Annotated in this window: 51 protein-coding genes, 1 pseudogene and 2 other annotated features (1 of these 54 running past the window's edge); of the genes and pseudogenes, 8 read left to right on the forward strand and 44 right to left on the reverse strand. The window is 46.7% G+C overall.

The window, feature by feature from the left end; all coding sequences use genetic code 11:
• The 16 genes from PCH01S_RS24240 to PCH01S_RS24310 all read right to left on the reverse strand — a co-directional run.
• Nucleotides 1-879: LolA family protein (locus PCH01S_RS24240; RefSeq protein WP_042234010.1), on the reverse strand; the 879-nt coding region annotated here is incomplete at its 3' end.
• Between the two features lie 379 nt (nucleotides 880-1,258).
• Nucleotides 1,259-1,387, reverse strand: a complete 129-nt coding sequence (locus PCH01S_RS31510) for a hypothetical protein (protein ID WP_255246865.1) — start codon at nucleotides 1,385-1,387, stop codon at nucleotides 1,259-1,261.
• Nucleotides 1,388-1,449: 62 nt separating this feature from the next.
• The gene (locus PCH01S_RS24245) at nucleotides 1,450-2,865 is read right to left on the reverse strand and encodes an undecaprenyl-phosphate glucose phosphotransferase (protein ID WP_042234011.1); all 1,416 of its coding nucleotides are present in this window, start codon (nucleotides 2,863-2,865) and stop codon (nucleotides 1,450-1,452) included.
• A gap of 73 nt (nucleotides 2,866-2,938) precedes the next feature.
• Complete coding sequence (locus PCH01S_RS24250) at nucleotides 2,939-3,838, reverse strand: glycosyltransferase family 2 protein (RefSeq protein ID WP_042234013.1); 900 nt, start codon at nucleotides 3,836-3,838, stop codon at nucleotides 2,939-2,941.
• A gap of 18 nt (nucleotides 3,839-3,856) precedes the next feature.
• Complete coding sequence (locus tag PCH01S_RS24255; protein ID WP_042234015.1) at nucleotides 3,857-4,258, reverse strand: GtrA family protein; 402 nt, start codon at nucleotides 4,256-4,258, stop codon at nucleotides 3,857-3,859.
• On the reverse strand, nucleotides 4,242-5,198 hold the full coding sequence (locus PCH01S_RS24260) for a glycosyltransferase family 2 protein (protein ID WP_042234017.1): 957 nt from the start codon (nucleotides 5,196-5,198) through the stop codon (nucleotides 4,242-4,244). Before PCH01S_RS24260 ends, PCH01S_RS24255 begins: the two co-directional genes overlap by 17 nt.
• Before the next feature lie 19 nt (nucleotides 5,199-5,217).
• Complete coding sequence (locus tag PCH01S_RS24265) at nucleotides 5,218-6,960, reverse strand: DUF3329 domain-containing protein (protein ID WP_042234018.1); 1,743 nt, start codon at nucleotides 6,958-6,960, stop codon at nucleotides 5,218-5,220.
• Between the two features lie 11 nt (nucleotides 6,961-6,971).
• Nucleotides 6,972-7,907, reverse strand: coding sequence for a glycosyltransferase family 2 protein (locus tag PCH01S_RS24270; protein WP_042234021.1), 936 nt, complete (start codon nucleotides 7,905-7,907; stop codon nucleotides 6,972-6,974).
• Nucleotides 7,897-8,751, reverse strand: a complete 855-nt coding sequence (gene rfbD / locus PCH01S_RS24275) for a dTDP-4-dehydrorhamnose reductase (protein ID WP_042234023.1) — start codon at nucleotides 8,749-8,751, stop codon at nucleotides 7,897-7,899. Before rfbD ends, PCH01S_RS24270 begins: the two co-directional genes overlap by 11 nt.
• 19 nt (nucleotides 8,752-8,770) lie before the next feature.
• Nucleotides 8,771-9,775, reverse strand: coding sequence for a dTDP-glucose 4,6-dehydratase (rfbB, locus tag PCH01S_RS24280; RefSeq protein WP_042234025.1), 1,005 nt, complete (start codon nucleotides 9,773-9,775; stop codon nucleotides 8,771-8,773).
• Complete coding sequence (gene rfbC / locus PCH01S_RS24285) at nucleotides 9,772-10,341, reverse strand: dTDP-4-dehydrorhamnose 3,5-epimerase (RefSeq protein ID WP_042234028.1); 570 nt, start codon at nucleotides 10,339-10,341, stop codon at nucleotides 9,772-9,774. Before rfbC ends, rfbB begins: the two co-directional genes overlap by 4 nt.
• Nucleotides 10,342-10,358: 17 nt before the next feature.
• On the reverse strand, nucleotides 10,359-11,102 hold the full coding sequence (locus PCH01S_RS24290) for a sugar phosphate nucleotidyltransferase (protein ID WP_042234029.1): 744 nt from the start codon (nucleotides 11,100-11,102) through the stop codon (nucleotides 10,359-10,361).
• A gap of 97 nt (nucleotides 11,103-11,199) precedes the next feature.
• The gene (locus PCH01S_RS24295; protein WP_042234031.1) at nucleotides 11,200-12,273 is read right to left on the reverse strand and encodes a glycosyltransferase; all 1,074 of its coding nucleotides are present in this window, start codon (nucleotides 12,271-12,273) and stop codon (nucleotides 11,200-11,202) included.
• Nucleotides 12,274-12,288: 15 nt separating this feature from the next.
• Complete coding sequence (locus PCH01S_RS24300; protein WP_042234033.1) at nucleotides 12,289-15,060, reverse strand: methyltransferase domain-containing protein; 2,772 nt, start codon at nucleotides 15,058-15,060, stop codon at nucleotides 12,289-12,291.
• Between the two features lies 1 nt (nucleotide 15,061).
• Nucleotides 15,062-16,270, reverse strand: coding sequence for an ABC transporter ATP-binding protein (locus tag PCH01S_RS24305; RefSeq protein ID WP_042234035.1), 1,209 nt, complete (start codon nucleotides 16,268-16,270; stop codon nucleotides 15,062-15,064).
• Complete coding sequence (locus tag PCH01S_RS24310; protein ID WP_241688794.1) at nucleotides 16,260-17,114, reverse strand: ABC transporter permease; 855 nt, start codon at nucleotides 17,112-17,114, stop codon at nucleotides 16,260-16,262. Before PCH01S_RS24310 ends, PCH01S_RS24305 begins: the two co-directional genes overlap by 11 nt.
• Nucleotides 17,115-17,242: 128 nt before the next feature.
• On the opposite strand from PCH01S_RS24310, the gene PCH01S_RS24315 reads away from it, so the two are divergent.
• The gene (locus PCH01S_RS24315) at nucleotides 17,243-19,696 is read left to right on the forward strand and encodes an O-antigen ligase family protein (RefSeq protein WP_042234037.1); all 2,454 of its coding nucleotides are present in this window, start codon (nucleotides 17,243-17,245) and stop codon (nucleotides 19,694-19,696) included.
• A gap of 321 nt (nucleotides 19,697-20,017) precedes the next feature.
• On the forward strand, nucleotides 20,018-21,649 hold the full coding sequence (locus PCH01S_RS24320; RefSeq protein ID WP_042234212.1) for an S-layer homology domain-containing protein: 1,632 nt from the start codon (nucleotides 20,018-20,020) through the stop codon (nucleotides 21,647-21,649).
• 76 nt (nucleotides 21,650-21,725) lie between these two features.
• On the opposite strand, the pseudogene PCH01S_RS30665 reads toward PCH01S_RS24320, so the two are convergent.
• From PCH01S_RS30665 to PCH01S_RS24345, 7 genes and pseudogenes are all read right to left on the reverse strand, one after another.
• Nucleotides 21,726-21,872 (reverse strand): annotated as a pseudogene (locus PCH01S_RS30665) (DUF4352 domain-containing protein); the annotation flags it as partial.
• Nucleotides 21,873-21,920: 48 nt separating this feature from the next.
• Nucleotides 21,921-22,052 (reverse strand): hypothetical protein, encoded by a 132-nt coding sequence (locus tag PCH01S_RS31515; protein ID WP_255246866.1) that lies wholly within the window; start codon nucleotides 22,050-22,052, stop codon nucleotides 21,921-21,923.
• 381 nt (nucleotides 22,053-22,433) lie between these two features.
• Nucleotides 22,434-23,627: a metal-dependent hydrolase family protein gene (locus PCH01S_RS24325; RefSeq protein ID WP_042234039.1), complete on the reverse strand. Its 1,194-nt coding sequence runs from the start codon at nucleotides 23,625-23,627 to the stop codon at nucleotides 22,434-22,436.
• 2 nt (nucleotides 23,628-23,629) lie between these two features.
• Complete coding sequence (locus PCH01S_RS24330; protein ID WP_042234041.1) at nucleotides 23,630-25,111, reverse strand: sodium:solute symporter family protein; 1,482 nt, start codon at nucleotides 25,109-25,111, stop codon at nucleotides 23,630-23,632.
• The gene (locus PCH01S_RS24335) at nucleotides 25,108-25,320 is read right to left on the reverse strand and encodes a DUF3311 domain-containing protein (RefSeq protein WP_042234042.1); all 213 of its coding nucleotides are present in this window, start codon (nucleotides 25,318-25,320) and stop codon (nucleotides 25,108-25,110) included. Before PCH01S_RS24335 ends, PCH01S_RS24330 begins: the two co-directional genes overlap by 4 nt.
• Nucleotides 25,321-25,357: 37 nt before the next feature.
• Nucleotides 25,358-26,599 carry a metal-dependent hydrolase family protein gene (locus PCH01S_RS24340; RefSeq protein ID WP_042234043.1) on the reverse strand — a complete coding sequence of 414 codons (1,242 nt, stop codon included), beginning with the start codon at nucleotides 26,597-26,599 and terminating at the stop codon, nucleotides 25,358-25,360.
• 65 nt (nucleotides 26,600-26,664) lie between these two features.
• Entirely contained in the window at nucleotides 26,665-27,798 is a 1,134-nt protein-coding gene (locus tag PCH01S_RS24345; RefSeq protein WP_042234045.1) for an aminotransferase class V-fold PLP-dependent enzyme, read from the reverse strand.
• A 41-nt stretch (nucleotides 27,799-27,839) separates the two neighbouring features.
• Between PCH01S_RS24345 and PCH01S_RS24350 the strand changes: the two genes are divergently transcribed.
• The 4 genes from PCH01S_RS24350 (at nucleotide 27,840) to PCH01S_RS24365 (ending at nucleotide 31,959) form a co-directional block, all read left to right on the forward strand.
• The gene (locus tag PCH01S_RS24350) at nucleotides 27,840-28,538 is read left to right on the forward strand and encodes a Crp/Fnr family transcriptional regulator (RefSeq protein ID WP_042234047.1); all 699 of its coding nucleotides are present in this window, start codon (nucleotides 27,840-27,842) and stop codon (nucleotides 28,536-28,538) included.
• Between the two features lie 127 nt (nucleotides 28,539-28,665).
• A complete protein-coding gene (locus PCH01S_RS24355; RefSeq protein ID WP_377648783.1) occupies nucleotides 28,666-28,998 on the forward strand; it encodes a MarR family winged helix-turn-helix transcriptional regulator in 333 nt (110 codons plus the stop codon).
• Nucleotides 28,999-29,630: 632 nt separating this feature from the next.
• The gene (locus PCH01S_RS24360; protein ID WP_042234051.1) at nucleotides 29,631-30,971 is read left to right on the forward strand and encodes an S-layer homology domain-containing protein; all 1,341 of its coding nucleotides are present in this window, start codon (nucleotides 29,631-29,633) and stop codon (nucleotides 30,969-30,971) included.
• 526 nt (nucleotides 30,972-31,497) lie between these two features.
• Nucleotides 31,498-31,959: a hypothetical protein gene (locus PCH01S_RS24365; protein WP_042234053.1), complete on the forward strand. Its 462-nt coding sequence runs from the start codon at nucleotides 31,498-31,500 to the stop codon at nucleotides 31,957-31,959.
• A gap of 440 nt (nucleotides 31,960-32,399) precedes the next feature.
• Here PCH01S_RS24365 and PCH01S_RS24370 read toward each other — a convergent pair whose 3' ends face one another.
• The 12 genes from PCH01S_RS24370 to PCH01S_RS24430 all read right to left on the reverse strand — a co-directional run bounded on the left by PCH01S_RS24370 (nucleotide 32,400) and on the right by PCH01S_RS24430 (nucleotide 42,950).
• Nucleotides 32,400-33,272, reverse strand: coding sequence for a hypothetical protein (locus PCH01S_RS24370; protein WP_042234057.1), 873 nt, complete (start codon nucleotides 33,270-33,272; stop codon nucleotides 32,400-32,402).
• A gap of 87 nt (nucleotides 33,273-33,359) precedes the next feature.
• Nucleotides 33,360-33,971 (reverse strand): suppressor of fused domain protein, encoded by a 612-nt coding sequence (locus PCH01S_RS24375; protein ID WP_042234059.1) that lies wholly within the window; start codon nucleotides 33,969-33,971, stop codon nucleotides 33,360-33,362.
• Nucleotides 33,972-34,085: 114 nt separating this feature from the next.
• On the reverse strand, nucleotides 34,086-34,667 hold the full coding sequence (locus tag PCH01S_RS24380; protein WP_042234061.1) for a hypothetical protein: 582 nt from the start codon (nucleotides 34,665-34,667) through the stop codon (nucleotides 34,086-34,088).
• A 337-nt stretch (nucleotides 34,668-35,004) separates the two neighbouring features.
• Entirely contained in the window at nucleotides 35,005-36,075 is a 1,071-nt protein-coding gene (locus tag PCH01S_RS24385) for an acyltransferase family protein (RefSeq protein WP_084706675.1), read from the reverse strand.
• A 389-nt stretch (nucleotides 36,076-36,464) separates the two neighbouring features.
• On the reverse strand, nucleotides 36,465-38,093 hold the full coding sequence (gene groL / locus PCH01S_RS24395) for a chaperonin GroEL (RefSeq protein WP_042234067.1): 1,629 nt from the start codon (nucleotides 38,091-38,093) through the stop codon (nucleotides 36,465-36,467).
• Nucleotides 38,094-38,231: 138 nt separating this feature from the next.
• A complete protein-coding gene (gene groES, locus PCH01S_RS24400) occupies nucleotides 38,232-38,513 on the reverse strand; it encodes a co-chaperone GroES (RefSeq protein ID WP_009675186.1) in 282 nt (93 codons plus the stop codon).
• Nucleotides 38,514-38,921: 408 nt separating this feature from the next.
• Nucleotides 38,922-39,677 (reverse strand): twin-arginine translocase subunit TatC, encoded by a 756-nt coding sequence (gene tatC / locus PCH01S_RS24405; RefSeq protein ID WP_042234070.1) that lies wholly within the window; start codon nucleotides 39,675-39,677, stop codon nucleotides 38,922-38,924.
• Between the two features lie 43 nt (nucleotides 39,678-39,720).
• Nucleotides 39,721-40,023, reverse strand: a complete 303-nt coding sequence (locus tag PCH01S_RS24410; RefSeq protein WP_042234071.1) for a twin-arginine translocase TatA/TatE family subunit — start codon at nucleotides 40,021-40,023, stop codon at nucleotides 39,721-39,723.
• 30 nt (nucleotides 40,024-40,053) lie between these two features.
• Nucleotides 40,054-41,133 (reverse strand): molybdopterin-binding protein, encoded by a 1,080-nt coding sequence (locus PCH01S_RS24415; protein WP_042234074.1) that lies wholly within the window; start codon nucleotides 41,131-41,133, stop codon nucleotides 40,054-40,056.
• Nucleotides 41,123-41,623: a molybdopterin adenylyltransferase gene (gene mog, locus PCH01S_RS24420; RefSeq protein WP_009675197.1), complete on the reverse strand. Its 501-nt coding sequence runs from the start codon at nucleotides 41,621-41,623 to the stop codon at nucleotides 41,123-41,125. The genes PCH01S_RS24415 and mog overlap by 11 nt, the downstream gene beginning before the upstream one ends.
• A gap of 36 nt (nucleotides 41,624-41,659) precedes the next feature.
• Nucleotides 41,660-42,154 carry a cyclic pyranopterin monophosphate synthase MoaC gene (gene moaC, locus PCH01S_RS24425; protein WP_042234076.1) on the reverse strand — a complete coding sequence of 165 codons (495 nt, stop codon included), beginning with the start codon at nucleotides 42,152-42,154 and terminating at the stop codon, nucleotides 41,660-41,662.
• Nucleotides 42,138-42,950 carry a 5-formyltetrahydrofolate cyclo-ligase gene (locus PCH01S_RS24430; RefSeq protein WP_042234078.1) on the reverse strand — a complete coding sequence of 271 codons (813 nt, stop codon included), beginning with the start codon at nucleotides 42,948-42,950 and terminating at the stop codon, nucleotides 42,138-42,140. Before PCH01S_RS24430 ends, moaC begins: the two co-directional genes overlap by 17 nt.
• A gap of 271 nt (nucleotides 42,951-43,221) precedes the next feature.
• Here PCH01S_RS24430 and PCH01S_RS24435 point away from each other — a divergent pair, with 271 nt between their 5' ends.
• Nucleotides 43,222-45,177 (forward strand): ABC-F family ATP-binding cassette domain-containing protein, encoded by a 1,956-nt coding sequence (locus tag PCH01S_RS24435; RefSeq protein ID WP_042234080.1) that lies wholly within the window; start codon nucleotides 43,222-43,224, stop codon nucleotides 45,175-45,177.
• A gap of 196 nt (nucleotides 45,178-45,373) precedes the next feature.
• Here PCH01S_RS24435 and PCH01S_RS24440 read toward each other — a convergent pair whose 3' ends face one another.
• The 3 genes from PCH01S_RS24440 to PCH01S_RS24450 form a co-directional block, all read right to left on the reverse strand.
• Nucleotides 45,374-47,125: a methyl-accepting chemotaxis protein gene (locus tag PCH01S_RS24440; protein WP_042234083.1), complete on the reverse strand. Its 1,752-nt coding sequence runs from the start codon at nucleotides 47,123-47,125 to the stop codon at nucleotides 45,374-45,376.
• Nucleotides 47,126-47,172: 47 nt separating this feature from the next.
• Nucleotides 47,173-48,924, reverse strand: coding sequence for an alpha-glycosidase (locus tag PCH01S_RS24445; RefSeq protein ID WP_042234085.1), 1,752 nt, complete (start codon nucleotides 48,922-48,924; stop codon nucleotides 47,173-47,175).
• Nucleotides 48,925-49,229: 305 nt separating this feature from the next.
• Complete coding sequence (locus tag PCH01S_RS24450; protein WP_042234086.1) at nucleotides 49,230-50,780, reverse strand: 2-isopropylmalate synthase; 1,551 nt, start codon at nucleotides 50,778-50,780, stop codon at nucleotides 49,230-49,232.
• Between the two features lie 113 nt (nucleotides 50,781-50,893).
• Nucleotides 50,894-51,180: a binding site (T-box leader), on the reverse strand.
• A 239-nt stretch (nucleotides 51,181-51,419) separates the two neighbouring features.
• Nucleotides 51,420-51,767, reverse strand: a binding site (T-box leader).
• 346 nt (nucleotides 51,768-52,113) lie between these two features.
• On the opposite strand from PCH01S_RS24450, the gene PCH01S_RS24455 reads away from it, so the two are divergent.
• Complete coding sequence (locus PCH01S_RS24455) at nucleotides 52,114-53,070, forward strand: macrolide 2'-phosphotransferase (RefSeq protein WP_042234214.1); 957 nt, start codon at nucleotides 52,114-52,116, stop codon at nucleotides 53,068-53,070.
• Between the two features lie 184 nt (nucleotides 53,071-53,254).
• On the opposite strand, the gene tsaD is transcribed toward PCH01S_RS24455, so the two are convergent.
• From tsaD to PCH01S_RS24485, 6 genes are all read right to left on the reverse strand, one after another.
• A complete protein-coding gene (tsaD, locus tag PCH01S_RS24460; protein WP_042234088.1) occupies nucleotides 53,255-54,280 on the reverse strand; it encodes a tRNA (adenosine(37)-N6)-threonylcarbamoyltransferase complex transferase subunit TsaD in 1,026 nt (341 codons plus the stop codon).
• A gap of 50 nt (nucleotides 54,281-54,330) precedes the next feature.
• Nucleotides 54,331-54,774, reverse strand: coding sequence for a ribosomal protein S18-alanine N-acetyltransferase (gene rimI, locus PCH01S_RS24465; protein WP_174446851.1), 444 nt, complete (start codon nucleotides 54,772-54,774; stop codon nucleotides 54,331-54,333).
• Nucleotides 54,775-54,844: 70 nt separating this feature from the next.
• On the reverse strand, nucleotides 54,845-55,852 hold the full coding sequence (gene tsaB / locus PCH01S_RS24470; RefSeq protein ID WP_241688792.1) for a tRNA (adenosine(37)-N6)-threonylcarbamoyltransferase complex dimerization subunit type 1 TsaB: 1,008 nt from the start codon (nucleotides 55,850-55,852) through the stop codon (nucleotides 54,845-54,847).
• Nucleotides 55,849-56,322: a tRNA (adenosine(37)-N6)-threonylcarbamoyltransferase complex ATPase subunit type 1 TsaE gene (tsaE, locus tag PCH01S_RS24475; RefSeq protein WP_042234095.1), complete on the reverse strand. Its 474-nt coding sequence runs from the start codon at nucleotides 56,320-56,322 to the stop codon at nucleotides 55,849-55,851. The genes tsaB and tsaE overlap by 4 nt, the downstream gene beginning before the upstream one ends.
• A gap of 15 nt (nucleotides 56,323-56,337) precedes the next feature.
• Complete coding sequence (thiL, locus tag PCH01S_RS24480) at nucleotides 56,338-57,369, reverse strand: thiamine-phosphate kinase (protein WP_042234096.1); 1,032 nt, start codon at nucleotides 57,367-57,369, stop codon at nucleotides 56,338-56,340.
• Nucleotides 57,370-57,534: 165 nt separating this feature from the next.
• Nucleotides 57,535-57,671, reverse strand: partial view of a hypothetical protein gene (locus PCH01S_RS24485; RefSeq protein ID WP_042234099.1) — the 3' portion only. Its footprint extends 61 nt past the window's final position; the window shows 137 of its 198 coding nt (coding positions 62-198); the start codon falls outside the window, past its right edge; its stop codon occupies nucleotides 57,535-57,537.

Here is a 57,671-nt window from a genome sequence, read left to right on the forward strand (position 1 = left end):
GTCTGCGGCTGCGGCTTTGCCCGGCGAAGCGGCCGGGGCTTTGCCGCCGTCGGCGGCCGCTCCGGCGCTTGCGCCGCTCGCGGGAGTGCCCGCAGCCGCGTCCTTGCCGGCGGCGCCTGCCTGCGCGGATGCCGGGGTATCCTTGCCGGCGGCTGGGGCTTTGCCGTCCGGAGACGCCGCGCCCGCGGACGGTTCTGTTGCCGCGCCGGAGACAGGCGCGTCCTTATCCAGCGATTTAAGATCCCAGCTGGTCATGTTGCGCTGCATGTCGAAGCTATCTTTTTCCAATTTTTTACCAAATTCAAACTGAGTGAAATCCAGCTTAACGAGTACGTTCGAGCTGCTGTCGGAAACTTCGACCTTCTGCGGCGCGAGGCTTTTTTGATCCAGCCATATCTTCTGTCTCGCCATCTGCCCGCTGTTGGCATAATTCGCCGCCACGTCGAAGACGAACGAATTGCCCTCTTTCGTAAACTGGCGTTCCGTATCCAGCAGAATGCTTTGAGCCAAGGACTGGAACAGGTACACCTGACCCTGATTCTCCGGCCAGTCGCTCTGGAACCGGAAGCTTTTATGCAGATGAGGCGTCAAAACAAAAACCCCGTCATCGTTTCGCAGCACGACCTGCGTGATGTCTTTTTTCTCATTGGTCAAGGAAATGCGGTAATAATGCGGCTGCTGGTACCACACCTCCACCTGGTATTCCTGCGGTTCCTGCCCGGTTTGAAGAACCATGCGTCCCGTGCCCTGATAACTTTCGAGCTTGCCGATCACATGATCCAAATCTTTTACTACCGATCCTGCATCCTTTTTTCCACAACCGGCCAGAAGCAATGCTGCACTCATCACGATGGCGAGTATCCATGTGACCCGACGCATGTCATCATCCCCTCATCCTTAAGTAAAATGTACTGATACATGTCTATGAGAGGACTTGGCCGATTATGCGGACTAGTTTGACAAGCCGTGATCCTGTCCTCGGCCGGTTTGTTCTGCCGGGGTAACCGGATCGTGTTCGTGCCGCACGGCCAAAAGCTGCATGCGAAAAGGAGGCCTTCTTAATAGAAGACCTCCTTTTGCTACCCGGCCGCGACCGCTATTTGTGTGAGGCGGAACCTATTCTAACCCAATCAAAAGAAAGCTTTGGCCCGGACGACATGCTTATGAAGCAGGAGTCATAGAAGCAGCGGTAAACCGCCCAAATTGAAAGCCGCCGAAACCGGGAAGACCGGTTCGGCGGCTTTTATTTTTCCCCTCATTAGTTCATCAAGTAAAGAAACCCGCCGATAATGACCGCCCACATGACGGCTCCCATCAGCACTCCGATGATCAGGCCGCGCCCCATTGGCATTTGATCGTCCCGGTAAGCGTCTTCATGATCGATCATAAAAAAACCTCCCCGTTACCAAGATATGATCCTAGTATCGGGAAGATTCGGGCGGAATATACTTAATAAGCATTTTTGTTCGTAAAGCCGTTTACGATCGTTTTCCAGATAATCTTGATGTCGAAGAGAAACGACCAATTCTCGATATAGAAAATATCGTGCTGGATCCGGTCCGAGATCGAAGTGTCCCCGCGCAGTCCGTTACTCTGCGCCCAGCCTGTAATACCTGGGCGAATATGATGCTTCACCATATATTTCGGAATTTCTTCTTTAAACTGCTCCACGAAAAACGGCCGTTCCGGACGCGGTCCGACTACACTCATATGCCCGAAAAGCACATTGAAAAACTGAGGCAGCTCATCAAGGCTCGTTTTGCGGAGAAAGGCGCCCAGCTTCGTTTTGCGCGGATCGTCGGCCGTCGTCCAGCCGGTGTCGGACGTGTTTGCCGTCTCCTGGCGCATCGAGCGAAATTTGTACATATAAAATTTCCGCCGGTTTAACCCTACCCGCTCCTGCTTGAAAATCACCGGTCCGGGCGACGTTAGTTTGATTGCTACGGCAATCACAATCATCACCGGAAGGGTGATCAGGATGGCCGTGAGCGAAAACGCGAGGTCGAAAGCCCGTTTGATCACGCGGTTGCTGATCATATCGAGCGGAATATCGCGCACATTGATCAGCGGCATCCCCGCAAAGTTATCGAAAAACGGCCGCGCCGGCAAATAATCGAAGAAGTCGGGAATGATCAGCGTCCGCACGCCCGCCTTCTCGCAAGCCGCGATGATCCGCGGGAATTTGTGATGAACGTCCAGCGGCAGCGCGATAATGACTTCATCGATCAATTTGTCCTGCAGGATTTCGTCCAGATCGTCCAGACTGCCGATAACCGGTTTATAAGGAGCCGCCGGAAGCTCCTTGTGATCCGAATGCCCGCCGTGATCATCGAGAAACCCGATAATTTCGTAGCCGAGCTCCGGGTGCTGCAGCAGATTATCGTGAAAGCGCCGTCCCAGCGTACCCGCACCTAGAATGAGTACAAACTGTTTGTTGTACCCTTTCTCGCGAAGACGCTTGAGGCTTTCCTTCAAAACGTAGCGGTAAACGGTGATGAGCACAATATCCAGCACGATATACATCGCGAGAAATTCACGCGAAATATGAACTTCTTTGAAGAAGAAGAGCAAGCTGAGCTGGATGAACAAGCTGATCAAATGCGTCTGCACGATTTTGATCAGTGCATCGGCAAACCGTTTCTTGCGGTTCGGTCCGTAAAGCCCCACGAAAAAACCGACCGCTACGGCCACCGCCCCGTAGACCGCGCTCCACGCGGCATAAACGGAGATGGGGATCGGCTGATTGGCGTCCAGCCACCCGCTCTCGAATTTAACCCACCAGGCGATCAGGAAAGCGGTCTGAATCACGGCGAAATCAAAAATCGCATAGACCTGGGTTAGAAATTGTTGATTTCTGCGAAGCATGGAAGATTCACCTCAAAAAACTTTCATTCCTAGTAAATTTGTGCTCATCTTGCTCCCTCGTTTTTCCCAATCTTCATGACCCTGTATCCTGCTTCTTCTCAGGAGCTGCTAATGCTGGCAGTGCCTTGTTCTTCAAAAAAGCTAGCGTAAATTTCAAACCGATTCCGATATAGACCGCAACATTTGTCAGGAACGAGTATTTTCTCTTGTAATGCTTACGATGAAAAAGGAACATCGCACGATGAAATTCATAGATGATCTTGAAGGGTTTGCGACGGCTGCTAGCCCCTTTGTAATGCGTAATCTCCGTCCTTGGATAATAGTAAATCTGCCACCCCGCCTGCTTGATCCGGTAGCACCAGTCTACATCTTCACCGTACATGAAAAATTCTTCATCAAGCAGTCCTACTTCGTCGATCGTTTCCCTCCGAACCAGCATAAAAGCGCCAACCAGACAATCGACCGGGTACTCTTCGTCCGGATTCAGATGAGATAACTGATAACCGTTGAAGCGGGGAATGTCCGGAAAAAGTCTGGCGATTCCGAACGCATAATAGAAGGATGCTGAAGGTGTAGGAAAACCACGTTTGCATGCTTTATCGAGCGTGCCGTTCGGAAGGACGACTTTGCAGCCGGAGGCCCCGACTTCGGGACTAGCTTGCATGAAGTCAAGCATAATTTGCAGTGTGTCTCGCTTTAGGATTGTATCTGAATTAAGCAATAAAATATACCGACCGTCCGCCTCTTTTATCCCCTGATTATTGGCCCTGGAGAAGCCGACATTTGTCTTATTTTTAATTATTCGTACTTTTGGGAAAGTATTCATTACAGCTGTTGTCGTGCCATCTGTAGAACTGTTGTCAACCAAAAAAACTTCAAACGTATAACCTACAATGGAAGAATAGATAGATTGGAGACAATTTAGTGTAATTTGTCTAGTATTGAAGCTAACAATAATAATACTCAAATCCATGGGATTTACTCCAATAAACTATAATTTCATAATCTTCTTTTCTTCTTTTTTTAGAATATAACGGCTCAAAAGAAAAACAACTGGAATAGAAAAAGAAGTAAGCAAGGGTACAAAAATTTCTTTCACATTAAATATTTCAACACCAATTTTCGGTATTAAATAAGCCATTATGATTTGCACCAGATATACAAGCGGAAACTTAATAAACTTTTTAAAAGTGGGTCTGACTTTATAAGTGAAATAACAGTTCAAATAAAATGACCCTATCATGCTTATTATAAACGCAAATACATTGGCAAAATCATAATTCAAAAAAACACCGAAAACAAAAAACCATAAGTAGTGATGAAGCGTATTGAATACTCCGACGATTCCAAAACGTATAAACTCAGCACTAAAGAATCTATTTTTTAAATTCAAACGTTCTCACTCTACTCTCAATGTGCTCTCTAATAAAATAATGGGGCCTATGCTTAACCTCGTTAAATATTCGGCCTAAGTATTCACCGATTATCCCTAAGAAAATACAATGCATCCCGCCAAAAAAAAGTATTAATGAAATCGTTGAAGTATAGCCGCTGACCGAATTTCCAAAGAGCAGGGTCTGAATGATCGTTATGCCCATATAAATAAATGCAGCAAGAGCCGTTAAAATTCCTACAAAAGTAGCGATTCTAAGAGGGACTATTGTAAAAGATACAATTCCTTCGATAGCATAATGGAATAATTTGTTGAAACTCCAACTTGAATTACCCGCGGCTCTTTCTACATTTTTATATTCAATACATTTTGAATGAAATCCTGCCCACTCAAACAAACCTTTTGAGAACCTATGTCGTTCTCTTAAACCCAGTATACTATCAACTACCTTTCTATCCATTATACGGTAATCTACTACACCATCAACTAATTTAACATCACTTATTTTATTTATGATGCTATAAAATTTTTTTGAAAACCAACTTCTTAAAATAGGTTCTCCCTCTCTATTAATTCTTCTTGCATAAACAACATCATATTTTTCATTCTGCCATCCATCAACCAATTGCGGAATTAATGCGGGGGGATGTTGCAAATCAGCGTCTATAATAATTACAGCATCCCCTTTAGCATGTTCTAAGCCGGCAAACATCGCTGATTCTTTTCCGAAATTTCTGCTTAAACTTATAAAAGAAATACTGGGGTCCTCTTTGCAAAGTCTCCTAATTATTTCTGCTGTAGAATCTTTGCTCCCGTCATTGATAAATACGATTTCATATAACACATCTATCCGCTGCATTACTTCTAGAATTTGTTTGTAAAAAATATTAATTGTTTGCTCTTCATTATAGCAAGGAACAATAAATGAAATAAATTTCATGCTCTCACTTCCATCTTGTTCATTTCGTGGTCTCAACTAATTCATTAAAGTTCCTAATAATTAAATGTGGATTTTCGCCTTCAATCGATATCTTTAACACACTTTTATCTACAGAATAATTAAGTATACCTGAGACAGGTTGGATATTTTTTCCTAATTTATCCATATCAATTTCTTTGGCAACACCATTCTGATTTATTACTATTTTTTCAATAGTAACATTTGCAGTAGCTGAGGCTGGGAAGTCAAGTCGCAATTGTTTTATTTCAGTTTCCGGGTAATTAAAATACAATTGATTTTTGTCTAATGCTGTTGCATGGATCACATAAGTGGATTCCTTTTCTCTGAAAGATTGGCCACTGTCGTAATATATTTTATACCACCCAGCGAGAGAATCATCCGTTGTATATACTTTTAGATAATCACCTTCAAGAACAACAGAATCAAGATCGTAATACTGTGCATAAACACCATTCGCGATGTAATCAGGACTCTTATTAATTTCATACACAAAAATGTATTTATCGGTTGCTAACGGCATTTTAGGGAGTGACACAGAATATATTCCCTTTTGTTTACTTTCCGTTATTAAAGCTTCTCTAGCAGTATGGGTCTCATGAATCTTATTGTAGTCAAGATATACACGGGACATCGACATCACTAACAAAATTCCTAGTATAAATAGAGAAATTACTTTTAGACTACTATTAATTTCAGTGGAGATTACCCGATAAAGCATTACAATTGAAATCACAACAAAGGTCGCTGAAGCAAAAAAAGATCTTGGCGGAAATTCTGGGGATACAAGCATAGGAATTATAGATACACATGCAGCTGAAAAATATATTAACACTTGAATTATTGCTTTATTGTTTTTTACGCGGCTCCTTTTACTTGTCCATATGTATATTAAAATTAAGAAGAAAAACAACACAAAAATAAATTGCGAACTTTTCAAGATGTATTTGATACTTTCAAAGCCTATCTTGACTTGACGCCACAGATCATAATTGTCTGTATATCCCATGCTTTTAACTCTATTAAAATTTGCAGGCGCAAGGAATAAGAACAAGGCACCAATAACAAAGGATAATGCTCCCGTATATAAATATCTTGCTATCTTTATTTTTCCAAACCAGAAATATAAAAAGATAAAAAATAGAAAGCATCCAGTAAGCATTGCTGTGTTTTCGTGTGACCATCCTGCCAATAAACCTAAAACTAGCATTAAAATATGTGCTTTTTTGTTGCTGTTCAACAACTCTTTGCCCTCTATTGCAAAACGAAACGGAAGTAAGAAGGAAAGAGAGAAAACAGCAGTCCAAAGATAATTCACGGAACCAGAAAGCCAAAAAATAGTATCACCAATACTTGGGAGTCCGAACCAAAGAAGTATTACAACCAAAATAAAATGAAAACCTACGAATTTGTTTATTTCTTTAATTCCGCTGTGAATCAAAATCAATACACATAAAGATATGAAGACAAGAGAATTTATGATGTTAAACAAATCCTTGCCCAACATCATAAATAATTCTACAAATGCATGAACGATCGCTCTTCCATTTACTACTTGATAAAAATAATACTGTGAGTAAACTATATCCCATATATTTGTTATCTTTTTTCCGGTATGTGACACAGTTGCTCTAGAAAAATCGTCAGGAGTTAAAGGCATTAAGATATTTATAATCAAAAAATAAAAGAAAAATAAAAGAAGTATGGAATAAAGAATATATTTTGTAATGTTTTTATACGTCAAAAACTACACCCCTAGTTTTTTAATCTTAATAGCAACCCAACATTTCTAAGAATACCATGTTTAAGAAACTTATTTTTTATAAGTTTGAATCTTATTATTAAAAAAGTACTATCTTTAAGACTTAAAAATTGTTCAAGTATATACCTTTTACTTTCATCCATATAGTCTGCATAATTATTATGGAATGATCGAGCCTGGTATATATTTTTTATTAAGGTTACTTTATGGGTTAACCTCTCAAAAAGGTACCTTATATCGTATTTCTTAGCGCCTATACTATTTCCACTATGCTGTCTATAAAGAATAGTTGTACGGTTTAAGTAAACAACTTTTCCAAAAACTGAAGCCGTTAAGCCTATCCACCAGTCGTGCATAATTGCAGAAGAGCTTATTGGAAAACAAACTTTAGCTAACTCTCTATTGATGATAACCGTACAACCTGTGATAACATTCTGCATTAGCAAATGATTAAACATTATTCTTTTCGGATTTAATTTTTGGTATTCAAAAAATGATAGTCCGATCACCTCCAACTTCTGATCTACGACTGTCAAGTCAGTATGCACTAGCAGCGGCAGTTGCCCTGAATTCTCTTCCTCTTTTTTAATAGTGCTCAGAGATGTTTCAATTTTATCAATTAACCAAATATCATCTTGGTCCGCAAACATAAAATACTTGATATTCTTATTCTCTAAGGCAACCTCCAACAAACTGTTAAAACTCAGAACCGGCCCTAAGTTATTATTATCCTCTAGAAAAATTATATTTTTTTTGTCTTTTTTAAACTCATCTATAATTTTTCTAGTGTCATCTTTCGAACCATCATCCCTAATATATAACATAAAGTCATCAACCGTTTGATTATAAAGAGAATTCAAAAATTCTTTTATGTAATCCTGACCGTTGTATGTAGAGAGCAAAACAGCAATATAATCATTAGCTCTCATTTTTAAATTCCTTTAGAAATCTAGCTAAGGATTTCTCCCAGGGTCCGAGTTCCCCTAAATTGTTGATTCTAATAGCCATGGAATCTAATACTGAATATTGAGGTCTCTGGGCAGGTCTAAGAAATTCGTCAGTTTTACACGGTAGAACTTTAACATCAGTCATCCCAGTTTCTTTAAAAATGGCTTCGGCAAATTGATGCCACGTACAAATACCAGAATTAGAAGCATGGTATATACCATAGCACTCGGTTTCTATCAGTTCTTGCAGAAATCGTGCAAGATCCGAGGCAGAAGTCGGAGAACCAAACTGATCATCTACAACTTTTAAAACGGATTGTTCCCTGCCTAGGTTTAACATGGTTTTAACGAAATTTTTTCCGGTTCTCCCATAAACCCAAGAAGTACGCACAATAAAATACCGGCTGCATAAAGTTTGAGTCATTATTTCACCGGCTCTTTTCGATTTTCCGTACACGGTTTGAGGATTTGTATTGTCATACTCGGTATAAGGAACATCGCTTTTTCCGTCAAATACGTAATCTGTACTAATATAACAAAATTTAGCTTTAACTTTCTCAGCCTCAACTGCTAAATTTCTGGTACCCATAGCATTGATTTTAAAAGCAAGGTCTGCCTCACTTTCCGCCATGTCCACTGCTGTATACGCACCACAATGTATAATTGCATCCGGTACAATATCCTGAATAACACGCTGACACACTTTTTGATTAGTGAAGTCCAGCTGCTCACGTCCATATCCGTATATTTTTTTCGAGCCGGTTTCAAAAATTCTACATACTTCGCTCCCAACTTGCCCATTTGCTCCTGTAACTAAAACTTTCATAGCCCAATCCCCATCCCCTTTACTCCTTGTATTGACGGGTATAGTAATCTTGATAAGCGCCCGAACGGATATTTTCCCACCAACTTCTGTTTTGTAAGTACCAATTGATGGTTTCCTTAATACCCGATTCAAAATGATACTTCGGCTTCCAGCCCAATTCCAGCATAATTTTAGAAGGATCTATTCCATATCTGCGATCATGACCCGGACGATCCGGCACAAATGTAATCAAATTTTCCGGTTTTCCCAGTTCTTGCAGAATGGTTTTTATAATGGCGAGGTTAGTCCGTTCATTATTGCCGCCAATATTATACACTTCGCCATTACGCCCATGATGAATCACGAGATCAATCGCCGAACAATGATCTTCTACATATAGCCAATCCCGAATGTTCTGTCCGTCTCCATATACAGGGAGCGACTTATCATCCAATGCATTAGCTATGATCAAGGGAATTAATTTTTCCGGAAATTGGTAAGGCCCGTAGTTATTGGAGCAGCGGGTGATGTTAACCGGGAGACCGAACGTTTCATGATAGGCACGCACGAGCATATCTCCTCCAGCCTTACTGGCGGAGTATGGGCTGTTAGGTGAGAGAGGAGTTTCTTCAGTGAAAAGACCCGTTTCCTCTAAAGAACCATAAACTTCATCTGTAGAGACTTGAATGAACTTTTGGACCCCATACGCTTTAGCCGCATCTAGAAGCACCTGCGTACCCATTACATTTGTGCGCACGAAAATTTCGGGATCTAAGATGCTCCGGTCTACATGAGATTCGGCTGCGAAGTTAACTACAACATCGATCCCTTGCCGAAAAATATCTTGAATGGCTCTCTGATCTGTAATATTCGCTTTTACGAAGCGATAATTAGGATGGTTCTCAACCGATTTTAGATTCTCTAAATTACCGGCGTAGGTTAGAGCATCCAAATTAATGATTGTGTAGGAAGGATGCTGCCTTAGCATATATAGAACAAAATTACTGCCAATAAAACCAGCCCCACCTGTTACCAGAAGCTTCATGGATGCAGTTCCTCCTCGTATTCAAAGTTTAACTCCGCATCTTGCAAAAGTGGATGCCGCCTGTCTTTGTCCGATAAAACCGGTGTTGAAGTAGGCCAATCGATGCCAAGAGCCGGATCATTCCATAAAATTCCTCTGTCGTTCTCCGGCGAGTAATATTCATCCACTTTGTACAGAACTTCCGTGTTAGGAACTAGCGTACAAAATCCGTGAGCAAAACCTCTTGGGACAAGAAGCTGCCGCTTATTGTTCGCGCTAAGGATAAAACCTTGCCATTGGCCAAAAGTTGGAGATCCTTTACGTATATCCACAATCACATCGTAAATTCCACCGACCAGTACACGTACCAGCTTCGTCTGCGCTTTTGGATTAAGCTGATAATGAAGCCCGCGAAGAACGCCTGTTTCGGAAGATAATGAATGGTTGTCTTGGATAAAGTTGTAGGTTATTCCCAAATCCTCGAATCTTTTTTGGCTATAGCTTTCCATGAAAAAACCACGGTTGTCGCCATGCACCGTGGGCTCAAGTAGTAGAGCTTGAGAAAATTTTGTCGGAATGATGTTCATGATTTAGAACTCCCTTCTTACAATTTCAGTTTACCGAATTCCTCACCAAAGATAATGTCTTTTGCCAGCTCATTTGCTTTGGCCAACGATCCATGGGTCCCGGCATCCGTCCACCAGCCATTCAACACATCATAGGTAAGCTGGCCTCTCTCTATGTATGCATTATTTACATCCGTGATTTCTAACTCACCGCGTATGGACGGTTTCAATGTTTTGATAATGTCAAAAACCAGACTATCATACATATATATTCCCGTTACAGCGAAATTGCTTCTAGGGTTTAGCGGTTTTTCTTCAATCGAAACAATATGGTTGCCTCTTAATTCAGCCACACCATAACGCTGAGGATCATGAACCTCTTGAATCAAAATTTTAGCTCCGGCTCCCTGCTCTCTAAAATTCTGTACATAAGTGGAAATATTATCTTCAAAAACATTATCACCTAGTACCACAACGACCTGATCGCCAGATGCGAAGTGTTCTGCTAAACCTAGAGCTTGCGCTATACCGCCAGCTTCGTCCTGAACTTTATATGTAAATGTAACTCCCATCTCATGGCCGCTACCAAGCAGATTTACTACATCCCCCATATGATCTTTACCTGTTACCACAAGAATATCAGTTATATTAGCTTGTTTAAGCTTTCCTACAGAATAGAATATCATGGGGTATTTGCCCACAGGAAGTAAGTGTTTGTTTGTGACTTTGGTCAAGGGAAACAATCTGGATCCTGTACCGCCAGCTAGAATAATGCCTTTCATATGGAGCACCTCTTTATCCCAAAATACAAATGTTTTTACATTTATAGTCGAAAAAGATTTTAAGCATACGACTCTTGATTACCATCCGTTTGGTTATTTAATTAATAAATTTTTTTACAACCTTTTTTATTCCTTTTACAAAATTCTCCTTCTTCTCTATTTGTTCAGAAGTTGCATTTAACTCGGCATTACTATTGTTAAACGGGTCTTGAAACTTATACGGCATTTCCAAGTTGTCTCTATAGGCAATCCTTGTAGTTCTTTCGATCTTTTCGCCACTATTAAAATAATCATACGACCACGGAATCGCGCCCAATTCTTCTTGGCCCATGAGGTTCATCTCTTTGACATACTCATCTCTCAACTTATAGATAGCATTCTTTTTATCGGGTACGTATTTATTTATCATCCCCTCATTAGCTCCGGAATCAAAACCGGAGAAATGAAAAAATCTAAGAAACTTATCATTCACAATGTACTCATTATTAGAATTAATATGGATTTTTCTTTTGGATACATTCCATGGAGCCGCATTATAACCAGGATGTTTTAGTATATAGACATCAAAGAAGCACGGGGCTAAGTCCATCCATTTTTGATCTGTAAAAATTCCACGCGGAATGTCATCATAGCAGAACATATCCAGCCTCGAAGCCCACCATTCAATAAACCTTTTCGACTCTTCCGATCTGCTGACGGCTAAAAAGCCTAAATTGAACGCACCATGCTTTAATGCGCTAAGTTCGTTATCCATCACAGCATCCATTATATCCTCGGGAGTTGTTAAATGAGGAGTTAAAACAATCGGATTTGATTCCAGGGCTTCTTCAAGCTCAGTCAAAGAACTTAACACTTGAATATCCGGATCTAAATAAACAAATTTTGTTTCTTCCTGATAATTTTCCATAAGATACAAGAACAGTTGCCCTTTGACCGCTGTAGAAGCTTCAACTATAGAGTGTTTAAAAATAAATTTTTCGAAATTTTCAAAACCTAAATCTTTCCCCAAAACGATATCATCAAAATATTCAAATGCCTGTGCTTCAGGGGTTACTTCTCTTTCCAACAAACTAACAACCACTTTTATAGAAGGATCAGCTTCTTTTACAGACTTTGCCAACACCATAGCTTTGGGCAAGTAATTGGCACAAATAGAAGTGGTTACGATCATGGTAATCTTCTCCTTTTAATCCAGCTCATTATATTCTAATTCATATAAGTTCCTAGCTCTATTCACCAAATTTAACACACTATTATTATCTGATAGTAATGCCCATAGTTCTTTTTCGTTATTTAAAACAACCCCGATATCTTCAGAGCTATTCTGTACACTAAAAGCAATGTTGCCGCTATGTTTATTAGTGACAACCGGAACACCGGCTGCTATAGATTCATAAAGAGTATACGAGTAGCTTTCGGGCACAATGGACCATAAAAGCACGATATCTATATTCTCTTTTTTTAAAAGATTAGTGGCTGCCATGCGCCCGTCGTTTATAAAAGAGTATTCGTGTGAACGTACATTTGTACTATAGTGCTCAGACGATCCGATATGATGAAATTCGTACAAATCAGAGAATTGCTCGTTATTGATCATCTTTAGCCATGTAGACCACCCTTTGTTCTCCATCTTGTACCCAAGATAGGCGATTTTGATTTTCTCATTTACTTTTTCTTTTTCTGAAGTTCCATCTTTTACGAGACGCAGGTGGCCATGCACAAGAAATTTATCTTCCCACTTAGGATAGATTAACTTAAAAACTTCAAGCACATATTGAGATGGCAAGACTATTTTTTCACACACGTTAAAGATATCATTAAATATTTCTTTCCGTTTCTCCAAATCAGCATAATGATCACATTTGATGCAGACATTTTCAGTACCGTGTGTCATTAAATCAGGTATGCATCCTTTTTTGCCATTGGAATCAGAATACATCATATGATAACTAGAACAACAAGCGAAAAAATCATGAGCAACAAAAACTGAAGAAATCCCCAAATAGTTAACTGCCTCAAATATATTTTTGAAATCTGAATATATCCAAAATAGTAAATGATGTATATACGTTTTTTTGTATTTATGGGCGCTATCTTGAATAAATTCGACTATTTCTTGAGCTGTCAAATATCCTAAGAATGTATCTCCAACATTAATACCATAAAAACTCTCTTCTTCAGCATAAAAGTCATATCTATTAGAAGGAAAAATTTGAACAGTCCCTATACCACTTCTTGCGTTATAGCTGGCTTGCTCATAAATATATTTCTCGGTTCCGCCCATGGAATTTAAATAATTCGTATGAGAGAATACTAAAATATACCTTTCTTTATCCAATAAATTAATCATTTCTTTCTTATTGCTTTTTTTTTTATGCTTTACGATCATGTTCTTGACTCTATGCTTTGCACTGTTTTTTAATTCTCTTAAGGAGTTCATAGCTGCTCTAAAAAAACGGGTATATTTCCAGGAAGTAGAGTTCAGCAAAACTTGTAATTCATTTAATACTTTTTCTGTAGCTTCTTCTCTCTTTTGTATTTCGCTCTCATAATATACCTGTTGTGTTGATATGTTCTTTCTGTGCTCCTCTAAGGCCACGTTCTTTACTTCAAGTTGAGCTTCTAATTGGAGTATTTTGCTTTTAAATGTCTCTATATCTTTCGTATACTTTTCTTGTAGCAATTCTTTAATATGTTCTAACTCAAACAGTAATTTATTTTGCTTCCTTTGTTCTTCTTCCAGACTCATATTGAGCAGCCCTAGGCGCTCAGCTTCTCTCTTTATCTTAGAATATTGTCGGTTCAGTTCTTCGACAAGATCGCTATTTTTAACAGACACACTCATTTTAATTCTTAGAAAATAGGTTTTATCTTTTTTTATTTTGGTGGTAGGGTTTAGTATAATATAAGGATCTTTGTTTAAAGATATAAGAGGTTCCCTGCCTCCAAAATCTACAAGATTATAAAAGTGGCATCCTTCAAAGTTATTTTCATTTGACCATTTTTGTATGTACGAAGGAATACCATTTTCAGTATCACACACGGTTTCTAATAAATAAATTTCAGACAATTTTATTAAAGCTAGTTCTGAAATGGGATCAAATCTTAATTTGTTTATCTCTTTATTTGGAAGTGGTATGTCATATGTTATAGTGCTGCCGTCTATATGTAACGGTAAATGAACTGAATCATACTCTGTAAATTCTTCATTCTCGGACCAAAATAACTGAAGATAGTAACTAGATAACCTGTATCTTTGTTCTATCACTGCTTGATTAGGTTTTACTGCGTTCTCAGTTTTTTTACCGACCGTTATATATTGGTAAATTTCCCCATCCGTTCGTTGTTGTAAGAAATCCCTTACCAAAGGATAATTTTCATAACTTTGTTTGAACTCTGTCTGCTCCGGCACCATATACGTCGCATACCATCCAATCGGTTGCAAACCCGCTTGTTCGTATAACTCAAGAATACTTGACTTTGTAAAGAATCTTAAATGAGTATTATCCAGCAAACCTAAAGTCTTATATTCAAATCTTCCAGAAAGAAGTTCCATAATAACAGCGTTATTGGAGATATTGGGTATGGAGGTTATTAGAGTGCCTTCCTCTTTTAGAAACTCAACAGCAATTTTCAATACTCTCCAGGGGTCTTTTAAATGCTCCAAGACATCTACAAAAATGATATGATCAAATTTTATATTTTTAAATTTAGTTGTCCATGTTAAGCTTTCAACATCTCCTATTTCCATATCGACCGTAAATGCACTAGCCACTCTAGCCGCACTTTCTTCTATTTCTACTCCGTACACTTGGCAATTTAGTTCCTTGTACATATATTCTGTCATATATCCGGTAGCCGTTCCAAATTCGAGAACCGTAGTTTCAGGCCTGATATGCTGGAGAACTATGGTGTGTGCATTCTGAATAGATGTATTTATTTTAAAGTCATATTTCATCTTACGCTTCCTTTCTTGAATTCCAGTTATGGGGAATACAAGTTATTCCTTCGGCAAAATATTCAGAAGTACTGATAGTGAAAAAGTCCATTTTCTTTTTATAATCAAGTCTTACAATTCCCGAACTTTCAAAAAAACCGACATCAACAAAATAAGATCCTGGTAACAAATTCATTTGTTCATAATGGAGAGCCAACTGATAATCACCTGGTTCAGACGGTAAAGAAAATTTATCTAGTTTCGTATTTAATCCACAGATATAATTATCTTGGGAGTCATAGAGAGCGATTCCTCCTACTATCCCTTCAACTTTCTTCTTTAATGTGTAATTAACTACAATAGAAAGCTTTTCGCCATAATTAAATCTTTTCTTATCCGAAAATTGTGTATCATAAAATTCCATTCCATTAATTTTTAGCACATCATCTTGCTGATCCTCTTCAATTTCCTCTTCTTCTGTATGTTGGGATGGACTTGTTTTCATGAAATTTTCGTAGCTATTAGAAACTGAATGTACATCGCCGCGCATATGGATTTGCCCGTCCATCATCCAAATGGCTTGATCACAAAAATTTTTTATAGAATAAAGGTCATGGCTGACAAAGATAATAGTTTTTCCTTGTTTCTTAAACTCTTTCATTTTTTCAATACATTTTAGTTGAAATTGTATATCTCCAACAGCGAGCGCCTCATCGATAATTAAAATATCGGGATTCACATTTATAGCACACGCAAAGGCCAGACGTACAAACATACCGGATGAATAGGATTTAACCGGCTGATCAATGAACTTTTCAATTCCGGAAAAACTTATGATATCGGGTAATTTCTCTTTTATTTCCTCTGCATTCAATCCCAATATAGCTGAATTCATAATTATATTTTCTCTACCGGTAAAGTCAGGATTAAATCCGCTTCCAAGTTCCAGCAGGGCCGATACCCTTCCATTCACATCCACACTACCGCTGCTGGGTTGCAATGTACCGACAATAATTTGAAGCAAAGTACTTTTTCCCGACCCGTTCTTACCGATTAGCCCTATTGTTTCGCCTCTATTAACCGTTAAATCCACATTTTTCAGTGCCCAAAATTCCTTGTTAAACTTATTCTTGTTTGATGAAAAAAATTGTTTCAACCTGTCTTCAGGGCGATCGTATAGTTTATATAATTTACTGACATCAGTAATTTTAACTGCCAAATCATAAGACATCAGCGAATCCTCCTTTGGTCTTAACAAACCAGATATACCCCAAGACAACCGTTACTGTACTGAGGAGCAGACTGGTACCCATGAAGCCCCAATCGGGCATTTGTCCCCAAATCAAAATTTTTCGGATGTCTTCAACAACGTAGCTCATGGGGTTTAAAAATAGCAAAGCTCTAAACTTTTCGGGTACAGAAGAAACGGGATAAAAAATCGGACTTAAAAACATTAGACCCTGCATGAATAAAGTAATAATATGTCCTATGTCCCTAATAAACACCCCTAATGAAGCTAGGAACCAAGACAAACCGAGTGCAACCAATAATAAAGGCAATAAAACGAGTGGCAGAAAAATAATAGTCCAATGTATCGTTGAATATGTAAACAAAATACCTAACAAGAGGATTAACAACTGAATCACGTAATGAAACAATGCGCTTCCAATCAAGGTTAAAGGAAGAATTTCAAGTGGAAACAATACTTTTTTAACATAGTTTACGTTTCCTATAATTAAGCGTGGGGATTGAATTATAATCTCTGAAAACAAATTAAAAACACTAATGCCGGAAAATAAAATAAGTGCAAATTCAATGTTGTTGTCATTTGATGTTCCCCATCTTGCCTTAAAGACAATACTAAACACAAATGTATAGATGACTAGCATAAGTATCGGAGTTAAAAAAGACCAAAGCATTCCTAGTTTTGAGCCACGATATCGAACAGCTATTTCTCTTTTAATTAATTGATAAATTAATAACTTGTTTAATTTTAATAGCGAAGCTGGTTTTTTAATCTGTAATTTTAAGTTCCTCAATAAAGAACTCGATTTAAAAACACCTTGTTTGGACATAATATTTATTTCTTTCCTCTCGTTAATAAAAATCTCGTCCTCTAACTGTACCCCATCCAATCATAAATTGGAATATTTTCTCCGCTATGATAAAATGTTGTCGAGATTTATCGGAGAGGGAGACTGTGATGTACGCGTATAAAAAGCCAAAGCTAGACGAAAGAGAACAGGCTGAAAAGAGTTCTATCATTTTTTGGCTGTTAATCGGATTCGTAACCCTGTTTTTGTTTTGGGCCCCTTTTCAAAAGGCCTTGTTTAACGGAAATTCGCTGAACTTCGAAAGACCTATTTATTCCGCCGTGATATGGGCTTCCATTTTTCTGTTCCTGACGGGAATCTACTTCTTCTACTTCTGGAAGCTGCGGGAACGTAAAGATTTGTTGAGTTTGTTTATCTTTTTAATTCCGCTCAGTTATCTGATTTCCTTGCTGCCGGCCGCTTCCAAATATTCGGCGGTAAACCTCCTGCTTATTCAGATCGTGCTCGTAACGCTGTTCCTGATCGGAGCCTATCTGACCAAATCGGCATTAGGCAACAAAATTATTCATATCGGGCTCCTGACCAGCGGTTATGTCATTGTAATCTTCGGCCTCATGAACTGGCTTGGAAACGGCAAGCTGGCGGGCGTGATCGTGGGATGGTTCTCCACTATTGACGCTACTGGCATTTACAAAGACGCTGTCATGACGGATTCCAACGGGTTGCGTCTGACGTCCGTATTCCAGTACGCCAATACTTACGCGGGCTTCTTGATCGCTCTATGGGGGACAGGATTGTTCCTGGTATCGAAGAACCGCAGCTGGTCCAAGGTTCTGGTACACGCACTGTTCCTCGTACCGGTCCTGGTATCCTTTATGCTCACCCTGTCACGCGGCGCGATTATCTTTCTGCCTATTATTTTCTTTCTTATTCTAATCTTTCAGAAGCCAACTAGGCAAATCCTCCTGCTTGTTCATGCGATATTGTCAACTCTAGCCTCCTTCGCCGTTTTAAGCAAGATTACAGCGATCGGTATCGATGTGAACAAAGAGTTTTCGGCCTCTCTTTCAGGAAAAGGCTGGATGCTGCTTATCGGAGCTAGCGTGATTTACGGACTCCTTGCCTTACTGGTTCAGCGTTTTATTGCTCCGCCATTGGAAAGCAAGCTGGGGAACTTCTCCGCCAAGAAGTGGGCTCTCTTTGCTATTCCGGCTGGTTCCATTGTACTGGGGATTCTGGGTGTCCTGGTTGTTATGGCCACTCCGCTCAAAAACCTGCTTCCCGAAAATGTGCGGATCCGCCTAGAGACGATCAACTTCACCCAGCACAGCGTACTTGAGAGGATCACTTTTTACAAAGACGCCTCCAAGCTTTTTGCGGATTACCCGCTATTCGGCGCAGGCGGCGGCGCTTGGTCGAGCTTGTACGAGCAATACCAGAACAACCCATATACAGTCCGTCAAGCTCATAACTTTTTCATGCAGTATCTGGTCGAAGTCGGTGCTTTCGGCATCCTGATTCTGGCTGTACTGCTGGTTGCGATCTTTGCGATCTACATTCGTAACTATATCCGCAGCACAGAACAGGAACGCGACAAACATTTTGTTTATTTCATCTTTGTCATTGCTATCCTGGGGCATAGCGTGCTCGACTTTGATATGAGCTATGTGTACATTGGAGCGCTTGTGTTCCTTTGCCTGGGTGCCATGATTGCAGACGTCAAAACAAAAGAATTTACCAAACAAGTTGTATCGATAAGATACGTATATCCATCGGTTATCCTTGTTCTTTCAATTATTACTCTCTTTGTTTCCGCCCGCTATCTGAGCGCAAACAGTTCTTATAATAAAGCGCTGGAAGTGGCGAAAACTTCGCAAAACTATACGGAAATTGTAACACCTTTGAATAATGCGCTGAGTTTACGTGCCAATCATCCTGAGTATGTCTTATTAAAAGTGGATCTTTTGGCGCAACTTTATAAACAGACTCAAGATGAGAAATATTTAAACGAAGAGATAGCATTAATCAATACCGCACGAGTTAGAGAGCCCTACAATAAGTCCCTTTTAGATCGTGAACTAAACACCCTTCAAATAAAGGGACAACAAGACCAAGTTGAGAAACTTATTCAAAACGGCCTTAACTATTATCCATGGGACATCAGCTTCTATGAAAGAAGTATTCAAACGCATGTTACCGCCGGTTTTGAAGGGTATGCAGCCAAAGATAAGACAACGGCAGATAAGGAATGGAATCAGGCAATTCTGGTTTACCAGCAAGTTCTTGATCGTATGAAGGAGCTTGCCAAACTTCCTGAAGGACAACTGCAGGGCCGTGAATTTGATGTAACGGAACCTATGAGACTGTATCTCGGTCAAATGTACTTTGCTCAAGGCAAGTACGCCGATACGGAAGCCCTATTGAAACCTTTCTCCGCTGGCGAACTTAAAGACGAAAACGGACAGACGGGCATTCGCTATTATCTGGCCGCTCTGAAGAAACAGAATAAAACCGATCAACCGGCTCTGGACAAAGTAAAAGCGTTAACTCCGACTGTCGAGCAAGAAGTTGATCAAATTATCGCAAGTACACCGCCGCTATAAGATATAAGAAAAAAAGCCTGCTCTCCCGTTAACGTGGGGAACAGGCTTTTTATTTTTAAAACCAATTAGGTCGTATGGGTAGTTTTAGAATCAAATTGTCCTTATTTTCCGTCCCACGTTACGAAGAGTCCCAGCTTCTGAATAGGATTCTGGTTCTTTTAGCACAATTTTTTGTTTCATATTTCCAATAACCGGATAATTATTCTTGTTAAACACTTACATGTATGAACTATCATCGCGAAGGAGGTGAATCGACAAAAGATGAAACTTAAGATCAAGATTACAGACACAAAACAAAAGAGAGAATGGAGCGTTGCCCCGATGAATCGATGGTTCACCAAAACAGCTCAAATGCTGTGCTTGACGCTGATGCTTTCAGCTCTAATGCCGATTCTTGCTTCTGCACAAACAAGTTATTCCGGTGTCTCCTTCAACAATGGAACCGTCAAAGGTTCTGTATACTTAGATCACAAAAACGGTAATGAAACAGAGCTGCTCCTCTACGGCCCTAGCGGTCAATATGTGGGGGTAGTCAAAGCTACTTATGCGGATTATTTTGATGAAGCAAAACAGCAGTATAAATACGAATTCCAAACGGTTGTCGACTCCGCTTACCGTTATGTAAAGTTATACTCGGTAGTGGACTCCGTCTATGCAACCGTTGACAATGAAGCTTATAACAGCGGTAACGACAACGATTCCGATAACGGTTCCACTACTCCGGGCGGAAGCACAGGCGGCGGTGGCGGCAATGACGGAGGGGTCACCACTCCTGGTGACGGAAGCACAGCCGTGAATTCCATTAAAGCGGGCTCTGACGGTTCTTTGGACGCACAGGCGTTGAAGGATGCCCTTGCCAAAGGCGACACGCTGGAAATTGTTCTTAACGGGGACATGGTAAATATCCCGGCATGGGTGCTAAAAGAGAACAGCGACAATAAGCAGATTACGGTCAGAAACGGCAGCGCCGTTTACTATGTACCGCTTGCGACGATCAACTACGACTCCCTTGCCTCCTCTCTAAGCGTTGGAGCAAGTGACCTTTACATCCGTGTTACCGTGAAATTCGTTTCCGAAAGCATGCGCAGCACGATGCAAACAGAAGCGGCCGCAATGGGCGGTAAAATCATCGGTACGCCGGCTGATTTTAACCTGGAAGCAGCTACTACCGCCGGTAAGACATCCATGATCAACACCGGCAATATGTACGTGCCTCGCAGCCTGAACTTCGACACCGTACTGAATCAGGCAAAAACGACGGCTTTCCTGTATAACGAAACGACTAAAACCATGACCTTCGTCCCTGCTTTCTACACGTTTAGCGACGGCAAAACGGACGTAATGGTGAAGCGCCAAGGCAACAGCATTTACGGTGTTCTGGAGCTTAACAAGACCTTCTCGGACATCAAGGGACACTGGGCGGAATCTAACATTATGATGCTCGCCAACAAACTCGTTGTGGACGGTGTAACGAACACAACCTTCCAACCGGATCGCAGTGTAACCCGCGCTGAATTCGCAGCGATGCTCGTCCGTTCTCTGGGCATTCAAAATACGGGCGGATCCTCCACGTTTAAAGATGTAGCTTCCAACCAGTGGTATGCGGATGTAGTGGCGACAGCAGCCAAGCTGAAGCTGGTAGACGGCTATGAAGACGGCACGTTCCGTCCGAACAACCAGATTACCCGTGAAGAGCTTTCGGCCATGGTCGTTCGCGCTCTTAGCTACGCCGGGGTAAATACCAGCACGGAAATCACTAAGGGACAAGCTATGCTTTCCAAATTTAAGGACTCCCATACGATTATCTGGGCCAAGGATGAAATTGCTGCGGCACTGAGCCTCGGTATCATCGACGGCATGACTTCTACTACGATCGAGCCTCTTCAGCAGGCTACACGCGCACAAAGCGCAACGATGCTGAAACGTTTCCTGACGGCGGCTAAATTTATTTAAACAACCCAAAAAGAGGCTGTCCCCTAGTCACCTTCGTGACTTTTGGGACAGCCTCTTTTTGGGCATCGTCTTCCGATTACTCAACTTTCAACTTGATCTTCTTGCCGGTAAACCCGCCGCTTGCTTCCAGAACAAAACCTTTAGCGTCTGCAGGTACGTTAAACACGACGTAACCGGTAGCGGATAGACCCGGATTCAACTTATTCAAGAAGAAAAAGTCTTTTTTATAGGCCTATAGTCACAAAAAAAGACCGCCGCTATATCCGGCAGTCTAATTCGTAGTTTCTTCCCGCTGTGGCACTTTCCAGTTGGTCTTGTCGATCTTCTTGTGCAAAAAGAAATGGCCTACGGCCAGCAGCAGATTGCTGATCAAGGGAACAATAGCTTTGATGATCTCCGTCATCCTTAAGCGCCTCCTCTGCTTTCTTACTCCTTTTATTATACCAGAAAAAGCCATCCGGGATTCAATAAAACGGCAGCGTCCTTATATCTCTTGTATTCCTTACGCGAAATCTCCCGTTATCGTTCCACTTTTTGCGGCTTAGCGTGCGCTCCTCGGTTATATGCTTCCGATGGCATCCCCCGCTCGGCCAAGCACAGTGGAAAAGCGTACCGAGTAGGAAGACTCTATACCACTTGCCTGCCGCATGACTTCTTCCCGCAAGTTACCAAGCCACCGAGCCATCGGGAAAGGGTATCCTGTTAAAGAAGCCATGCTTCATCAAGTGTCCGACCGATCATTGCCGTGATCAAATGATGGTCAACGAGTGATCAGCCTCTATCACTAAACTTCCAAAGCATGCATGTACATGCTTGCTCCGCTTTTGAATACATGGGTTACTCGACGAAAAGCCGAGAAATCTGCTTCGGGATCCCCTTCGAGGAGAATGACATCTGCCCATTTCCCAATCTCTAAGCTGCCGGTCTCCCCTTCGATGCCGAGCGCTTCGGCAGCCATGTAGGTAGCGGCGTGGATGACTTCTTGCAGGGACATGCCTTCTTCTTTCATGAGCTCAAGCTCCGTTGCAAAATCTCCATGCAGGTTAAACGGGGTACCCGCATCCGTACCGGCAGCAATTTTTATATTCTCCATATGTGCCTTGCGAAAGCTCTCACGATGGGGAATCATGGCTTCCTCGTTTTTTCTTACCGCAAACTCCGGTATGCCGGCAGCGGTTCCATTCTTTACAATCTGATAGGGAGCTGCCAGTGTCGGGACGAGATACGTGTTGTGTTCTTTCATTAATTGGATCGCTTCATCGTCCAGCTCGACTCCGTGCTCAATCGTTGTCACGCCTGCACGAATCGCGTTTTTGATACCCTCGTTGCCTTGGGCATGGGCGGCTGTTCGTTTTCCGGCCTCTTTGGCAACTTGGCAAGCGACAGCTAATTCTTCTTCCGTTAGTTGGGAAGCTCCTGCCTTTACCCCCGGTGTTAATCCACCGCCCGTAGCCATGAGCTTAAGAAAGTCGGCCCCTTCTTTTATCTTGCTCCTCGCTGCTTTCCGAACTTCCTCGACGCCATCTGCCTCTGTACCGAACATATGGCAGTGGCCGCCTGTCATGGTAATCGGTTGACCGCAGGCAAAGATCCTTGGACCTTTTACAATCCCTTCGGCAATCGCTTTTCGCAGTTCAATATCTATATTGTATTTCGAACCGCAATTTCTAACGGTGACTACGCCAGATCGAATCTGTTTCACTGCACTAACAAGTGCGCGATAGGCAGCAACACCAGCCGAATCCGCTATTGTTTTGCCCATGGAATCGGGACTGCCATCCATCGTCAAATGAACATGCAGGTCAATGAGACCGGGTAGTGCGGTTAATCCTGTGCCATCAATGATCAGATCAGCTTGGCTCGTCAGATCATGGGTACCTAGCCCAAGAATTCCGGTTTCATCAAAAAGGATGTTGGCACCTTCTGTTTTGCTGCCTCGTCCGTTATATAACGTGACATTTTGAATGTAGGTTTTCATGTTTAAGCCCCCTTTTCTAAACCAACGTTATTCGTATGAATGGCTTGTTTGCGTGTAAGCATACTGACGAGGATTAACACTGCAGTATTTAGAAGTACGGCGATGAACCCGATATTCAATTCTTGAATGGCTTGCGGCAGACCCGGGAATAGCTGAGCTATCGTAAGGTCGTTCAGTGTAATAATGATGACAGTGGAAACACCGACGAGCATTCCGGCTGCAGCGCCTTGCTTGGTGAAGAATCTCTTATTGACCAGAGAAGCGAGTAAGGGCGGGAATAATTGGGTTACAAAATTATAGCCCATCAGGAGCAGGGTCATGATCGTGCTGCTGTTGAAAATGGCGTAAAACATGCAAACGAGAGCGATAACCGGAACGATCAGCTTCGCAACCCTGCTAAGCTGCGCATCTGTGGTTGCAGGAAAGATGACTTGGTAGATGTTTTTCGCGATCGCTGTAGAAGCGGCCATGAGCAGCAAGGAACCGGGAACGACTCCTGTCAATAATCCTGCAGCTCCGATAAATCCGACGAACCAAGGGTCGAATGTTTGGATCGATATTTTTAACAGCGCCAAATCTCCATTGGGACCGGTTAATCCGGGGACCTGTAAGATAGCCGTGAACCCGACGATTAATACGAATGGCAGCATCAGTGTATAAAGGGGCATGATGATCGTATTTTTCTTAAATACGTTCGTGCTTTTCGCGGAAAAATACGCTGCGAAAGTATGGGGCCACATGCTGAAGCCGATCACAGTGAGCAAGGTTGTCGAAATGAACCAGGAGAAGGATAGCCCTTTTTCAGGAACGATCAAAAAGTTCGGTTTCGCTTCATTGACGGCCTCAAACATCGATTGAATACCGCCATAATAGTGATAAGGGAGATAAATACCTAAAAAGAGAACGATTATAAAGATTAATATATCTTTCATGACTGCCGTCCAAGCCGATCCGTGAATACCGGAAACGCTTACATAAACCGTGATGACGAGGGTAGAAATGACAATGGCAAGAGAGGGTGAGATCGAACCGTACGAGGCTGCGGATACTATAATCCCCAATCCTTTAAATTGCAAAATCAGATACGGTATGAGTGCCAAGACACCTACGAGCGCTACCAATACACCTAAACCTTTGCTTTTGTATTTGATAGCAAAGAAATCAGATTGCGAAACGAGCTTGTGCTCTTTTGCATATCTCCAAATCGGCGGCAGCAGCCAATACCCGAGTAAATAGCTTAAGGAAGAGGTACATAGGATATAAAATGCAGGGCCGCCTTTGGAGTAGGACCAGCCGCTTGTCCCAAGGAAAGTAGAAGTGGTATAAATCTCTCCGGCAAGCAGTAGAAAAACGAATGCGGTGCCGAATCCTCGTCCGCCTACAGCCCACTGTTCCATATTCATATCTTTTCCTCTTCTCGCCATTAACCCGAGAAAGAGAGACAGCAGAAGAAACCCCAGCATAATGAGCAGAGCCGTATTCATACCTCATCGCCCTCCTTATCGAGCAATCCGTTTGATTTATCCAGCTGATAAATAACCAGCATCGTAAGCGAAGAGAGAACAATCCACAGCAAAATCCAAAAGAGCAGGAAAGGCAATCCTAATACGTAAGGAGTAACTTGATTAAAGACAACGGCGCCTCCGAGCATTCCAATAAACGGAATGATAACCAGCCAATAATAATTTCTCATTCCAGTTAACCCCCTCTAGCTTTTTCCATGATCAGAATCAGCATTCCGCAGAATTGATATGAACCAGTTGCCCTCCTTTGTATACCCGCTTGATTCTCGCTTTATCTTGAAGGATTTTGATATCATGCAGCGGATTCCCGTCGACGACGATCATATCTGCGATTTTCCCCGCCTCGATGACCCCTAGCTCCGTTAAACGAAGTGCTTCCGCGGCTACTTGCGTAGCGCTTTTAATCGCATCCATTTCAGACAAACCGTTTCTCACGAGACACTCCAGTTCATACGCATTTTCCCCGTGATAATTAAAAGGGGTTCCCGCATCCGTGCCGGCGACGATTTTGACGCCTGCCGCAATCGCCTTTTGTAAGTTGGCTTCATGGGCGGTTTGATAGTATTCCACTTTTTTAATATGATGTTCGGGGACTCCGCCGGCTCTGCCGTATTTAATCGTTTTAAAAGCAGACAAAGTCGGGACGAGATAAGCGTTTTTCTCCAGGAAAAGTTCAATCCCCTGATCATCTAAGAATGTCCCGTGCTCAATGGTTCGAACACCGGCTTTCAAAGCGTTATGAATTCCCTCTACACCGATGGCATGGGCGGCTGTGATTTTCTCGAATTTCACCGCTTCTTCTACGGCAGCTTGCATTTCCTCAATGGTTAATTGGGCGATCGTTCCCGGACCGGGTGACATTCCCCCGCCTGTAGCCATCATTTTAATGTTGTCGGCACCCAGCTTTAACTGCTCTCGAGCAGCTCTTCTTGCTTGATCAACACCGTCCAGGACGATGCCGATTCCATCTACGTTTACGCCTTCCGGAAACATATCTCCGTGTCCGCCTGTTATGGTCAAGGCTTTTCCGCTGGCAAAAATCGTGGGTCCGACGATGATTCCTTGTTCAACCGCCTTTTTAATGGCGATATCAATATGTCCCTTTTCGCCCATGGTGCGAAGTGTCGTAAATCCTGCTTCGAGTGAGCGTTTGGCTCTTTCTACACCTTTAATTGCGGCGAACGCCGGTGTATCCATGACCATATCGGTGAAGGTGCTCGCCTCACCTGCCATACACAGATGGACGTGTGTATCAATCATGCCCGGCATCAAGGTCATGCCTTTTAGATCGAACAGCTCCGCCTCACCGGCTTGTTGCACGATGGTTTCATCGTATGAGCCGACATACGTGATTCTTTCGTCTTCCACCATTACCAGGGCTTCTTTTCGCACTGTGTTGCTTTTTCCGTCTATGAGCAAAGCGTTCTTGAAAATTTTCTTGTTAGCCATTCAGCAATTCTCCCTTTTTCTTGAACTTAAGATTGGATTTTCCCAATGAAAGTAAGCGCATACATTTACGATTTCAGTTCATACAGCATATCAATTGCAAGGGCCACTTCTTCTTTTTTATTGTAAAAATGAGGCGCAATCCGAATGACGTCATTGCGCGCGGACACAATAACTCCTCTTTCCCTCATTTTCATTTCGATCAGAGATGCGTTCGGGCAATGGAATGCCGTATTAGCTGCTTTTCGCTTGAGATCCAGCGGGCTTGCGATGGTTAGTCCCTTTTCTTGTCCATAAGAGACGGCAAAGTTTGATAATTCGTTAAGATAGGGCTCAATTCGATGTACTCCTATCTGATTTATCAATTCCAGCGCTGCATAAGCGGCGTAAGCGTTGATCATTGGTGGAGTCCCCGTATCAAAACGTCTTGTTCCTTCCGCATAATCCAGTGATTTAACATCAAACGAAAAGGGATCTATTCGGCCGAACCAGCCGGTGATGGAAGGCTGCAATTCATCGGCAAGTTCTTTCTTGACGTATAGGAAGGCGATTCCCGGTATCCCCAGCAAATACTTTTGTGCTCCTGCCGCAAGAAAATCCACGTCCATCTCCTTAACGTCTATAGCAGCACAACCTGCGGACTGATACGCATCAACAAATAACCGTGCCCCTTTACCGTGTGCAATGGCGGAAATTTGTTTTAAATCTTGTTTAAGTCCATTATAATAAGCAGCATGCGACATGGAGACGATCAAAGTTTGTTCATCCACGTATCGATCATAAAATTCAATAGGAATCTCGTTGTTTTCACTTGGAACGTAAGCGACTTGGGCTCCCCGGGATTGTTGAGCCAACCAGACGTGCCCGATTGAAGGGAAATCCATTTCGGTGGTCACGACTTTATTCCGGCCTGTTGTAAATTGCAGCGCGGATGCGACTGCCGACGCCGCTAATGAAACGGACGGAAGCACCGCAATTTCATCGGGGGATGCATTAATTAGGGTGGCAAAAGACTGTTTAGCCATCTCTACCCGATGCACCCAGCCCGTCCAGTCCATGCCTTCCGTTAACCAACCGTCGGTATACTCTTTCATGGCCGCTTCCACTTGAAGGCTCATCGCGCTTTGCGAACAACTGGACAGCTGAATCTTGTTTTTTAATATCGGAAAATATTGTCTTTCCTTAACAAAAGGAAATTCCACAAAAATCGCCCGCTTTCAATTTATATTTGAGGAGATTGACTATGACCAAGACAGAAAGCGCTAACAATTCTTCGGTAACATCTTGGCTGGAAGGCTTGGCTTTTCAATGGCATCCGCTCCCTCAACTTGGACAAAAACTGGTTATACAAAAGCATGCTTTTATCTTTTTTGAAAATCAACCTAACGATTTTGTCTATCTCGTTCTGAACGGACGCATTCGATTATATGTGACCTCCCTCAATGGCGTCGAAAAAACGATCGCGATCATTGGAAAAAACGGGATGATTGGCGAAAACGGCATTTTTGATAACGCTGCCTCGTACAACCATAGCGCTATTGCGGCCAGTAAAGCCACTTTAATTAAAATTGATCGAAAAAAACTCGAAGAAACGTTGAAAAGCAATTTTGAACTTACACGACAAGTGCTGCTTTGGGTAAACTTAAAAATGAGAATAATGTCATCCCAATTACTGCAATTAAGCTCTTATTCCGCCACCCAGCGAATTTGTCACACGCTCTTACAGTTAGTTGATACGTATGGGTTAAAAAACGGCGAAAAAGAGTTCATCGGAATCGGCTTCACACACCAAGAATTGGCCAATCTAGTGAGCACATCGAGGGTGACAGCGGCAAACACCCTGAAAAACTTGGAACTAACCGGCGTCATTTCCAAACAAAACGGCAAGTACGTGATTGAAGACAAGGCGCGCCTGATTTCATTAGGAACCCATCACAATTAATTGGGTATGCATTCATTGTATTAATTACTTTCTAAATATTCTGTAAAGTAGTTTACAATCTATAAAATTTATCACATCTAATAAACATTTTTTAAAACAGGCCGATGAGAGCATTAAAGAACTGGGCTTGAATTCTCAGCAGGGAAAATTAATTGCCTTCATCCATGAACATCAGGAGCAAGGCCTTATTCAGAAAGATCTCTCCGAACGTTTCCATGTGCGCGGAGCAAGCATCACAAGCATGCTTCAGGGACTTGAGAAGAAGGGATATATCGAACGGAAGATCCCCGCTCATAACGAACGGCAGAAGAACATCTACGTTCTGCCCAAGGGCCTTGCCTTGATCAATGACTTCAAACTATCCTTCCAACGGGTAGAAGAGAAGATCGTTCAGAATCTCAACGAAGACGATCAGCAAGTTCTTCAACAACTTTTGACGAAGATCAATCAAAATCTGTAGTCAATGTTGAGATTATCCCCAGACAAATGCAACTTGAATACAAATTCCGCTGGGAGATGACGCGCCCGAAAGCCAGCGCCTTTTTTCCATTATGTGCCTGTGTTTTCCATGTCCGCCCAACTACCTTGGATTCCATCTAACGCAGCATTTCATAACAAGTGCTTCGTTGTGGTCGGGAAAGAGCGGGTTTCGGCGGTTGGCGTTTCATCGGGTAAAACGATCATGAATACAAACCACAATGTTTTTTTGATGCACGTTCATACCTGTAACAATCGCTTCCCAAACCAATCTTCCTCTCAAATGGTTGTACAAAGATAGGTGGATTTGCTTGAAGAGAACCATTTTTCCGTGCGTGATCTTCGCTGTCCTCTAGGACAGGAGTCAACATGGAGGGCTTTGGACCCGTAGCGTACTTCCATCGTACAGAGGCGCTCCTTTTTTACAAAGCTGAAATTTATCCATCTACAGGAATCTAACGCAGAACGATAGTTAAACAGTGAAGGGCTGCCGCCTGGCAGCCCTTCGCCCCGCTAACGGGCAGGTTAGTTGAGTCGGAATTCCTAACTAAACTTGAATCATTAACTTGTCGATACATTCGTAGATACCTAAATTTACCGGATGGGGTGGCAGAATTGAAGGCAAAAATTATTATCACTTTTTTATTTATTTTTTCACTAGCAACTATGCCCAATGTAGGAGCAGCGAACACAGGAAACTTAAAAGACATTTCCGGGCATTGGGCTGAAGCGCAAATCAAATCAGCAGTCGTTAAAGGTTATGTAAATGGTTATCAAGATGGAACTTTCAAGCCTGAAGCTCCTGTGAGTGGAGAAGAGTTTTTGGCTATGATGGTGCGAGCGTTAAAAATCCCCACCGAATCCCAGCTCTCGGAGGAATCTTGGTTTTCCCCAATTTACAAATCGGCAGTTAAAAGCGGTATTTATCAGGGGGATTATCAGAAAGGATGGGATCAACCACTCACCCGTGGTGACATGGCATTGACTTTAGAGAGGGCTACTCGACAAAGGAGTTTTAAGCAATTGGTTGAATCGTCCCCACAAAGTAGGATACAGGACATCGACTCGATGCACAAAAATATGGAACCCAAACAAATGGTGTATGAATCGGTAAGGCGAGGGCTGATGACGGGCACAAGCTCTACCGAATTATCACTTGATTCCGCCACAACTCGTGCTCAGGCTGTAGTAGTTATTGAACGAGTCATTTCTTATAATGCGGGGGAAAGTTTACCGATTGACCGACATACTTTGGAAGTCGCAGAAGTATTCTGGCATTCAACTAATCTGTTCACTGTTTGGTCGAATTTTCTCGGCATAGAAAATGCCAATAAATTTGATACGACAAAGTTACATATGGAGACCGATTTTTTCGTCGGTGACATTACCGGACTTTATATCATCGACGCTAATGACCCAGACTCACCATATTGGGATAAAATACAATATCCATTAAGTGAATTGTATAGAAATTCGTACAAAGAAGCTTATCCGGTAGAAGATATTAAAGATGCTTATTATATTGTTCACAGTATTTCTGAAAATGAAATCGAAAATTCTCAACATCTTGCACCTATAAATATCAACATACATGGGGTAGGAGAGGATCCTGTAACTTATTTCAATGCTGGGGACGTATCTGCCATGCGGGAAAGACTTGAGAATGGGTCATTTGAAGTAAAGGAAGTGCTCCTTTTAAGAAAGCATACTGTACCCAAGGTTGGCGAAGCGCAGCATCACATAAACGGCAAATATTTTGATTCAAAGGTAGCTGTTCGCACCTACATAGTGCCCAAATACAACGTTCTTGTAGACAAAATAACGATCGATGTTTCTTCAACTATGATTGGCGATCGTAAAAATCAACGAGTCTTGAATATATGGCCTACTGGCATTCGTACTTTGAAACCAAATGCTAGTGATGTTGAGCTATACATGTTGGAGGAATTAAATTAAATAGAATGATTTATTTAATAAAGAAAAGAAGACCCTCTGTACAATGCTAGGCAGAAATATTAAGCTCACGGGAAACGATAGTGCAATTATCAGAACTGGAGCAGGCGCCGCGGCGACCTGCTCCTGATCACGTGTTTGTAAAAATTCCATTTAACAAGGATAAACTATTCCGTGAATTTCAGATGATTGAAACATAAAGGGTTGCGCGGCGTTATCTCCTGTTTGTGCTTATATTATGTGGTATGCGCGTGGAAGCGGATTGTTTTCTAATATTGTTTCGGCCCTTCCAATCACAGTATTGCTGTCAGAAGGGTTTGAATTACGTAACGCTTACTTACCCTTTCACACTCATTACTATTTAATACCATGGCTTATGGGAATATATCTAATAATGATAGTTGTTTTGTTACTTACAATGCTGAAAAACAAAAAGAAACTATTGGACATTCTACTATAAAATAGGAAATTTCAAAGCAACTTTGCTTGAATCTTTGAAAGAGTGGATCAAGTTTAGGAGGTGATTTTTTTGTTAAGAAAAATCTGTATCATTTTCGTATTAGTTTTAAGCACCTTGACTTTCGGGCGTTCACAAGAGGAATCAAAACCATTAGTTATACCAAGCGAATATCAACATGCTAAGGAGATGCTCGATCATTTATACAATGAGGGGCTCAACATTCAAGAAATTCATAACTCTAAGTACACTGCATTCTTTAATACAAATCCTAATAACTCGATGTACATTAAAACAGATATGGGAATATTCGAACTTGTACATCTTGAACGTAAGAACGGCAAGGAAATAGATATTGTAGTACAGGAAGCTACTGATAATGGGGAATATAAATATGTAGTTTCAGAAAATGGTGTAGACCGGCTATTAATCCTAGGCGCAGAAAACTATTTTAATAAATCGGACGAATACATTACTATTGCGAGAAATAAAGATTTAAATGATAAAATTAAACAAGCTCTAAAAGCTCAATAAACCTAATTGTATATTCGGGAATCGTGTGCATTGGCTCAATCCAAGCAAGTCTGTGATACCCCTCTCCATGATTAAAGTTTGTTACGTTAACGGGAACGATAGTGCAATCACCGCTCGTATAAGAGGCGGTTTTCTTTTGCTCGAAAATCAACATTTAACAATAACAGAGCCTAAATAATAGAAGACACCTTAGAGCGATTCCCCTCACTCTAAGGTGTCTTCGTTTTATACAATGTGGGCAAGCCAGGTTTCTCCAAGGAGAAACCCTTTGCCTCAATTTCAGACTTTTACGTCCACTTCTCCTGCAAATTCAGTCCATTAAATACTGGTTGATCGCTTTGGGTGGAATAAACATATGGTTCAGTAGTTTTAAGATTTTATCTGAATTTTCTAAATATATATAGCCACTTTAGATATTCAGATCAGGGTGCTTTAGAGGATTAAATGTTTGGTATGTCGAGACATAGTCGTAGACCTGCTAACTGGCCAGGCATATTTTTTAGAGGTACTTGCAGCTCGGTCAATAGCATGGCCCATTGCGAAGGGTGTTGAAACGGGTAAAATCCGGCAGCGCCTCCACGAACTATTATTTCATCGCTCACTCCTCCAAGGCGGGTGAATGCCGCAATGGCGAGACCTGCTATGCCAAAAATATTGGAAGCTGCACGATTGAGCCTGGCATCACCAAATTGTGTAAGGCAGATGTCATCGGATAAATCTCGTGACGGAATTTCTTCTCCACAAATGAACAAATTATTGTTGAACTCCTTGGAGACATACTCCCACTCGGTATCCCATGGCACTCTATACCCGGTTTTTTCCAAAAAAGACTTTGCTTCTTGTAAGGTAACATAGGTGGGGAACGGGCCATCTTCGTTGTAAAAATCAGGCCGTTCTTCATCATTTGATAGATTAATATTCTCCTCTAATACCCACTCGTAAACAGGGAAACGGCTCATAAGAAAGGGACTTATATGAGTATTTTCATTATCCTCGGATTGATGGATAAGTTGAGAAATCATTGACCAATCGTTAGGTGTGCCTATATTTCTGATGCTCTCGATATGTTGAGAGGATGCACCATAAATAAAGTCTCCTCCAAATATTAAATTTAAAGGTGTTTCGTAAAGCTCGTCATAAAAACATGGTATTTCGATTTCTTTACCATTTTGAGGATTCTTTATTAGATAGGGTTTAGCGAGTTGGAATCTTCCCGGTAACTTATTGATTATCGAATTGCAAATATCTTCGCGGCGTTCACGTGAAGCATTTTGCCAATTTTCTAGGCTATTGATTTCCGTAATGTTGGTCATTGGGTGCACCATCCTCTTCAGCTTATTTTCCTCGGCCCCTTATTGCCGTTCACTGGCGCTGGAGACCGAAATATATTGAACTGCTTATTAATAAGGACGAGTGGGATCTATTATTGAATACGAGGACTTTTCTATGTAAATATCAAAAGCATCTATACCTTCTTGTAAAATTATATGGACTTCTTTATGAGTAATTGGTACAACCCACAAGACACTAATTATTTCTTCACCTATTTTTATTTTTTCTAAATCCTCACTCTCTCCTCTTAGTTCATCAATCAAAAGGGCTTTTGTAGTCCAGTTCTCTGGTGCGAGTGCGCTCTCAGTCATTACCCGTGGAGTTTCCGAAGATTTTATATTTTCAATATTATGGGCAATCAGGTCGCAGAAATAGGAGATTATACGATCCACGCTTTCTTGTCCCAAATCGGGTTCTAAAGCTAGCATCCATTCAGTCTCAGTAGGTTTTCCGGTTTTTCGAATGGTATTAGATAGGCCGACTGTTGCGAATCTAGCAGGAGTTTTATCATTACTTGATGGAAAATAATAGATCTCAATATATACGCCAGTCTCCGGTTTTGTCATGATGACTCTATATTCCGGCATAGACCATTCTTTAATATATAAATTAAGAATGATTGTTCTTCTGATGTCGAAGTTCAGATTTTTTTCTTTGCTTGACTCTCTCTTGATTTGCACATCCATCACCTCTTTTTATTGGTTTTCTCGGTTTAAAGTTTGAGCCAGTCGTGAATTTTTATTTGCAATCTTTAGACCACGGCAGCTCTTCGGCAGCGGCCTTTACGAAGTTACTCAGTTTCCTTCCGATGAATGGTGCTTCATAGCAGCTTCTTTTGCTCTAAGGACAATATCATCCACATCGGAAAACTGACGCTCAATAGATGCTAGCGCCTTCAGTAAAAAAAGGCCAAGATTTTTATCTCCTAAGCATAATTCCGTTTCGGCGAAAAATTCGATGTCTTCGAGTTTTTCTATATTTTTTTTATTATGGATGTTTTCAGGGAATTCGATGTATTCATAGAGGGTTAAGATTGCATCTTCGCCCTTCGTTTTAAAATCGTGAACAATTCCATTGAATAGGGTGTCTTTGAATTCTTCCTTGAGCCTGCCTTTTTCGTTCAATGCATCCGGATGAAATGTCGCCAAATATTTTTCGCTTCTTATGGCTTGATCATTAACGATGTAGGATATTTTCTCTTCGTCAAGAATCTTTATTATTTCATCAATCGACTTAAACTTTAGTCTTGCAAATCTTGCCGGAGAAAATTGCTTGCGCAAAGAATCTTCATTTTTTGAAAGATATGCCCTAAAAGAAATTCGGGAATTTCCTTCCAAGAGTTCTTTGAAATAAACAAGATGCCTTTCATCTACCATATCTGCCTCCTGCACTTCTTGGGCTTTTGGGTACTATTATGATCACGCATCATTTTTTTGATCTGGGATTGGAGGTCTGATTGAAAAAATTGGGGGCGCACTAAGTTTCGACAATGATTTCATTACATCATGCCGCCCATACTTTTAATATCTGTTCCATGTGTAACGGAATGCCACGAAGGTCTGTAAAATCAAGGTTTTCAAAGATTCTAACTGTTCTATGTGACACGTGATATTACGGACTTTCCACGGCATCCGTTACCCATTTGTTACCCCTAATCTTTTCCTTGTCCTATAGCAAATCGACAGAATGCAAACGAACGAAAGACAATCATTTCTAAAAAGTAATCTTATTTTTTACAGGTTTTGCTGAAGCCATCCCGTCTTCATGTTTTTTAGTTAATGAAGATGATAAATCAATGAAATATTTTTCTACTAAAATGAACATAAAAAATGAAAATGGTAGAATCACAAGTAATGAAAATGGTATTAAACGATAAAATTTTTCCCAACCTTCCGCACCATTAATAAAATTAGTTTTATTCAAACTATCCATTAAAGGAAGATGCCAGATATAAACGCTATAACCGATTACCCCTATTATTCTTAAATACGTATTGCTAAGAAAAGTGGTTAATAGGCTTTTATGAAATAGCACATATAAGAATATTAAAGCGAATAAAATATACAGAAAGAAATCAAAACCAAAAGAAAAAAAGAACCAACTGAAATGCGAGTTTTGTTTAAATCTCCAAGAGTAATATGTATAAAAGAGCATTCCAAAAAACAAAGGCGTCAACCAAGTAAGGTATCTTGCTGAAATAATCAGATTATCTATGTGGCGATTTTTACCAATCTTTTTATAGTAAAATATGCTGGAAATTGTCATCCCAATTGTAAAGTTGTCTATACATCCTAAAATATTATATTCCGTCAGGTAATAATATTTCCAATCAATCGAGTCAATGTTAGGGTTATAAATAAAGAAACAAACTATCCGGTAGATGATCACTAAAGCTAATGTAGCAGGAAATGCAATCAAGGCTCTCCTGCCAATAAAGTAACGAGCTATAAATGGAAGCAAAATATAAAATTGAACTTCATTAGACAAGGTCCATGTTACCCCATTGATCATATGTTCCGGAAAAAAACCTTGTAGAAAAAAAATATTGATAAAGAGTTTTTTTACTCCTTCTGTTGATAAGATAGTAACATTATTTGTAAGCAAAATATTTAAAACCAAAAAAACATAATATACAGGAAGTATACGCAACGCCCTACGAATGAAGTATTTTTTCAGACTTGGTTGTATAACGCATTTATTTGCGTTGTAGTAATAATTCGCAAAAGGTATAAATAATAAGAAACCACTATGAACATAAAACAAATTAACACCAGGATGCCCCAACTAAGTAAAAAAGTAATATCCCACCCGAATATATTTAACTTGGGTATACCTGAATTGCCCCACGCGTGATATATAAACACCATTAAAACTGCTATTGCACGAATCCCGTCTAACTCAGGAATATGAACGTACCTATCCATCCCCAATATTCCGCTTATTTTTTTTCCCAACAAAAAGTGGCACCACTTTCCAATAGTTTTTTTATCTTGACACCACTATACATGACTTCGTTTTTCAAACACAAGGGTGTTCAAATTAAAACTTCAAAATCAAAACTCAAAATAGCCCTCTTTGCAAAAAGGGTGATTTTATTGTGATTTATAAAAAAAACAGGCCCCTTGTAGGAGCCTGTTTTTACTGGTATTACAGGGGTTTTGAGGCCCCCCTTATTACATCATTCCGCCCATACCGCCCATGCCGCCCATGTCAGGCATAGCAGGTTTGTCTTTTTCAGGCTTGTCGGCGATAACCGCTTCGGTTGTCAGGAACATAGCCGCAACGGATGCCGCGTTTTGCAGGGCGGAACGCGTCACTTTCGCCGGGTCAACGATACCCGCTTCGATCATGTTCACCCACTCGCCGCTAGCGGCATTGTAGCCGATACCGATCGTTTCTTTCTTCAGACGCTCAACGATTACGGAGCCCTCTTGGCCGGCGTTCGCCGCGATTGTGCGAACCGGTTCTTCCAGAGCGCGCAGAACGATGTTCACGCCTGTTTTCTCGTCGCCATCGGAACCTACAGCGGCAACGGCATTGTACACGCTCACGAGAGCTGTACCGCCGCCCGCTACGATACCTTCCTCAACCGCAGCACGAGTAGCGTTCAGTGCGTCTTCGATACGCAGTTTGCGCTCTTTCAGCTCGGTTTCGGTAGCAGCGCCGACTTTGATTACGGCTACGCCGCCTGCAAGTTTAGCCAGACGCTCTTGCAGTTTTTCTTTATCGAACTCGGAAGTCGTTTCTTCCAGTTGCGCTTTGATTTGGGAAACACGCGCATCGATGTCTTCTTTAGCGCCGGCGCCGTCGACAACGATCGTGTTTTCTTTGGTTACGCGGATCTGACGAGCCGTACCCAGTTGTTGTACCGTAGCGGATTTCAGCTCAAGGCCGAGTTCCTCGGTGATGACTTGGCCGCCGGTCAGAGCAGCGATGTCCTGCAGCATAGCTTTGCGGCGGTCGCCGAAGCCAGGAGCTTTGACAGCCACGCAAGTGAACGTACCGCGCAGACGGTTAACGACCAGCGTAGCCAGCGCTTCGCCTTCTACGTCTTCAGCGATGATCAGGAGCTGCTTGCCTTGTTGTACCACTTTTTCAAGAACCGGAAGGATTTCTTGGATGTTCGTGATCTTCTTGTCGGTGATCAGAACATAAGGGTTCTCCAGAACGGCTTCCATTTTGTCCGTGTCCGTGATCATGTACGGGGAGATGTATCCGCGGTCGAACTGCATGCCTTCAACCACTTCAAGCTCAGTCGCGAATCCTTTGGATTCTTCAACGGTGATAACGCCGTCTTTGCCGACTTTCTCCATCGCTTCGGCGATCAGTTCGCCGACTTCGTCGTCAGCAGCGGAGATAGCCGCTACTTGAGCGATGCTTTGCTTGCCTTCGATAGGCTTCGCAATGCTTGCAAGCTCTTCGACAGCCGCGCGAACGGCTTTGTCGATGCCTTTGCGGATAACCATCGGGTTAGCGCCCGCGGTTACGTTTTTCAGACCTTCGCGAATCATCGCTTGAGCCAGAACCGTAGCCGTAGTCGTACCGTCACCGGCAACATCGTTAGTTTTGGTCGCGACTTCTTTGACAAGCTGTGCGCCCATGTTCTCGAAAGCGTCTTCGAGTTCGATTTCTTTCGCGATCGTCACGCCGTCATTGGTGATGAGCGGGCTTCCGAATTTTTTCTCAAGTACTACGTTGCGGCCTTTAGGACCGAGTGTTACTTTAACTGCGTTCGCCAGAGCGTCCACACCACGAAGCATTGCGCGGCGCGCGTCTTCACTAAACATAATGTCTTTTGCCATCGTTAAAACCCTCCCTGAAATGTTTGATTCTGCTTACAGGTTCATGCGCATCTATATCGATTCCGATAACCGGCCTTCAGCCGAGGCGTCAGGCGGTAAGTATTCAAATGAGTGGCTTAAGTATGTGAATCCGCTAAATTAGGCTAAGATAGCGAGGATATCGCTCTCACGCATAATCAACAGCTCGCGGCCCTCGTATTTCACTTCAGTCCCTGCGTACTTGGAGAAAATAACGCGGTCGCCTTCTTTAACTTCCAGCTCAACGCGCTCGCCGTCTTTCAGCGTGCCGCTTCCAACTGCTACAACTTTGCCTTCCTGCGGCTTTTCTTTAGCTGTGTCCGGAAGCACGATGCCACTAGCAGTCGTCTCCTCTTTCGCAATGGCTTCAATGATAACGCGATCACCCAACGGTTTGATCATGGATAAATAGCCTCCTTCAGTTTAGTTTGTAGTCAATGGATTTTTAGGATTTAGCACTCAAACATCTTAAGTGCTAACAACACTTTTAATGATAATGATTTTGCCATCGTTTTGCAAGTGGGTTTTGTTAAATTTTATTGTTTTGCCGCAAAAAGCAGAATGGAAATCGCTGCCAAGGAAACGGCCTCCCCCATTGTTCCCCGGCTGCCCGAATTTCATACGTCTTGTAAATCGATTTTACCGGCTCCGTCGAAAAAACGGTTCCAACTTCGTATCCTATGCGGTGCCGTCTCTCTTAAGACGAGGAATACGGCACTTTTCCGGCAGCATCGCGGTCATTCCAAGGGACACCGAACCCTGCCTCTTTGGAACCGTTTCGAAAAAAAGGGGCCGTCTTCCGACAGCCCGTTACTTTTGTTCCCCGTATTCCGCTTCCCAGGCCGCGTCCTGGACAAGCTGGTTGCGATAAATAAAGCCCGAAAGCAGCACGCTGAACTCATACAGCACAATCATCGGCAGCGCCACAAGAATAGCGGAGATCGCATCCGGCGGCGTGATGATGGTCGAGAGAATGACCAGAACCATATAAGCGTAACGGCGCATTTTGGCCAGCCGCTTGGGGTTCAGAATGCGCAGTTTTGTCAGAAACATCACCACGATCGGAAGCTCGAAAAGAACCGAAAGCGGCAAAATAATGTTAAACATGAACGAAAAATACTGGGCTGCCCCGTAGAGCTCGGTAATTCCCATGGAATGGCTGATCGCCGTCGTAAAGTAAAAAGCCATCGGAAACACGACAAAATAGCCGAAAGCAAGACCCGCCAGGAACAGGACAACCGCTCCCGGAATGTAGAGAATCGACGCTCTCTGCTCGCTCTCCCGGAGCCCCGGACTTACAAACGCCCAGATGTGGTATAGGATCACCGGCAGTGTAATGAGCAGAGCCACGACAAAACCGAAGTTCATGTATAAACGGAGCGCATCCCACGGTGAAAATACATGCCACGCGATTTTGTCGGCCGGAGGCACGGATTTCAGAAAAAGGATGACGTTCTTGGCGAAAACAAGGCCGATGACGAGGCCGATGATCAGGACTCCCAGCACCCAGAAGATCCGCTTGCGCAGCTCCGCCAGATGCTCGACCAAAGGTTGTTCTTTATCCATGCAGCACCAACCTATCTACGTATAGCTTCACTGAGCCGGCACCTTAGTCGGGAAGCCGGCGGGGATTGTCCGAAGCCGCCCGTTCACTGCTTGCCGGTGCGGGAGCGGCTTGCGTTAAAGAGGCGGGCGCCGGAACTTCTTCGGGCGCTGCGGCGGCAGATTTGACTTCGGCCGCTTTCTTGTCCGCCTGATCATGCTCGGACATCATATCGCGCGCACCCTTCTTGAACTCGCTCAAGGTGCGTCCGAAAGCTCTTCCGAGCTCGGGAAGCTTGTTCGGTCCGAACAGCAGCAGACACACGACGGCAACCAGCAAAATTTCGGTAAAGCCTATATTTTGAAACATCCGGAATGTTTCCTCCTTCACAATGTGTAATCAGCAGCCGAGCAGGCCGCCGTATCCCATCTCCGTAATATCTTCGCGGAAAATCTCTTCCCCGGCGCAGATACGCGGAAGAAGCACGTCGAAGGACGTGTACGGATCGTGCATCACGCAGCCCGGCAGTCCCATTACCGGGACACTGCCGATGTAAGCCATCATCAGCATCGAGCCGGGCAGCATCGGCGTCCCGTAGCTGACGATGCGGGCGCCCGCCCGGGCTATGGCCCCGGGCGTGCGGTCGTCGGGATCGACCGACATGCCGCCGGTGACCAGGATGAGATCCGCGCCGAGTCCGATGAAATGCCGGATCTCGGTTACGATCGCATCCATATCGTCCGGCGTGAACCGCTGGTCGATCACCTTCGAGCCAAGCGCTTCGACTTTGGCTCGCACGACAGGGCCGAATTTGTCTTCGATTCGGCCCTTGAACACTTCGCTGCCGGTGGTGATCAGCCCCACCCGCAGGCTGCGGAACGGCTTCACGGCGACAAGCTCCGCCGGGAGCGGCGTCCCCGCCGCATCCGCCGGGCCGCCGCTCTCCGGCTCCAGGCTGCCGGCGGTCAAGGCCTGTCCGCTTCTTCGCTGCGCAGCCAGCCGTTCCACTCGGGCGACAGGCTCCTCCTCGATGACGAGCGGAATGACCCGGGTGCCGGCCAACGCTTGCCCCGGTTTTACAACCGTATTCGTACGGATGGTCGACATCACGATGCGGCCTATGCCGTTGACTTCATCGACGAACGCTTTGTCGATCTTGGCCAGCCCGTGAATCGCCGATTTCAGCGTCACCTTGCCTTCATGCGGTTCCGTCCGTTCGGTGTTCGTCCCCCGCACGGCGCTCGCCAGACGAAGAGCCGCCTCATCCTCGTGAAGGTAGCCTTCGGCAAGCTCCAGCACGTAAATGTGCTCCTTGCCGATGCTCAGCAAAGCGGGAATATCTTCTTCCGAAATCTGGTGGCCTTTGCGGAACAAGCGGCCCTTGAACTCCCCCGGGATAATCCGGGTCAAGTCATGGGCAAGGACCAGACCGATCGCATCCTCCACTTTTACTTCACGAAGCATGGGATCAGCTTTCATCCGCATGCTCCTGCTCCCGGCCCGTCAAGATCGACAAGGCATGAGGAAGCACGTCAATAATGGCCATAAGACTTTCATGGACACCTTTGGGACTGCCCGGCAGATTAATGATCAGCGTAGAGCCCCGGATTCCGGTCACCGCTCGCGAAAGCATAGCCCGAGGAGACTTTTCGATCGATTTCATCCGCATGGCTTCGGCAAAACCGGGTGCCGAGCGGTCGATGACGCTCAAGGTCGCTTCCGGGGTAACGTCCCGGGCCGCAAGACCCGTTCCGCCTGTCGTCAAGATGAGATCCGCCTGAAAGTAGTCGGTCATTTCTATAAGAGCCGCCATAATTTCGTCCATTTCATCCGGTACGACGCGGTATTCAATGATATCTCCTTGAATCTCTTCCTCTACCAGCTCGCGGATGACTTGGGCGCTCGTATCTTCCCGTTCTCCCCTCGATCCGCGGTCACTGGCAGTTAGAATCGCAACTTTCCAGCGCATTCCTCTCACCTCTTCCTCTACTGTAACAAAATTTGATTAAGAATGGGTATCAAATCTGTGAAAATCTCCATTTTTACCGCCGGTCTTGGATACGAGCATCGTAGGCCCGATCACCATGTCCTTCTGGAGTGCTTTGCACATATCATACACGGTCAGGGCCGCAGCCGATACGGCCGTCAGCGCCTCCATTTCCACGCCGGTAGGCCCGGTTGTACGCACTTCGGCTTCGATGCCGAGTTCCGTCCCGCTTTCGTATACGAAGCGGATGTCCACACCGGACAGCGCGAGCGGGTGGCACATCGGAATCCAATCGGCCGTTTTCTTCGCCGCCATGATGCCGGCTACCTGGGCGACAGCCAGCACATCGCCTTTGGCAAGCCGCCCTTCACGGATGCGCAGCAGCGTTTCCGGCAGCATCGTAACGCTGCTGCGGGCAACGGCCGTCCGCTTGGTCTCCTTTTTTTCGCTGATGTCGACCATTTTGGCGCGTCCTTGTTCATTAAAATGAGTCAGTTTATCCGGCTGCTCCATCCGATCCCTCTCCCCTCTTCCGGTCCGCTTCCGGGTCCCGGGTATATGCGGCGCTCTCCGTAATCAGCACGTCCAGACGGATATCGTGCGGTTCCACGGGAAGGCGCTCTACAAGCTGCACGTCAAAGGCCGCCGCCGCAAAAAGAGGCGCATTCCGTCCTTCCTCGCGAGCGGCTTGCAGCAGCTTTTCAAGAAAGCGGTCGTAATAGCCGCCCCCGTATCCGAGCCTTCCGCAAGCGGTATCAAAAGCAAGCCCGGGTACGAGAACAGCGAAAGCGGCGAGGGGATCCTGCAAAGCAGGGCTCAGGGGATCCGGCTCCATTATGCCGTGCATCCCTTTCCGCAGGTCTTTCCACTGCCTTATTTCGTGAAAAAGAAGCTCTCTCGACGCATGCAGCGAACGAGGCACAAAAACGCGGATGCCCGCTTCCCAGCAGGCTTCGATAGTCCTGTGAATCCCGCATTCCGTGCGAAAGGGGACATACGCCAGAACAATCGGAAGGTCCGGCAGACCGGAAGAGCCGCAGCTTCCGTCCGTTTCCCGACCTGCGGACCATGTTGTGCCGGAGTACACGTGACTCGGACAGTCTTCCGTTTCTTGCGGCTGTTTCAACGGCAAAGGCGCCGTACCGGCGGAGGCGTCGGGCGAAAGGCGAAGGCGGGCCGCTTGGCCTTTCAACCAGGCGGTCAGCCTTTCGTTGACCCGGCACTCGCGGCTTGCTCTCTCCTCAGGCGTTAACCCCGCCCGGAGCGTTTCGATGTGCCGGCGGATTTCTTTTTTATCGGAACCGTTCATGTATAAAGCTGCAACCTCTTTCCGGCTGGGGCTGTTATTTTAGACTGACTGGCAGGATTTCGTAGATGGTTGTCTGCCTGCGGGGTAAAGAGCCTTATTTTAGATAGAAGGCATAAGCAGACAGTAGTATACATTATTTTATCACATTGCCGGGAAGTTTGAAAAAAATGTGTTCAGTTTTCCTCGAGGCGTTTTTCCTGTACACTAAAAAGAGTCTTAGTAGCCTTATTTAATGAAGAAAATCGTGCAATCATGGAGGTAATAACGGAAGATGCTTCTCCAAGTAAACGGAATCGGTAAAAGCTACGGCACTTCGTCCGTGCTTTCTAACATATCCCTGCAAATCGAAGACCGCGAAAGAATCGGTCTGGTCGGTGTGAACGGAGCCGGCAAGTCGACTCTGCTGCAAATTATTGCAGGCGACCTTTCTTACGATGAAGGCGACATTTTCAAGGCCAAAGAAACCCGGATCGGCTATCTCCGCCAGAACGGCGGTCTGCAGACGGACAAAACGATCATTGAGGAAATGCGCACGGTTTTTACGGCGCTGTATGCCGTCGAGAAAGAGCTGCGCGAGCTGGAACAGCAGATGGCGGATCCGAAGCTGGTCGATAACGCCAAGGCGTACGAGGACACGATGAACCGGTATTCCGCCAGATCCGAGTGGTTCCGTGAGCGTGGCGGTTACGAAATCGAAGCAAGAATACGCGGAATTCTGCACGGTATGGGGTTTGGGGAGTTCCCTCCCGATACGCTGATCCAGACGCTGAGCGGCGGGCAGAAGACCCGTCTCGCGCTGGCCAAAATGCTTCTGGAAGAGCCGGACCTGCTTCTTCTCGACGAGCCGACCAACCATCTGGACATCCGCACGCTGACGTGGCTGGAGTCTTACCTGCGCGGGTATCCCGGCGCTATTCTGGTCGTATCCCACGACCGTTATTTCCTCGACTCGCTCGTTACGGCGATCTACGAAATCGAGCGCACGTCGTCCAAGCGCTACACGGGCAACTATTCCCGTTTCGTCGAACTGAAGGAAGCGGACTATGAAATCCGCATGAAGCAGTTTGAGAAGCAGCAGGAAGAGATTGCCCGCATGGAGGACTTCGTGCAGAAAAATATCGTCCGCGCCACGACGACCAAGCGCGCGCAGAGCCGCCGCAAAGCGCTGGAGCGGATGGACCGGATCGACAAACCTCTCGGCGATCTTAAGCGCGCCAGCTTTTCCTTCCAGATCGATCAGACCTCCGGCAAGGAAGTTTTGCAGGTGAGGGATCTGGCGCTGTCCGTGGGAGAAGGCAAACGCCTTCTCGATACCGTCTCGTTCGAACTGAGGCGCGGCGAAACGGCCGCCCTGATCGGCCCGAACGGTATCGGCAAGACGACCCTGCTGAAAACCTTGATCGGCAAGCTGTCCCCCGATACCGGCAGCGTCCGCTGGGGAACCAATGTCAAGATCGGCTACTACGATCAGGAACAAACGACCCTGAATCCGCAGAAAACGATCCTGGAAGAAGTCTGGGACACGTTCCCTACTATTGAGGAAGCGCGTATCCGCTCCGTGCTCGGCAATTTTCTTTTCAGCGGCGAGGATGTGTTCAAAAAGATCGCGTCCCTAAGCGGCGGCGAGAAGGCGCGCGTAGCGCTAGCCAAGCTTATGCTGCTTAATGCGAATATGCTCATACTCGATGAGCCGACCAACCATCTGGACTTGTACAGCAAGGAAGTGCTCGAATCGGCTCTGCTCGATTACGAAGGCACCCTGCTCTTCATTTCCCATGACCGTTATTTCCTGAACAAAATGGCGGAAAGCATGCTGGAACTGGAACGCCACGGCGTGACCCATTATCTCGGCAACTACGACGATTATCTCGAGAAAAAAGCGGAACTCGCCGAAATGGAAGCCGAACGCGCCCGTGAACAGGCAGCACGCGACAGCAAGGCCAAGGCCTCCTCGGCGTCTTCCGCGGCGCAGCAAACGGAGAAACCTTCGTCTTACGAAGCGGACAAGCAGGCCAAGCGGGAAGAGCGCAACCGCCAGCGGCGGATCGAGCAGCTCGAGCAGGATATCGCCCGGCTGGAAGAGGAAGTGACCGCTCTTGAGGAAGAGCTGGCCGATCCCGCGGTCTACAACGATTATGTGCTCGTCCAAGAGAAGAATACCCTCATCGAGCAGAAAAAAGGAAGCCTGCAGGCGTGCTACGAGGAGTGGGAGACTCTTGTGGGCTGAAATCAGCCCCGCCCAACCAAATAAATAAATGCAAAAAAAGAGGCCCCGACGGGCCTCTTTTTGTTATACCTGCGGTTATCCCGCCTTATGCGATAAACCGGCGAACCGGGGCGGAAGAATCAAGGTAGGCTTGGTTCTTCCGCTGAACTGGACGACAGGCCCGTGCCGGACCTCCTGCCGTTCGGACTTTCGCCGATTACAGCTTAAACCGGCTGATACTCTGCTTAAGCTCCCGGGACATATCGCTCAGCGCACCTGCCGAAGCGGAGATATCCTCCATGGAAGCGAGCTGCTCTTCCGAAGAAGCGGCAACGGTCTGGGAGCTTTCCGCGGTCTGCTGGTTCATATGGGACAGCTCCGAAATGGACGCGGCCACTTCTTCCGTTCCCGCGGACATCTGCTGGGAGGACGAAGAAACCTCCAAAATCTGTTTCGCAAGCTCGTCCATATGATTGACGATGCGCTGGAAGGCTTCCCCGCTCTCGGAAACGAGCTTAGTCATCTCCGTCACTTCTTCGGCCGTATGGCTCATCGTGCTCACGGCCTGACCCGTACCGGTGTGGATCGTGACGACCAGATCGGCGATTTTGTCCGAGGACTGCTTGGACTGCTCGGCAAGCTTGCGGATTTCATCGGATACGACCGAGAAGCCTCGTCCGTGTTCCCCTGCGCGTGCAGCCTCGATAGCCGCATTCAGCGCCAGCAGGTTCGTCTGGTTGGCGATATCCGAGATCAGCGCCGTAATGCCGCCGATTTCCTCGGACAGCTGCGCAAGCTGGTTGATCGATTCCACGGAACGCTGCACCGTATCGTTCATCCGGCTCATCTGCTTCACATTGAGCTGAATCATCTCGTTGCCCCGGGCCGCCTCATCGGAAGCGGATTCCGAAGACTGCGCCGCATAACCCGCGGATTCGGCAATCCGCTGAATGCCCGTCGCCATCTCTTCCATGGCGTTCGAGCTTTCCTGCGTGCTCTGCAGCTGGCGCTCCGCTCCCGACGCTACCTGCTCGATCGCCGTCGCGATTTGATGCGTGGCCTGCGTCGTCTGTTTCGCGTTGGTATCCAGCACTTCCGCGGCATGACTCACCTGGTCGGAAGACTCCCGGATGCCCAGAATGAGACTGTGGATGCTCGCCGTCATCGCGTTGAAATTCCGGGCCAGAGTCCCGAACTCGTCTTGGCTGCGGACCGGAATGGACACGGCCAGGTTTCCTTCCGCCACTTCCAGCGACAGGCGGGAAAGCTCCCCGATGGGTTTAAGAATTCTGCGGGTGAATACACCCAGAAGTAAGGCGAATAACACAGCCATACCCACATAAAAAGCCAAGCTCATCAGCAGCCTTTTGTTCAAATCCCAGGATAGCGTGCCATAGTCAAAATCAATGCCGACATACGCCATTGTTTTGCCGGCCTCGTCCGCAACCGGGCTCAGAATGGTCACCCATTCTCCCGCCTGATCGGTATACACCGGCGTTACGCCCTGGCCCCCGGTCTTTTTAACCGTTTGGAAAGCTTGTGTGTACTGTTCGGAGAAGGTGTAGTCCGTCAGTGGCTTAAGCCCCGCCTTATCCAGGGTCTCATTGGCCGCGACAACGGTCAGAGCCATCTTGCCGTCCACCGTTTTTTCTTCCGGATAGTATAGGGCGACGTTGGCCATATCCCCGTCTTTTACGTAATGTTCCATTATCGTGCGGATCGCTTCCAGCTCGGCTGCCGCGGCGTCCGGTTTCCCCGTGCTTTTCATTTGATCCATTGCCTTTGTAAGGAAAGGAAGCTGCTGTTCCCATCCCAGTTCTACGACCCGCTCAATCGATTTAAGCCGGCTGTAATAATCGCCTCTCTGCTGCAAAGAAGTCAAGGTCATGATCAACGCGCAAAGAACCACCACCAGTGCTGCCATCATCGTGATCATTTTCGCCGTCACGCTTCGTTTTAAGTACTTCATAGTTCCCCCCAAATAAATTAGATAGGAACTATATCGACAACATTCGACTATTTTTTTAACGTTCTATATAAAATTCTGTAGCCCAGTTCCTCCAGCTCGATATGCATCACGCCGTCCGCCGGTTTGACTTCTTCCTGCGAAAGCGCATCGCGCCAATCTTCCGCCACCATAGGATGCTGCAGCGTAACCCGCTCCTCGGTATTATTCATCCAGATCGTAAAATGCGTATGGGCATCGATCCGCTCGTAAATGATGCAGGGATCGCCGTAATCCGCTTTCAGAAACCGGAAGCTCCCTTCACGCAGCGCCCGGTTTTCCTTGCGAAGATGGATCAGAAGCTTATAGAAATCCAACAGCTCGCGGTCCTGCATATCGGGATGCCATTCCATACACTGCCGGCAATCCGGGTCGCCTTCACCTTGAAGCCCCACTTCGTCCCCGTAAAAAATACACGGCGTCCCCATGTACGTCATCAGGAAGACCACACACAGCTTCAGTCTTCTTTTGTCGCCGCCTACTCTCGTCAATACACGCGGAGTGTCGTGGCTGCACAGCAGGTTGAAGACGACCTCGTTGGCCTGTTTCGGATACCGCATGAGCAGGAAGCCCATACTGCTCGCGAAGGAGTGGCCGTCCATGCCCGGACCCGAGAAGAATTCCAGTACTTTGTCCGAGAACGGATAGTTCATGACGGAATCGAATTGGTCGCCCAGCAGCCACATCAGAGAGTCGTTCCATACCTCCCCGACGATGTAAGCTTCCGGATTGGCTGCTTTGACCACCTGCCTGAATTCGCGCCAGAAGCGGTGGTCGATTTCATCGGCGACATCCAGCCGCCAGCCGTCGATTCCGATCTCCTCGATCCAGTACTTGGCTACGTCGAGCAAATACTTTTTCACTTCGGGGTTGGCTGTATTGAATTTCGGCATGCCTTCGAAAAAACCGAATGTATCGTAAGTGGGAATTCCGTTTTTTACGGCAACCGGGTATTCGTTGATATGGAACCAGTCGGCAAAGGCGGACTCCTCCCCTTTCGCCTTCACATCCTGAAAAGCCGGAAATTCCAAGGCGCTGTGGTTGAAAACCGCATCCAGCATGACCCGGATTCCGCGCTCGCGGCAGGTCGCGACCACTTTCTTCAGCAGAGCGTTATCGCCGAAATGAGGGTCCACCTGCGTATAGTCCAGCGTATCGTACTTATGGTTCGAAGGAGACTTGAACACCGGCGTGAAATAGATCGCATTGATGCCAAGATCCACGAGATAGTCGAGATGATCAAGCACCCCCTGCAGGTCCCCGCCGAAAAAATTCTCGCGCTCCGGCTTTCCGCCCCACGGCTGCACGCCTTCGGGATCGTTCCCCGGGTCTCCGTTGGCAAAGCGCTCCGGGAAGATCTGATAAAAGATCGCATCCTTCGCCCAGGCCGGGGGACTGAAAAGGTCGATATCATGAATATACGGGAACGCGTAATAGCCGCCCGGCGGATGAGGCTGTTCGGAATGAATGCCCGTCTCCGTCATCCACAGACGCTCGCTTCCCGCACTCAGCCTGAAGCAGTAGGACAGGCGTTTGTAGCTGGGGACGACTTCCGCCTCCCAGTAATCGTACATCGAGTCCGAAGCGGTTTTGGCCATGGGTATTTCCTGATAGAAAGTGTCCCAATCGTATTTATCGCTGGCGATCACTGCAATTTCTTCCACGTCATCCCTTTGTGTACGGACTCTCAAATGAATCGTTCGGTTATCATACGCATAAGCCCAGTTGCTTCTCGTCCCGTGATAAAAAGCTTCTCTATTCATTCAGGCTCACTCCTTGCGGGTAAGTTTTGCCTTTTATATACACATTTTTTTCCACAACCGAACCACGTTTTTTATCCACACCTTCATCCACAGGTAAAATATAAAAAAGCGCCGGATTTTCGGCGCTTTAAGCACTTATAAACAGGTTTATCCCCATTATCCACAGATTCATCTGAAAATGTTATCCGAGAGTTATACGGAAAAGGAAGAAAAAGCGGAAGCCTGAAAAATACGGGGTTTTTCAAGTTATGCACATTATCCACAGGGGGTGTGAATAAGTTCTTCACACCCATCCTGTTAATAATTTAAGCCATTAAGGATACACTCTGTGAAGCATTCGGATTGGCCCGCACGGCCTGGTTGCAGGCCGACAGGAAAGCTTTGGCGGTCGCAAACAGAATATCGACATCCAAGCCGGAGCTTTTGTAGGTCTGCGTCCCGCAGGATACCGTCACGGTCGCTTCGCCGGTCGCTTTTTCGCTGGCCGACAAGGAGTACAGCTCCAGATCGGCGAACGTCACGTCCATCGGCACCGCTTGACGGATGCAATTGACGATCGCTTCGATCGGTCCGTCTCCGGTGCCCGACCAGGTTGCCTCTGCACCGCTTTCGTTATCGCGGATGGTGGCCGATGCCACGCGGCTGCGGTCGCTGGAACTGACGACTTGAAGCTGTACCAGCGAAAGGCGCTCCGCCGCGGAAGCTCCCGCGTCACCGACCAGACTCATCAACTCGTCATCCGTGACGTGCTTCTGCTCGTCGGCCATGTCCTTGAAGCGGGCGTATACTTCTTCTAAGGACTGGGCGTCCAGATCGACACCGTACTGGCCGATCCGGTGCTTCAAAGCGTGACGGCCGGAATGCTTGCCCAGAATGATCATCGAACGCGGAATTCCAAGCTTTTCAGGCTCCATGATTTCGTAGGTGTTTCGGTTTTTCAGCAAACCGTCCTGATGGATGCCCGACTCGTGCTGGAAGGCATTGCGGCCGACGACCGGCTTGTTGAACGCGATCGGCATATTCATCATCCGGCTGACCATCGTCGACGTATTGTAGATTTCCTCCAGCACGATGCCGGTTTCCATGTTCAGCGTGTCTTTGTGCGTCTCGATCGCCATGACGATCTCTTCCAGAGAACAGTTGCCCGCCCGTTCTCCGATTCCATTGACGGAGACTTCCACATAGTTCGCCCCGTTACGGATGGCCGCCAGGCTGTTCGCAACAGCAAGCCCCAGGTCGTTGTGACAGTGGGTGCTGAATTCCACCTTGTCGGCGCCCCTCGCATGCTTGCGCACATCCGAGAACATTTGGCCGTAATCTTCCGGCATCGCGTAACCGACGGTATCCGGCAGGTTGATGATCGTTGCGCCCTCGGCGATGACCGCTTCCACCAGCTCATACAAATACTCCCGGCCCGTACGGCTGGAATCCATGGCCGTAAATTCGATCCGCTCGCAGAACTGCTTCGCGTAAGCAACCATCTGACGCGCTTCCGCCAGCACCTGCTCGCGTGTTTTGCGCAGTTGGAAGTCCAGATGAATATCCGACGAGGAGATAAACATGTGGATGCGCCGCAAAGCCGCGTCCTGAGTCGCCTTCACCGCCGCGTCGATGTCGATTTTGACCGCACGCGCGAAGCCGCAAATTTCTACCCCCTGCAGTTCACGGGAAATTTGCTGCACAGCGGCGAAATCGCCCGGACTAGAAATCGGGAAGCCCGGTTCGATCGTATCCACGCCCATTTTCACAAGCTGCCGCGCGATGCGGACCTTTTCTTCCGGGTATAAGGAACATCCCGGCGCCTGCTCGCCGTCTCTCAAAGTCGTGTCAAAAATTTTAATTTGCCGTTTCGTCATTTTCGTTATCCTCCTGATTACCCGTTTCGGGTTTATTAAAAACTCCGATGAGAGTTTTTTATGACATGCCTATTACAGCCGCCCTGAGCATGCAAAAAAGCCGTCGTCTCCGAAAAAGAGACGACGGCTGTGCCGGCGCGGTACCACTCTTGTTGACCTTCCCCACGGGAAAGTCCGCTTACGGCAGCGAATGTGAAAGGGATTGAAACCTAACATTCGCTGCGCGCCCGTTAACGGAGGCCAACCGTTTGTAAGCTTGAGTCACGGCCGCTCATGCGGCATTCGTAACATTCGGCTCCCGGCTCCCAAGCGAGTTCCGATCCCTTACGGACTGCGTCGCACCTCCCCGCAGCTCTCTGTACCGTTACCGGATCGTACTACTCTTGTTCATTGCCTTTGTGGATATTTAAGTTGTTCGATGCTGCCCGGACACCTGCTTCCGCCTGAATGTCCACTCGGTTAGACTTGCGATGATCGCAGGCTGTGCCTGCCACGTTAGCGCTTCGCTTGTATGATCGACCGCCGATCACCGTCGTTCCGCCTTGCTTAGCCTAGTCCATCTATCTCACTTGTTTATCGATGCTGTCTGTGCACATCCGTCTGCTGGAGAGGATGCAAAAAAGACCTGCCGTCTCTAACTTAAGAGACGACAGGCCGTTAGCCTTCCGCGTTACCACTCTCATTGATCCGCCGTAAGGCGAATCCACTCGATGCTTTTGGAAACAGGTCGGCCGGTATCCGGATACCGGGACGTTCCAATCGCTGCCCGATCACGGGGGCCAGCCGTTAAAACTTACTTCGCCGGATGCTTCGAAGACTTCGGACCCGACCGATGGGACATCTGTCTCACGGGTTCAGGACGGCTTGCCGGCGTTGTTCAGTTTTACCGCTCCCGGGCGAGTTCAGGGTTCATCCGGCTGCGTTGCACCAACCCGCAGCTCTCTGCGCGACATGAATGACCTTACTTTTCCCGTTCGTTGCGTGTACGTATTGAACTTGTTGTGATTATAATATGCGCGAAAACGCAAAGTCAATACAAAATGTCAAAATGTTCAAGATTTTAAGCGGGGCGGAAAAAATTCATTTAGGAAAACTCACCCGTTGCCGGGGTTTCTTCCTAAGTGGTAAGGTTAAAACAGGGATTCCCCTAAGATCGATAGGAGGGCGTTTAACATGGTTATCCACTTCATGCGGATCAGGTAATGCAGGCGGACTGACACACTGCACCTGCTCTTTTTTCAAAAAGAGAGATCAGGGCTTATTTGTGCTGCCCCGTAAGGATGCTTTCATGAGATTCGATTACTTGATTAAAAATGAAGAGGTGCTATCCGATATGAACGACTCCGTAAAAAAATCAACACCGTTAACGGAACAAGAACAACTCAACCAATTCCGCCTGTTGGCGGCAGCATATCATCTGGAACTGAACCCGTCGAGCCCCATGGAACTGAACGATTCCGGGCTGGACTTTCTGGCGGCGTCCGCCCGCACGACAGACGATGCCTCCTGGATACTCCGTATCCCCAGGAGACCGGACGTTATCCAATCGGCCGCTTACGAAGCTAAAGTGCTAGAGCTTGTCGGCCGTTCGCTGCCCGTTGCCGTTCCCGGCTGGCAAATCAATCGGCCGGACTTCATTGCCTACCGCAAGCTGCCCGGGACGCCGGCGGCCACTATAGACACCGCCGCAATGGCCTACACGTGGCATATCGATCCGGAGACGCCTTCCCCCGAGTTCGTTCAGTCGCTTGCGGCCGCAATGGCGGCCCTGCACCGGATAGACGGCCGTACCGCCGAACAGGCGGGCCTTATGGCCGTAGAAGCCCGTGACCTGAGAGCGGTCGCCGCGGCACGCATGGAAGTCGTCCGGCAGGCCTTCGGCGTCTCGGACGACCTTTGGGAACGCTGGCAGGCTTGGCTCGCGGATGCTTCCTATTGGCCCGAGCATACGTCGCTCATTCATGGCGATCTGCATCCCGGCCATATTCTGGTCGACGAAAACGAGCGGGTTTGCGGGCTGCTGGACTGGACGGAAGCGGAGTGCGGAGACCCGGCCACAGACTTTACCGCGTTTTATACCGTTTTCGGCGAGAAAGCCTTGTCGGAACTGCTGGAGGAATATGAAAAAGCAGGCGGACGCGTCTGGCCGAGAATGAAGGAGCATATCGCGCAATTGCAGGGGGCGTACGCCGTCACTATCGGCTTGTTCGCTCTTAAGTCCGGCCTTGAGGAATATGCCGAAATGGCACGCGAAGCTTTGGGAGTTCCTGTCCATAAGTCGGCGGATTAAATCTATTGTTGCTGCACCAAGAGTCAACGTTTAATCCATAGCGCACCGCGTAAAGGCGCGTAAAAACAAACAAAGACAGCCCCGGTAGCTTAAAGCTTCCCGGAGGCTGTCTTTGTTTGTTTATTTTGTTATCCCGCTAAACGAAGTAGGGGTAAATTTCCAACTATCCGTGATAAGCCTAAACTCAGTATCCCCACTTCTCCAGGCTCAGCACCGGCTCCGCCTTAAACTCCGGCCCCGTGATATCCCCGCGGTTCCATTTGAGGAACGCTGCGGCGCCAATCATGGCCGCATTGTCGGAGCAAAGGTCCATCGGCGGCAGCAGCAGAGGCACGCCAAGCTCCGCGCAGCGCTTCGTCAGCCCTTCGCGCAGTCCGCGGTTAGCCGCCACTCCTCCGGCCAGCAGAAGCTGCTTGGCGCCATATTCGCGGACGGCCCGTGCGGCTTTCTCCACCAGCACGTCCACCACGGAGGACTGGAAGCCTTTGGCGACATGGGCCGCCACAGGCTCCTCTCCGCGCATACGCGACTGGTTAAGGACGTTAAGCACCGCCGATTTCAAGCCGCTGAAGCTGAAGTCGTAGGAGTCGTCCAGCCAGGCGCGGGGCATCGGAATTTCTCCGTCAGCTTCCTGAGCCAGACGGTCGATGTGCGGACCGCCCGGATAGGGCAGCTTCAAGGCGCGCGCCACTTTGTCGTACGCCTCTCCGGCCGCGTCGTCGCGCGTCTGCCCGATGATCTTGAAGCTTCCTTCGCTCTCCATATACACCAGCTCGGTGTGACCGCCGGAAACGACAAGCGAAATCAGCGGATATTCCAGCTTGTGGACAAGCTGATTCGCATAAATATGCCCGGCGATATGATGGACGCCGATCAGGGGCAGGCCGAGCGAGAAAGCCAGGGCTTTCGCGGCCACTACGCCGACGAGCAGCGAACCGACCAGACCGGGCCCCTGGGTGACGGCGATAGCGGACATGTCTTTCATCGCCAGTCCCGCCTGATCGAGCGCTTCCTGCAAAATCCAGGTGATGCTCTCGACATGCTGGCGGGACGCGATTTCGGGCACGACGCCGCCGAAGCGCCGGTGGGTTTCGATCTGGCTGGAAACCACGTTGGACCGGATAACGGTCCCGTTCTCTATCACGGCTGCGGACGTCTCGTCGCAGCTTGTTTCAATGGCCAGAATGTACACAGGCTTTGTAGTGTTCATGACGTTTTTTCATTCCCTTTTATCAAATGCGAACAGGACGCTACCGCCGCTCAGGCGGGTTGATTCGTGTCGGGCAAATCCGCCCACATAATGATCGCGTCTTCGTTATTGTCGGTATAATAGCCTTTGCGGACGCCGGCATACTGGAAGCCCATTTTGTCGTAGAGGCGCTGAGCCACATAATTCGACGCGCGGACCTCCAGAGTCATGCGGACCGCCCCCAGCGACCTTGCCTTGGATTGCAGCTGGTGGACGAGCGAAACGCCCAGCTTGCGGCCGCGGAACCGGCCGGATATCGCGATGTTCGTCACATGGGCCTCATCCATAATGAGCCACATGCCCCCGTACCCCGCTATGACCCCGTCTACCATCATCACCGTATAATGGGCAAAATGATTGCTCGTCAGCTCGTTGTGAAAAGCTCCCGCCGACCAGGGTGTCGTAAAGGCTTCCTGCTCGATTTCGCAAATGTACGGGATGTCGTCCAGCCTCATCACACGGAAAATCGGGGTTGAAACAGGCTGCTCCCATCTTCGTTCGTCCAAAGAGCCCCTCCCCTTTCCGTCAGGATTTGGCCTTAGCCATCAAATTCACTTCAGCTTCCGTAAGCTGGGTATAGTTCGGAACGAATGTATACTTGTCGATCGTTTCTCCTCGTTTTAACCGGGGCAAGCCAAGCAGACCCACTTCGGCCGCCGTCATATCGTAAGGGAGGACGCGCACAGGGACGCTCAGCTCTGCCGCGGTCTGTCCGATCGTTTCTTCGAAAAAAGAAGTCTCGCCGACGAAAACGATCTCCTTCGGCTTGGCAAATCCGGAAGGCACGACAAAAGTTCCGTCGTCGCCCGCGGACTGTTCCCCGGTCGTCCCTGCGGCTTCCGTTCCCCCCGCAGTGTCCCCAATGTGACGCGCAAAATCCGCCACGAGGCGGATGCCGTCCGGCTGAAGCCGGGCCCATCTGCTGCCGGTGTTATCCGGTGCCACATCGCCGCTTGCGTCTGCAGAGCCCAAAAGCTCAACGGCCGGTTCATTCCCTGCCGATGCATAAAGCGCGGTAAATGCCTGCCCCCGCCGTGCATTCATCAGGGGCACGAACCAGCGCACGGCACCGTCCGAACCGGCATCCGCCGATTCAGCGAGCAAGGCCGTCCGCGCACCCAGCGCCAGCGCCTCCAGACTGGAGACGGCCGCAGCCGGAATGCCGAGCGACCAGGCGAACGTTTTCGCTGCGGTTACCGCAATCCGTACGCCGGTATAGGAACCCGGCCCCTGGCCCGCCACGACCGCGCTGAGATCGTTCGGCCGGATGCCGCGGGAAGCAAGCAGCTCCTGCAAGTGAGGCATGAGGTGAATGGAATGATTGCGCTCCACGATCGTGTGCTTTTCCGCGACTACGCGGCCGCCCTGAAGCAGGGCAACGGCCAGTGAAGCCGTGGACGTATCCAGTGCAAGCACATACCCGTTTTCGTCGAATCCGGACCGGCTGCTTTCACGACCTTCACTATCCCCCGCAAGCGGAGTGTCCTGCGCCATCTCCCGCTCCCGCGTACTATTTCCGTTCCCGCTGCTCATACCAACCATCCGTTCTCTTTCAAATTTGCGCACCAGCTCTCGTAAGGCTGTCCGGAAGGATTCAAACGGAATACCCGCTCGTCTCCCCCGCTGTGCTCGATATAAATTTCAAGCCGGTTCGGCGGCAAAAGCTCCTCCACCAGACTCGCCCATTCAATCAAAGTCAGACCTTCCCCGTAAAAATACTCGTCCAGCCCCAAATCCTCGGCTTCTTCCAAAGAAATCCGATAAACATCCATATGATAGAGAGGGAACTCTCGTCCCTCGTATTCTTTAATCAGCGTAAAAGTCGGGGAATTGACAACGCCTTGCACCCCGATCGATTTAGCCACCGCCTGCGAAAAACGCGTTTTGCCCGCGCCAAGATCGCCGTCCAGCGCGATTACGGCGCCGGGACCCGCAAGCACTGCCAATTGGGCAGCCAATGCTTCCGTGTCCCGTTCGTCTGCGGCTTTATATTGGTAAGCCATCTCCGTCGCTTCCTCTCATTTCGCAGCAAAGTGATTGTAGCCCCGCTTCGGCAGCGGCTGCACGGTCCCGTCCGGACGCTGCAGCCGCACCCCTTCACCCGCGGCCGTCACACGTCCGATGACGTGCAGGGGCAGCCCTTCGCCCGAGAACGCCTCGCGCAGGGCTGCCAGATCCGCTTCTGCGGCCGTGCCCAGAAGCTGGTAGTCCTCGCCGCCGTACAGCACCCACTCCAGCGGGTCGGCGGCCAGCTTCTCCGCGCAGGCGCGAAGCCCTTCGGCCAGCGGCAGCTTCTCCTCCGCGATGAGGAGCCCGACTCCCGAAGCCTCGGCGATTTCGGCGGCTTCGCTCGCGAGCCCGTCGCTGATGTCGTTCAGCGCCCGGCACAAGCCCGTGCGCTGAAGCAGCTCCCCGGCCGCAGCCTGCGGCAGAGGCCGGGTGTGGGCGCGGACGAGCTCCGCCGTTTCTGCGGGCAGCTCGCCCCAAAGCGCCGCGTCCGTGCCGCGGTGCAGGAGGTAGCTCAGCCCCGCGGCCGAGCCGCCGAGCGGCCCCGTCACGAAGACGGCGTCGCCCGGCTTCGCGCCGCTGCGCAGCAGGGCCCGGCCTGCGGGGACTTCGCCCAGAATCGTGACGGTCAGCACGATTCCGCCGCGCGTGGACGTCGTGTCGCCGCCGATGACGGCCACACCGAACAAGTCCGCGCACTCATACAATCCGGCGTAGATGCGCCGGATCTGTTCCGTGTCGGCATCCTTCGGCAAAGATAGCGCGACAAGCGCATAACGTGCTTTCGCGCCCATCGCGGCCATGTCGCTGATATTCGAAGCCATCGCCTTGAATCCGATGTCCTCGTCCCTCATCGTCACAGGCAGGAAATGAATCCCTTCGGTCATCGTGTCGCAAGAGGCGACAAGCTGCATGCCGGGAGACAAGGCGGTAACGGCCGCATCGTCTCCGATGCCGACCACCACTCCTTGCGAACGCATTCCGTCCGCCTGTTGTCTGTCCCCCGTCAGCAGGCGGATCAGGCCGAATTCGTCATGCTGCATAGATGCCGCTCCTCCGGTTTGGTTTGCCTCCTATTATAGCCCTCTATTCCCCCTCTAGCAACCGGGATATATGTGCTCCCGCAAGGCGCGGGCGCTCTTCCGGCTCCTTTTCCGCCCAGCAAAAAAAAGCGCCTGCATGTGCTTTCCTTCATGCAGGCGCCCTCCTTACTCTTGCTCATTATCCGTTACGGATTCGGGATATCCCATCGTATCCGTGGTGGATTCCTCGATCAGACCGTTATGAACCGTAACCTGTCCGCCGCCGAGCCCTTCATTGATCATCCGGTCGATGTCCATGTAAT

Origin of the sequence: Paenibacillus chitinolyticus NBRC 15660 (genome assembly GCF_000739915.1) — a bacterium.
In the GTDB taxonomy this organism is placed as follows: domain Bacteria; phylum Bacillota; class Bacilli; order Paenibacillales; family NBRC-103111; genus Paenibacillus_F; species Paenibacillus_F chitinolyticus.

What these genes read in the sequence shown, in the direction of transcription:
- rfbC (WP_042234028.1), bottom strand. Translation starts at nt 10,341, where the DNA reads ATGAACATCATTCCGACAAAATTTTCTCAAGCTCTACTACTTGAGCCC.
- PCH01S_RS24315 (WP_042234037.1), top strand. Translation starts at nt 17,243, where the DNA reads ATGTACGCGTATAAAAAGCCAAAGCTAGACGAAAGAGAACAGGCTGAA.
- rfbD (WP_042234023.1), bottom strand. Translation starts at nt 8,751, where the DNA reads ATGAAAGTTTTAGTTACAGGAGCAAATGGGCAAGTTGGGAGCGAAGTA.
- PCH01S_RS24305 (WP_042234035.1), bottom strand. Translation starts at nt 16,270, where the DNA reads ATGTCTTATGATTTGGCAGTTAAAATTACTGATGTCAGTAAATTATAT.
- PCH01S_RS24310 (WP_241688794.1), bottom strand. Translation starts at nt 17,114, where the DNA reads ATGTCCAAACAAGGTGTTTTTAAATCGAGTTCTTTATTGAGGAACTTA.
- tsaB (WP_241688792.1), bottom strand. Translation starts at nt 55,852, where the DNA reads ATGAGCAGCGGGAACGGAAATAGTACGCGGGAGCGGGAGATGGCGCAG.
- PCH01S_RS31515 (WP_255246866.1), bottom strand. Translation starts at nt 22,052, where the DNA reads ATGACGGAGATCATCAAAGCTATTGTTCCCTTGATCAGCAATCTGCTG.
- groL (WP_042234067.1), bottom strand. Translation starts at nt 38,093, where the DNA reads ATGGCAAAAGACATTATGTTTAGTGAAGACGCGCGCCGCGCAATGCTT.
- PCH01S_RS24440 (WP_042234083.1), bottom strand. Translation starts at nt 47,125, where the DNA reads ATGAAGTACTTAAAACGAAGCGTGACGGCGAAAATGATCACGATGATG.
- rfbB (WP_042234025.1), bottom strand. Translation starts at nt 9,775, where the DNA reads ATGAAGCTTCTGGTAACAGGTGGGGCTGGTTTTATTGGCAGTAATTTT.
- PCH01S_RS24300 (WP_042234033.1), bottom strand. Translation starts at nt 15,060, where the DNA reads ATGAAATATGACTTTAAAATAAATACATCTATTCAGAATGCACACACC.
- PCH01S_RS24270 (WP_042234021.1), bottom strand. Translation starts at nt 7,907, where the DNA reads ATGAGAGCTAATGATTATATTGCTGTTTTGCTCTCTACATACAACGGT.
- tsaE (WP_042234095.1), bottom strand. Translation starts at nt 56,322, where the DNA reads ATGGCTTACCAATATAAAGCCGCAGACGAACGGGACACGGAAGCATTG.
- PCH01S_RS31510 (WP_255246865.1), bottom strand. Translation starts at nt 1,387, where the DNA reads ATGATCGATCATGAAGACGCTTACCGGGACGATCAAATGCCAATGGGG.
- PCH01S_RS24370 (WP_042234057.1), bottom strand. Translation starts at nt 33,272, where the DNA reads ATGACCAACATTACGGAAATCAATAGCCTAGAAAATTGGCAAAATGCT.
- PCH01S_RS24445 (WP_042234085.1), bottom strand. Translation starts at nt 48,924, where the DNA reads ATGAATAGAGAAGCTTTTTATCACGGGACGAGAAGCAACTGGGCTTAT.
- PCH01S_RS24335 (WP_042234042.1), bottom strand. Translation starts at nt 25,320, where the DNA reads ATGAGAAATTATTATTGGCTGGTTATCATTCCGTTTATTGGAATGCTC.
- PCH01S_RS24245 (WP_042234011.1), bottom strand. Translation starts at nt 2,865, where the DNA reads ATGCTTCGCAGAAATCAACAATTTCTAACCCAGGTCTATGCGATTTTT.
- PCH01S_RS24430 (WP_042234078.1), bottom strand. Translation starts at nt 42,950, where the DNA reads ATGAACGGTTCCGATAAAAAAGAAATCCGCCGGCACATCGAAACGCTC.
- PCH01S_RS24290 (WP_042234029.1), bottom strand. Translation starts at nt 11,102, where the DNA reads ATGAAAGGCATTATTCTAGCTGGCGGTACAGGATCCAGATTGTTTCCC.
- mog (WP_009675197.1), bottom strand. Translation starts at nt 41,623, where the DNA reads ATGCGCTGGAAAGTTGCGATTCTAACTGCCAGTGACCGCGGATCGAGG.
- PCH01S_RS24295 (WP_042234031.1), bottom strand. Translation starts at nt 12,273, where the DNA reads ATGATCGTAACCACTTCTATTTGTGCCAATTACTTGCCCAAAGCTATG.
- PCH01S_RS24325 (WP_042234039.1), bottom strand. Translation starts at nt 23,627, where the DNA reads ATGAAAACCTACATTCAAAATGTCACGTTATATAACGGACGAGGCAGC.
- thiL (WP_042234096.1), bottom strand. Translation starts at nt 57,369, where the DNA reads ATGCAGCATGACGAATTCGGCCTGATCCGCCTGCTGACGGGGGACAGA.
- PCH01S_RS24455 (WP_042234214.1), top strand. Translation starts at nt 52,114, where the DNA reads ATGAACGACTCCGTAAAAAAATCAACACCGTTAACGGAACAAGAACAA.
- PCH01S_RS24410 (WP_042234071.1), bottom strand. Translation starts at nt 40,023, where the DNA reads ATGTTTCAAAATATAGGCTTTACCGAAATTTTGCTGGTTGCCGTCGTG.
- groES (WP_009675186.1), bottom strand. Translation starts at nt 38,513, where the DNA reads ATGATCAAACCGTTGGGTGATCGCGTTATCATTGAAGCCATTGCGAAA.
- PCH01S_RS24250 (WP_042234013.1), bottom strand. Translation starts at nt 3,838, where the DNA reads ATGGATTTGAGTATTATTATTGTTAGCTTCAATACTAGACAAATTACA.
- PCH01S_RS24450 (WP_042234086.1), bottom strand. Translation starts at nt 50,780, where the DNA reads ATGACGAAACGGCAAATTAAAATTTTTGACACGACTTTGAGAGACGGC.
- PCH01S_RS24260 (WP_042234017.1), bottom strand. Translation starts at nt 5,198, where the DNA reads ATGAAATTTATTTCATTTATTGTTCCTTGCTATAATGAAGAGCAAACA.
- tatC (WP_042234070.1), bottom strand. Translation starts at nt 39,677, where the DNA reads ATGGATAAAGAACAACCTTTGGTCGAGCATCTGGCGGAGCTGCGCAAG.
- PCH01S_RS24380 (WP_042234061.1), bottom strand. Translation starts at nt 34,667, where the DNA reads ATGGTAGATGAAAGGCATCTTGTTTATTTCAAAGAACTCTTGGAAGGA.
- PCH01S_RS24340 (WP_042234043.1), bottom strand. Translation starts at nt 26,599, where the DNA reads ATGGCTAACAAGAAAATTTTCAAGAACGCTTTGCTCATAGACGGAAAA.
- PCH01S_RS24415 (WP_042234074.1), bottom strand. Translation starts at nt 41,133, where the DNA reads ATGAAAGCTGATCCCATGCTTCGTGAAGTAAAAGTGGAGGATGCGATC.
- PCH01S_RS24320 (WP_042234212.1), top strand. Translation starts at nt 20,018, where the DNA reads ATGAATCGATGGTTCACCAAAACAGCTCAAATGCTGTGCTTGACGCTG.
- PCH01S_RS24435 (WP_042234080.1), top strand. Translation starts at nt 43,222, where the DNA reads ATGCTTCTCCAAGTAAACGGAATCGGTAAAAGCTACGGCACTTCGTCC.
- PCH01S_RS24350 (WP_042234047.1), top strand. Translation starts at nt 27,840, where the DNA reads ATGACCAAGACAGAAAGCGCTAACAATTCTTCGGTAACATCTTGGCTG.
- tsaD (WP_042234088.1), bottom strand. Translation starts at nt 54,280, where the DNA reads ATGAACACTACAAAGCCTGTGTACATTCTGGCCATTGAAACAAGCTGC.
- PCH01S_RS24330 (WP_042234041.1), bottom strand. Translation starts at nt 25,111, where the DNA reads ATGAATACGGCTCTGCTCATTATGCTGGGGTTTCTTCTGCTGTCTCTC.
- moaC (WP_042234076.1), bottom strand. Translation starts at nt 42,154, where the DNA reads ATGGAGCAGCCGGATAAACTGACTCATTTTAATGAACAAGGACGCGCC.
- rimI (WP_174446851.1), bottom strand. Translation starts at nt 54,774, where the DNA reads ATGAGGCTGGACGACATCCCGTACATTTGCGAAATCGAGCAGGAAGCC.